Consider the following 57,671-nt stretch of genomic DNA (forward strand, 5'->3'; position numbering starts at 1 on the left):
CTAAGCTGTGCACACTGTTCAAGGTAAGCCGGGTTCCCTTCTGTTGCTCCGAAGACATCACGGGCGTGCACTGCGTAGCCGTCCATGCAGGAACGGTTTGCCGGCGGAAGGTCTTCAGGTGAAAAAATATCCTCACCAAGCACGAGTCCATATGCATCGGAAATTGATTTTATTTCAATGGATGTCGGCGCAAACGAAAGCAGCAGAGATTCAAATTCTTCGCGGCTGATTATGTCAAAAAAATCATGAAGCATTGACTTAACTACCGCTCTTAATAGTTATTTTCAGATCACCCGGTGCGTATCCTTTTAACTGGGAAAGCATTGCTGAAATTCCTGCTGAAAGGATATCGGATACAAATGGATTGAGAGCCAAGGGCAGGCCGTTGCAAGTAACATCCATTCTGCCGGATGTTGCTTTACATCCTTCAGGTCTCGCTTTGCCGGAATTGATGTCTGCGGCAAAATCTTTGCATGATTCACGTCCGCATGCTTTGCAGTTGAGTCCGGGCAGTAAAAATCCTTTTTCCATAACAAGCTGTGCTAATCTTTCAATTTCATTTGAGCTCGGGGGATTGTCTTTGGTGCAGGCTGGAATCTGGGCTAAAGCGAGTTCCGGGAAAAAATCTTTGTCGTCGTTATCTTCACGGACGGTTATAAAACGCGGCATCCAGCCGAGCATGTTTCCGCCTTCCATGATAATAACATCCGCATCAAGCAGCGGCAGAAGATCTTGAAGTGGTTTTTCTTTATTCCATGAGACAAATGATTGCGAAGGAGAGTACGCCGCAACACATGAAGCAATCTGTTTATACTGCTGCGTATCGGTTCCTTCCTCTTCGTCAAAGCCGTGATGAGAATGTTTAACTACTCCGACTTTTAATCCTTTGTCTGTAAAATATTGAGCCAGAGCCAGGCCTAAAGTAGTCTTTCCGGTTTTCTTTTTTCCAACTATAGCAACAGCTTTCATGCTAGTCTCCAGATTTGATTAACTTACGACTTCAGTGCCGATACCGTTTTTGGTGAAAAGTTCAAGAAGAACGCAGTTTTCAACTCTTCCATCAATTATGTGAGCTTTTTCAACTCCGCCATGTACTGCCTCAATGCAGCATGTCAGTTTAGGAATCATGCCGCCTGTGGCAACTCCGGATGATATTGCTTCTGCAGCTTCGCGGCAGGTCATTGATGAAATGAGATTTTTATCTGCATCAAGCAGCCCTACTACATCGGTGAGCAAGTGGAGCCTTTTAGCATTCATTGCAGAGGCAACCGCTCCGGCTACGGAGTCAGCATTGATGTTATAAGTGGAACCGTAGTCATCGACTCCGACTGGAGCAATTACCGGAATGAAACCGTCTCTTTGTAATGATTTAATCAGAGTTGTATTCACTTCAGTAACTTCACCGACTTTGCCGAGATCGATTATTTCAGGAGCTTTTGCTTCTGACTCGATAACCATCTGTTTCTGTTCAGCTTTAATAAGCATTCCGTCTTTTCCTGAAAGACCTACAGCTTTGCCGCCGTTAAGGTTGATCAAGTTGACAATCTGTTTATTTACCTGCCCGACGAGAACCATTTCAACAACATCCATGGTTGCTTCGTCTGTTACGCGGTATCCGTTCTTAAAATGGCTGTCGATGTTAAGCGCGCTGAGCATTTTTTGAATCTGTGGGCCGCCGCCATGAATAACCACGGGGTTTACGCCGATATATTTAAGGAGAATTATATTAAGCGCGAAGGCACGTTTAAGGGTTTCGTCAATCATGGCATTGCCGCCATATTTGATGACAACTGTTTCTCCGAAAAATTCTTTTATGTACGGCAGTGATTCAATCAAAAATTTAGCTTTCATTATCTCTCTATCCATAACCTGAACTCTCCCTGATATTGATCTTAAAATTTATGTTTTGTATAAGTATTTTTAAAGCGGTGCAGTTAAATTCAATAATTGAATACGCAGATTCTGTATAATTTAAAAAAGAGTTTAGGGAAAGTCCGTCTTTTGTGTCTTCAGATTATGCAAATACATTTTTAAGTGTTTCGTTATAATTCTGCTAAATATTAACGTATATGGAATTGTTTATTTTAAGGATAGTAGGTATCATTTTTTTGAAATTAATTTTGTAGTGAGCGTTGTTTAATTTAAGAAAAGAATAATACCGGATGGAGTCGCTGATGGATCAAAATAAAAGACGCAGAACCCGTATTCAAGTTGAATTTACGGTTAAGCTTAGTAAGAGCGGGCTGAGTGTTATGGTTGAAACTCAGAACTTAAGTCTGAAAGGTATTCTCTGTAATAGCGTTGAAGGGTTTGCTGTAGGAAACATATGTGAGGTTTCGATCATCCTGTCTGAAGATGTTGTTATTCACATTGAGGGGAAAGTTGTCCGGTCTGATGAGTCCGGTCTGGCTGTAGACTTTATTGTGATGAATGAGGTAAGTTTTACCCACTTGCGTAAGCTGGTTCAATACAATTCCACAGATGCGGATGCTATTGACAGTGAACTTACTTCACCTGCTTTTGATGCCTGATGGCCGGGATGCAAAATATTGCAGGTTTAAATAAAAACAGCTCGTAAAAGCGGGCTGCTTTTTTTGCCGTGCGAGATGGAATTCCACAGTCAACAAGCCTGCAATAGATGTGGAGCGGGTTAAATATATGCTCCATAAATTTAATAATTCCGGCTTTCATGTAGTCTTCTGCATAGTTATGGGTTGTCTTTAAAAAAATTCAAATTTTGACATTAATTGAGACAATAATTTGGCTCTAAATATTTTTTAAGTCAATTATATTCATTGTCATAGTGTTCTATGCTCTTTTTTAAGCTTCGAATCCATTTATGGTCATGAGTGTAATAACCAAAGTTATTGCAGCCACTGCCACGCCGGCATAAAAGACCGCCGTCAGTCCAAATCCTGAATAAACCATCCCCATAAGTAACGGAGCAATTGTTTGTCCTGCTCTGAGCACCATCCCGTTCATAGACATGAAAATTGCCCTGTGTTCCATGGGGGCTATTGCTGTCAGCATGGACATTGAGTTCGGAATATTAAGTCCCTGTCCAAGACCGAAAAAGCAGACTGGGATTATGCACCAAAGCGCAGAACTGGATTCAGGAATAAATATCATTGCCGCGGCATATGCAAATGTTGACAGAGCGATCATGCGCGGCTGTGAGATCAGGCTTGCGAGTCTTCCAAGCTGTGATGCTGCTATTGCGGTTACAAAGGACGCACTTGAAATGACAAATCCTATCATCAGCGGAGAAGCCTCAAAACGCGAGTGCAGAAGTATTGGCAGATAGGTTATGATCGGGCCGTATAAAATAATAAATGTCAGTAGGGAAATTGCGAAAAGGCCCAGTACCTGTTTGTTTTTCATCCCCTTTAGAGCTTCACGCATGTATTTTTTAAATGCCGAGCTTGCTGAAGGTTCAGGGTTATCAAGTCTGAAGGCGACAACCCATGCAAGCGGCAGAGCTGTAAGCGCAAGCATAAATGGAACATGCCAGTTGATTTGAGCCAGAACCCCTCCTATTGCAGGGAAAAGCGCTGTTCCTATGCTGAGGACTCCTGCGTTAAGACCCATAGCAGCAATTCTGTCCTGCCCAGTGAAAAGGTCACCTATGATTGTAAGGTTTATGACTCCAATGGCCGCAGCTCCAACTCCTTGGATAAGACGCAGAGTAAGCAACCATTTATAATCTGGGGCAAAATAACAGGCAGATCCTGCTATCCCGAAAAGGATCAAAGCGGGGACAAGAATTTTTTTTCTGCCGATTCTGTCAGCAAAAATTCCGGCTAGAGGCGAAAAAATGATTCCCGGAAGAGTAAAAATGGTGAAAACTAAACCAATGGACGAAGCTGGAATATTCAGATCCTTCATCATGCTCGGCAGTGAAGGCACAATGCTTGAGACTCCCATGATCGCAATAAGGGTAACTGAGAATAAAATACGAAGGTTTTTATTTTTATAGAGATGATTCATTAATATTATCCTTTAGAAAAGATGACTGAAGTGGCAAGCTACTCGTAAATTTTAGACACTGCAACCGCAGCATATGCGCATTACATAATAAGTAGATAGCTCATGAAAAATTAATATGATTTATAATTTATATAAGTTAATTAAGGGTTATTATGTTAAGATTACACAAATTATTCAGATACAGTCCATCTAAGTTCACAGTGCTTTTAGGATTTTTGATCTCACAGATTTTTTTAACTCCCATAGCAGGCAAGTCAATTTTTCTTCAGCAGATTTTATATTTTTACACATATCTAGTGTTGCTTTCGGCTGTTGCGGCAATTGTTGAAAACAAAGTTAAGCTTTCAATTTTTATCGCATTCTATATAGCGTCGTTTATCAGTTCCGTTTTATTCTTCAAAATGCATTCCATACACTGGCTGGCTATAAGCGAAGCTTCAGATATGATGATGATTGCAATCACTGTATGGGGAATATTGATTTTCATGCGCAGGCAGAAAAAAGTTACCAGTGATTTAATCTCAGGGGCAATCTGTGTTTATATGCTTTGCGGTTTGCTTTGGGCGAATGGATACAGCTTATGTATGATCTATGATCGCAGTGCTATTTCAGGAATTAGTCTTAGTGAATCAATCTTCGCGGTTCGTAATTTAATGGTATATTTCAGCTATATAACGATGATGACAATAGGTTATGGAGATATGCTTCCGGTTACATCTATGGCACGGTCGCTGGTGATGTTGCAGGGGCTTTTCGGACAGATGTACCTGGCTGTTTTTGTAGCAGGAGTAATCGGAATGTTTCTGGCTCAGCGCGATGAGGATAAGATTATTGAAAAGATAGAGGAAGATGCAAAACTTAGAAGATATTAAGTCAGATTTTTTGCTCCGCGGCAGAAATTTTTTCTGCCGCAGAGCAATATAAAATTAAAGAGCTGCGTCTAAAAGCAGGTTGTCTCTGTGGATTGCTTCGTGGAAAGGGCATTTGCCCAGAATTGAATCTATCTCGTCTGATTTACGTCCGAGAATCATGGTCATATCGGTTGAACTGTAACTGGTGATTCCAACGGCAATAGGCTTTCCGGATTTATTAACAACTCTTACCAGTTCACCGGCTTTAAAATCACCTTCAACCGCGGTAATACCGGCGGGAAGCAGGCTTTTTCCTCCGGCCATCAGAGCCTTTTGCGCGCCTTCGTCTATGATTAGATCGCCGGCAGGGTCGCAATGATACGCAAGCCAGAATTTGCGGTGGGAAACACTTTTTTGATCAGGTTCAATCCATGTTCCGCATTCTTCACCGTTAAATACACGCTCAATGATCATGCGCTGTTTACCGGATAATATCAGGGTTGGAACTCCGAGCTGTGCAGCTCTGTGAGCTGCTCTCATTTTAGAGAACATGCCGCCTGAACCTACAGCCGTTTTTCCGTCGCACATTGCGTCGAGATCAAGAGAACCTATATTCTCGACATAGGAAAGTTTTTTTGCGTCTGGGTTAGTGTCTGGGTTCTTATCAAATACCCCGTCAGCGGAAGTGAGGTTAATGAAAAGATCCGCTTCCACAACATTCAGAATCAAACTTGCCAGAGTATCATTGTCTCCGAATTCAAGTTCCTGAACAGCGACAGTATCGTTTTCATTAATGATAGGAATTACCCGCCACTCAAGAAGTTGTGAGAGAGTATTGCGGACGTTGAGAAAGCGGTCACGCTGTCTTAAGTCCTCACGGGTAAGTAAAATTTGTGATGAAATCAGGCCGAATCTACGGAATGTTTCATCATATTCGTGCATCAGGCGGCTTTGTCCGATAGAGGAGGCCGCTTGTTTCGCAGGCAGGTCTTTAAGCTTAAAACCTGCAGGAATAGATCCTCTTCCGGCCGCAACAGCCCCGGACGAAACAAGAACGATATCAACTCCGCGTGCATGCAAAGCTGATAACTGATCAGCCAGTCTGCATATAAGGCCGAGATTGATTCCTTCAGCTGTAGTGAGAACGGCACTGCCGATTTTTATTACAATTCTTTTAGCTTCGCGGAGGGTATCAAGCCTGTTGCTCATCTTGCTCATCTTTTTCCTCTTGATTCATGGCGTTGAATCTATCCCACATGTCTTTTACAAGCTTCTTAAGTCCGTCTTCGTGCAGTGCGGATATAAAATAGATTTCTTCGTTTGCTTCTGCAGCTTTAGCTTTCAGAGTCGCAAGATCTTCTTCAGAAAGTAAATCTATTTTGTTAATTACACGGAGCTGAGTTTTATTTGCAAGATCTTCATCATATATACGGAGTTCTTCATCCAGCATATTGAAACCATCAAAAGGGGATTCAAGGCTGAGGTCTTCGGAACTAAGGATATGAATGAGAAATCTGGTGCGTTCAACATGCTTTAGAAATCTGTGCCCCAGTCCCATTCCTGTGCTGGCTCCTTCAATGAGTCCGGGAATATCAGCAATGACCAGCTTGTTGCCGAAGTCATCGTCAATAACTCCCAGATTAGGAACTAAGGTGGTGAAGGGGTATGCTGCAATTTTGGGTTTCGCAGCAGAAATTTTAGAAATGAAGGTTGATTTTCCGGCATTCGGAAGTCCAAGTAAACCTACATCTGCAATAATCTTAAGTTGCAGACGAAGTCTCTTTTCTTCGCCGGGGAAGCCGTCTTCAGCCTGTCTCGGCGTCTGGTTTATTGATGACTTGAAGTGGATGTTTCCGCGTCCGCCGTCACCGCCTTTGCAGATGACAATCTCTTTTCCTTCTTTTGTCAGGTCTGCGAGCAGTTTTTCGGAACCGTCTTCTTTCATTTCATATACAAGTGTACCGATCGGCAGGTCGAGGATGGTGTCGTCAGCAGCTTTGCCGTACTTATCACTACCCATTCCCTGCATTCCGTTTTTGGCTTCATAGACTCTTTTAAGCCTGAAGTCATAAAGAGACAGGAGGTCGGCACTTCCGCGAAAGATTAAATCTCCGCCTTTTCCGCCGTCTCCGCCGCAAGGTCCACCTTTAGGGATGTACCTTTCACGTCTGAAAGCCACACATCCGTTACCGCCTTTTCCAGAGCGTACTGTGATTGTTGCTTCATCAAAAAATTTCATAAAAGCCTTCCTTGAATGACCTGAGAAGGGCCTGGCCTTTCTCAGGCAGGAATATTCTCGGATAAAATAGATAAAGCTGTGAGTATGCCTTTCGAGTGCCTTACGAAAAAACAGGCTTGCACTCTAAGGGGCTTTCACAGCAGGGGATACGGGAAATCCAGTGTGTATTCCAGACAAGAAAAGGCAGAGGACGCACTTATAGATGCGACCTCTGCCAGAAAAACTTTCGGCCTGAAATAATTAGGCTTCAGCAGGAACGATGAGAACTCTGGTTTTGCTACGATTGTTGCGAACATACTTTTCGTATTTTACAACACCGTCAACCAGTGCAAACAAAGTCCAGTCTCTACCTGTACCTACGTTCTTGCCGGGGTGGATTTTAGTTCCAACCTGACGAACCAAGATACTTCCAGCCAGAACTTCCTGACCAGCGTAACGCTTTACACCACGGTATTTAGCATTACTGTCGCGACCGTTTTTCGAGCTACCGCCCGCTTTCTTATGTGCCATTTTAAAATCTCCTTAGTTAGGACTTGTCGTCAAGTTAAGCTTGAATAGCTTCAACTTTGATTCTTGTATAATCCTGACGATGACCCTGTTTGGTCTGAGAGTCTTGTCTGCGTCTTTTCTTGAAAACGATGATTTTTTTATCACGGCCGTGTTCAAGGATTGTGCAGGCTACTTTCGCGCCTTCAACGTAAGGAGCTCCGATTTTTATATCTTCGCCCTGACCGATGAGAAGAATTTTATCAAGATCGACCTTGGTGCCTGCTTCAACGTCCAATTTCTGGATATTGAGTTCCAAGCCTTCTTCAACGCGGAACTGCTTGCCGCCAGTCTCTATTATTGCGTACATTTATAACTAACCTCCGTCATGTATAAGAGAGGGGAAAGTATCCGTAACTCGATACAAAAGTCAAGCGCGAATTAACTTTTTTTAACAGAATTAACGCTTAAATTCAGTTTTGGAGCAAGAAGAATATGATTCCCTTTATTGTTGAGGATTACCGGGCAGTATCTGCCCATGCACTCCTGATTGCTGTCCATTTGGGAGCAGACCATATGCTTGTCTGCCGTAATACGCAAGCCAAGAATTTCCTTTGACACCTTCGCCGCGGCCTGAAGAGCCAGCCACGAGTCCCGCTGACAGCATCTTGCTGCTTTGATATCTGCAATTAATTCAAGAGCAGCAAGGGTTCCCTTCTGCGCAGTCGATCGTGAATCAGGCGTCAGAGGAGTTGCTTCAAGAATAGCACTTATTGCGACACCCACCCCTATGGCGGCTCCGCATATTCCCATAAATCCGCAGAACCCTCCAGCTATTTTGGCTCCGCGTGAAATAGCCGTTTCAATTACTTTGTCACTTATTTTTCCGCCGCTGTTGCGATAAGCGGCAACAATAATCCCCGGAACCAGCGCGTGGTGTTCCGGACCATGCATAGGAATCGCCGGATGGTTCCTAATTTTTATGAGAAGATCAACCATATCCGTTTCTGTACTGCTTATAAGGATATGCGGCAGGACTTCCAGTCCGTCTTCGCTGTGGCATTTATCGCAGACAAAGTGGTTGTTTTCGCAGCAACTGTTGGCTTCATGTTCTTCTCCGCAGAATGCACAGATCTTTTTTTCATATTCTGTCCGATATGTCAGTTCCGCTCCGCAGACCATACAGCCTGTTGTATTCTTCATGCTGACAACGTGTCCTGCAGATGGCAGAACAGACACTGCTGTATCAGCAGGTTTATCAAATGAATCAGGAGTAGGGCAGCAGCAGGATGATCCTACCATCATATTAGATATGTTGCCGTCTCCATCAAGAATAAAGACTTGATCTCCAAGTTGATGCGCTTCTTCTTCAGGGACTTCAGTAATGGTTCCGGGGACAAGTAATTCACCCTGCGCAGTCTGCCCCGTTGCAAACGGACCTCTGAACATGATTCTTGTCATCTTTTCTGTGGACGGTTTGCGAGCTGAAAAGGTCAAAGAATAAAAGTCATGTCCGCCGACTACTCTGTATGGAAAACGTTTGAGCATAAGGATTGATTTGAATCCGGCTTCGTCCAGCAATCCTACAAGATTTTTAATGGTCTGTGCTCCGGCGATGCATTCACCGTGCAGTGTGTCGTCATTACGGATTTCAGGACCGGGTTCACTTTCGCAAACAACGTCCGAGATAGTCAGTCTGCCACCGGGTTTCAAAACCCTGAACATTTCAGAAAAGGTTTTACGCTTGTCACCGGATAGATTCAGCACACAGTTTGAAAGCAGCAGGCTTGCATAATTATCTTCGAGCGGGAGAGATTCTAGATATCCTTTGCGAAAGTCCATGTTGTCGTAGCCCAGATTTACCGCGACCGCTTGTTTTCCGCTGCGTGAACGGGCCAGCATGGGATCAAGCATATCTATTCCGGTTACTTTGCCTGAAGGTCCGACCATTTTAGAGGCTATGAAACATTCAATTCCGCGTCCGCTGCCAAGGTCTACAACGTATTCGCCGGATTTGATCTCTGCGTCCATAACAGGAGATCCGCACCCGTATCCACGGAACCTGAATTCTTCAGGTATGTGGTCCATCAGCTCTGGCGCGTAGCATGCTGGATTCAGGATGTCTTCTTTGGCCGTATCAGCCGCCGCAGTATAAAAATCTTTTACGATAGTAAGGCTGTCTTTACCGGCAACCGCTAACAGGCAGTTGGTATGGGTCAGAGCCACCTTACCGTGGTCTGAACATTTATCTAATCTGTCGCCCATTTTGAGCAGTAACCTTGGTGAATCATGGTCAGTGCTTTGTGCCGCTTTGTCTGTGATAAGTTTCAGAGCTGTTTTTTCATATAACTTGGCGTATGGGTCTTTTCCTGTAAATTCTCCGCTGTGCATCCAGCTGTGATCAGTATCACCGCCGCCCAGAAGCAGTTTAAAAGGCGTGGAAAGATCTTTGCATGTTGTTTGGCGAAGAGCGGTCAGAACAGGACTTTTTAGCCAGCTTTCTTCGAGGTTCGCATCAATAGGAGTACCAAGCGCATCAATACCGACAGTGGCCGGTGAAGGGTAGATTTTGTTGTCAGGCCCGATGGCAAGTGACTCCCATCCTGCGGTAGATCCATCATGAATGGTCCCGCAAGGCGCAAAGATCATGCTCTTGATTGCTTCTATATTGTCGATTGTTACTCCGGTGCGCTCACTTGCTTCCATTGCTTCAAGCAGGTGAGTGTAGATGGTCTCCGAATCAACAAATCGCTGTGCTTTTCCTCTTCCGCGCACGAAATACCACATGAAATGAACATTAGAAGCTCCGGTCTCGGCTGCAAATTCGATTACTTCTTTCATCTGCGTAACATTAGACTTTGTAACACACATGGAAAGTGTAAACGGTATTGATTCGGCTGAAAGCCAGTGTAAGGACTTTTCCAGAGCCGCAAACATGCCCTGTCCTCTGATTTCATCATGTGTATCTTTGATGCCGTCTACACTGATCTGCAGGTGGCAGCGTTCGAAATCGTAGCGGTGTTTTGAGAAGAATTTTTCTGCATTAAGGCCGTTGGAAAGGATTGCCACATGGCTTGACTCTATTTCCAGCATTCTTGTGATAATTCTATCTGCGCCCGGGTGAATCAGCGGTTCTCCGCCGGTAAGAGCAAAAAGTGTACACCCCAGTTTTTCAGCCTGTGCGGTAAGCTCAAGGACTCTTTCGGTAGCAAGTTCAGAAGTAGATGATATAGTCGGTGATGATCCGAACAGGCAGTGATTACAGCTGATATTGCACTTATTTGTCAGGTGGAACCAAAGCTCACGGAGATTGCCTGTTTGCAGCAGTTCTTTTCTGCCGTGGTAGGTGGTAGTTGCTTCATCCGGCAGCCGCATAAGAAATTTTTCTTCGGCAATAGATAAACAACTGTTTTCATCTAGAGATAATTTTCGGAGAAGTTCGTCACCTGCTTTCGTAGGAACAAACCAGTCTGGTGATTCCGGTCTGATATAAACAGGGGTGTTGCCGTGTGTGATTCTAACCCATTCGGTAAGCTTAAAAGGCAAAATGAATTCTCCGTTTGAGCGTTTCTTGAGTCTGATATAAAAATCCGAAAAGTGATGGAAGGCTGTATTAAGCGGTTAAAGCAGGGTTTTTGCCAAAACCATTACCTCAACTTTTACAGCTCCGGCCTTAATTAATGTACGGGAGCATTCGTGAATTGTCGATCCGGTCGTATAGACATCGTCAATCAGCAGAATTGTTTTACCTGCTATGATTGATTTATCTGCCGTAAAAGCATTTTTAAGATTATCGGCGCGTTTTTCTTTGGAAAGTTTGGCTTGCGGAATGGTTTTACGATTTCTTACGAGTGCACGGTCAGAAAGCTTTGCACCTAAAATTGTTGCAACACTTTCAGCTATGATGAGGCTCTGATTAAAGCCTCTTTTGCGCAGCCGTGACGGATGCAGAGGAACCGGAATAATAATGTCAGGCCGCATTGTTTCAGGAATAGATTCAGCAACACTTGCTGCGAATTGTGATAGTAATGAGCTGTACCCGAAGTTGTTATTAAACTTCCAGTCTATGATTAAATCGCGAAGCAGTCCTCTGTACGGCGCGTAAAAGTAAATATCCTGTTGCTTAGCTGTTTCATCATGTTCAGATTCATTGATGATTATATCGTAACAGTCAGGGCAAAGGAGTTTTTTATTTGAATGAGGAGTATGGCATACTGGGCATCTTTTTTCTGTAAAGAGAGACTTCAGTCGCTCAAATACGGCGATCGGCGAAAAATATGAAATAAAACCGGATATCATAAAATCAGTGAGAATCGGTTAACTTTGAAATTATTTTAGTCAGCTCTGTTTTTATGATCGGCTTAAGCAGAAAGCTGTTGTATCCACAATTCAGACATTTGGTGAGCAGCTCTGCATCGTCACCTGTGGTCATGGCAAAAACAGGTATAGTCATCCCTTCATTTCTGATTCTGGAAACTACTTCTGTTCCATTCATCTCTGGCATGTGAACGTCCATAAACGCTACGTCAAACTTTTCAGTGATGAGTTTCTGAAGGGCTTCAGTGCCGTTCTCAGCAAGAGTCGGTTCAAATCCAAGTTGTCCCAGATATGTTTTAAGTACAAGCCGGACAGGACGTGAATCATCTGCAACTAAAATTTTTAATTTTGATAAATCTTTACAACTCATGCCTGAAGGCTCCTTTTCCATGCGTCTATTCCAGCCTGAATCAAAATCCCACATTTATCAGGTTGACTCTTAAGGTCGTTCGGAAAATCAATTCCCTTGAAAGTAATAGCAGGTTCAAGGGATGTTTTAAAATATTTAAGAAAATATTTCAGTGAAAGTTCCGCCCCTTCGAACAGCTTTTCGCCCTTGGGCCTTCCTGCCACAAAGCATGCGTAAGAGTGGCGATCAGCTAAATTGTTAAATAGAGGTGCAGACTGGCTGCTCGCTTCAAAAGCCCACTGCCCGCGGTCTATGAATGTTTTGAGCCGCGAAGGAAGGTGGTAAAAATATATGGGCGAGGCAAAGAAAGTGAACGGTGCATGGATAATTTTAAGGTAAAGATCCTGCGCTTCATCTTTGGTTGCAAAAATACAAAGATTGTCCTTTGATGTGCGGCATTTCAGACATCCAATACAGTGGTGTAAATCTAAATCACCTAGAGTAACTATTTCTGCATTCCCTCCGGCTTTTCGAATACCTTTAAGAAAAAGGTTTGCAGCTAAATCGCTGTTTCCTTTTCTGTGATGACTGCATGCAAAAATAACCGGAGGTTGTTTCATATTATATTAATGTCTTTTTTAAGTTTCATTTTTGTCGTTCGCAAGATTTTCATCTGAACGTTTGCCCCGCGCATATTTGCACGTAAAAACAGATTTTATATGGTCGCCTTTATCCTGAATTTTAAGTGACCATTCAGGCAATATTTCCAGTTGGTGATACAACTGCAGTTCCGTGCCCTTATCAGTCAGAGCAATTACTTCTTGAGTCTTAGCAAAACGGAGATACCAACCTACCTCCAGTCCGACTCCTCAGCACTTGTTACGGATGTCTACTGTTCGTGAATTGTTATTATCCATTTGTATTCCATCCTGAGTATGTCCAAGGGTATATATCTAATTTACTAAAAAAACAGATAGTGAAGCTTAATTATTATTAATGTATTTTAAAATATAGGGAAAGATTTTAAAATTGCATGTCACTGAAAAAAGGATTGTGATTTTTCTCTTCTGCGACAGAAGTTGACGGGCCGTGTCCTGATAAAAGAGTGGTATTCTCCGGCAAAGTAAAAATATTTTCCTGAACTGACTTTTTAAGCATATCAAGATCTCCGCCGGGGAAGTCTGTCCTGCCTATGGAACGGCGGAAAATTAAATCACCGACAAAGGCTGTCTCAAGAGCAGGGAAATGAAAGGTCAAACTGCCGGGAGCATGCCCTGGTGTAGAAAGAACATTACATTCAAGTCCGACCATCTCAGTCTTGCCGATTTTAATATGCTCTGACTTGAAAGGAGCAACCTTTATACCGATCATGCTGCCGTCGCCTAACGGTGTATTCATAAGTGAAAGACCGGACTCATCAGCGTATATGGTTTTGCCAGTGGCTTCTGCAAGAGCTGCGTTCCCAACAATGTGATCGAAGTGCAGATGTGTGTTCAGAATACTTTCCAGTTCAAATCCTGATTTCTTTAAAAAAGCAAGTACAGCGGTAGGATCTCCGCCTGGATCAATTACAACAGCTTTATTGTCATTGGTGATTACGTAACAGTTTGTTTCAAGGGGACCGAGAGCAAATGCTTTAATATCCATTAATAGTTCTCCAACATTATTTCAGAAAGTTTTTGTATTTTAACAAGTTGTGTAAAGATACGGCTGTATAAAACAGCTCGTACTAAGTTTTTATCCAGCGGCAGTCGAAGTATTTCTTATTAAAACGGTACACCTCTAAAGACATTAATTTTGTTGACCGCATTGTCAAATTCGCTCGGATTCAGTTCGTTATCTAGGTCAGCATCGAAATCTTTAAGGTTCACTTTCAGCTGAATCGCTTCTGCTTCTTTTGCGTCAATTTTACCGTCTTTGTTGAGGTCCGCCTCGTCAAAGGTGGGGAGAGGCTTTTTGATTTCAGAGTCTTTTATAATAGCACATTTAATATGGCGACCGTCATCGTCAAGGGTTACATCAATGTTTGCACCCGGCTCGATATAGAGCTTTACGCAGGTATCTCCTGACCATAGATCAAGCCCGTTTTTATCTTCAAGTGCCAGTTTTATTTTGGCTTTGTTTCCGTCTTTGTCAAAGCAGTCTTTATTATAAAGGGCATTGCAGGTGCAGTCTGTAATTGTACTGGCCTTTACTCTGCCGAATTCAAAACCGTTGCTTTTGCCCCATACTCTAAGCACGTTGCCGGTATGATTGATTACAGTGAAAGTTTTTGTCTGCGCCATAGCAGACGGGGCAGTGTAAAGAATAAGTCCTGCGAGTAAAATAAAAATTATTGAAAGTCTGCTAAGCTTCATGCGATTTCCCCTTTTAGTGCGAACGTAATAAATGCTGTACTGGTTTTAACCATACATGCGCTCAAAAGCAATGCAGGATTATCTATACATAAAAAAGCTCTTTCTGCCGGAGTTTATTCTGAGCAGAAAGAGCCTTAAAAAAGCTTTCGGATGTTTTAAAATTAATTTGTGAATGTGGCCGACTGTATTAGACCACCTTACCAAAAGATAAAATTAAATTCTTACGGAATGTACGATTCTCCCATATTTCTTTGGGACCGCTCTCGCTGACTTCTTCATTAAGAATGTCGCGCAATTCTTTTTTCTGCGCGTCATCAAGGTTTAAAATTTTAATGTCACCAAGAAGAGTAAGAGGGTCGCTGTAATCTGTAGGAAGTTGTTCACAGGCGTTATCTTTACATAAAAATTTGATAACTCCGGCTGGACGATTGCATGATGCTTTTTTGACGATGTTTGTCATGTTGAAAATCTCCGTGTTTGCGGGTGCTCCCTTGAATGCCCTGGAGCGGTTCGCATAATAAAACCCTGAAATCTGTAAAGGATTAACGGGTTTTTTCCGTTGGCATGGGCATTTTAGCGGCATCTGTTTTTAAGGTGGGCGCGCAATTATCATAAATCTTCCCACCAATTAGCAGCCTGCAATGAGGCTGCTGAGGCACTAAAACAAAAAAAGGCATTTCCTTCTGGAAATGCCTTTAATGAAAATTATACGCTAAAGCTTCTCTCATGGTCCCTATACAGGAGGCATTGGCACCTTGCTGTACACAGCAGGTTGCCGGGTGGTCGACAGGCCAGATCCCTCGCACCCTCTTCATGAGTATGATTGTAAAAAAGCTTCAATAAATTAACTGCTTTTGAACAATATGTGTTGTTATTTGTAAATCAAAGAACGTAAAGGATAGGCTATTACTGCTTTGCCGTACCGTCAATAAGTTTTTTTGTTAAAATGTTAAAAAATATTATATCCTTTTATTCCTGACCCTTCATGCGCGAAATCTCTGCTGTGATTTCATTTTCATCAAGTTGTCTGCATGTTGTGAAAGTTTCTTTGTTTACTACGCCCTTATGAATCAGGAAGTGCCTGTCCGCAAGTTCTGCAAGCTGCGGCCAGTGGGTGATAAGTATCATTTGCTGACGTTTTGCAAGTTCCTGCATTTTTTCACCGACTCTGTTCAGTGTGGTTCCGCCTATTCCTGAGTCAATTTCATCGAAGATAAGCGTCGGTTTATCTGTCTCGCTTTGCAAGCCTGTAATGGCCAGCATAAAGCGCGAAAGTTCACCGCCGGATGCAATCTTTTCAAGTGGCTGAGGAGCTTGTCCGGGGTTTGGAATCCACATAAGCCGCCCTCTCATTTCATATAGGTCAGGATAAAGCTCATGGGGCTGAAACTCGAATTCCACGCGGACATGTTCGGAAAATCCTAATCCTTTGAGTTCAGCTTCAATACGGGAAGTCAGTTTTGTTGCGGCAATTTTTCTGGCCTCGAAAAGACTCTCCAAAGTTACTCTAAGCTTATCGACAAGTTCTTTTTCTTTCCGTGAAATCTGGGCGAGTTCAATTGTGCAGGAATCAAGAAAGTTGAGATTGTCCTCAATTTCTTTTTGCATATCCATAATCTGATCTAAAGTGCGGCCCAGTTTTCGTTTAAGCTTCGAAAGGTCGTAAAGCCGCTCCTCTATGTCATCAATAGTTTCTTCCATTTCAAAATCGAGCGGCTGTGAGCGGAGGCGCATTGCCAGTTCGTCAATGAAATGTTTGAACTCAACCACGGTTTCCCTGTCTTTTTCATAGTCCGGGAAAATGTCGCAAACCCTTTCCATTTCGGACGATAAGGATGAAAGCCCGCCTGAAAGATCTTGTTCGCCCCGCATAATATCCATAGCATTCTGGATACATTTGCCGGCATCTTCGTGCTGGCGGAGCAGATTCTTTTTTTCCAGAAGCTCATCTTCTTCACCGGGGTATGGTGCAACTTCTTCAATTTCTTTAAGCTGGAATTCGAGGAAGTCTTTTTTTTCAAGCAGCGTTGCGGATCGTTTTTTCAGCTCGTTTTTTTTGGTCAGCAGCTCGCGCAATGAGCTTAAAATATTGTCTTTTGTTTTGGGAAGTGCGGAGTCCTTAAGAAAAGTATCAAGAATTGTGCATTGATATGAGGGTTGCAAAAGTCTTTGCTGTGCATGCTGACTGGTATGCAGAATCATTGTCGCGCCCATTTCACGGATGATTGTCTGTGAGCTGAGTTTGTCATTTACATATACTTTGCTACGTCCTGTTTCCGCGGAAAGGACTCTGCGGACAATTGATTCCTGACCGTCGGGGTGGATAAACATAGCTTCAACAAGAGCCTGTTTTTTACCCGGTCTAACCATATCGGCATTCATGCGCTGCCCTGTTAAAAAATCAATGGCGCGTAAAATGAAAGATTTACCTGCTCCTGTTTCGCCTGTGAGGGCGTTCATTCCTGGTGCGAATTCGATTTCAGCATCTTCAATCAGAGCAAGGTCACGTATTCTAAGCAGTTCCAACATTTATTATTCCGTTTACTGTTTCAGTCTGGGGTCAAGAATGTCACGCAATGCTTCACCAAGTAGATTATAACCCAGAACGGTTAGAAGTATGGCCATTCCGGGGAAGATCGAGAGCCACGGAGCAATTTCAAGCACCTCTTTCCCGTCCATGAGCAGATTGCCCCACGACGGATCAGGAGGTTGCACTCCGAGGCCGAGAAAACTTAAAGATGATTCTACCAGTATCGCACCTGCCACTCCAAGTGTTGCCGAAACGAGCACAGGTGTAATGGCGTTCGGCAAAATATGGGTTGCCATAATCCGAATCGGTCCGGCTCCTGCCAGCTTTGAGGCTTGTACAAAGTCACGTTTTCGAAGTGACAGCGTTTCAGCCCTTACCAGTCTGGCAACGCCCATCCATGAAGTGAATCCTATCACGATCATAATGTTCATAAGACCCGGTTCAAGGAAGGCTATAACTGCCAGAATCAGAAAGAACGACGGAAAGCAGAGCATTACATCAACGCCGCGCATAATTATTTCATCAACCAGACCCCCGAAATACCCTGCTGTCAGTCCGAGCACAAGACCTATCGCAGTGGAAATCCCAACTGCCACAAATCCTACCCAGAGTGAGACCCTTCCTCCATACAGAATACGGGCGAAAACGTCGCGGCCCAGTGCATCTGTCCCGAATAGGTGCGTACCGCTCGGAGCTTGCAGCAGATTATCAATATTCAGGGCAAAAGGGTCATAGTGTGTTAACAGAGGGGCACATATAGCCGCGATTGAAATGGTTCCCACAAGGGTAAGCCCAAGAATGAGCATGCCGTATTTTTGAAAGCGGGTAGGTGGAGTTAAAGGCTTTTTATTTAGCATTAGTCCTTCCCTCCAGCACGGATGCGAGGATCGGCAAACCCGTATGCCACATCTGCCAGCAGGTTTCCGGCAAGGGTGAGTAATGCTCCAAGTACAAGGCTGCCCATAATCAGTGAGTAATCGCGGGACATAACCCCGTTATAAAAAAGTTGCCCCAGTCCGGGCAGGGCGAAAATAGATTCAATGATAACACTGCCGCCGATAAGCCCGGGGATGGAAAGTCCCAGCAGAGTGATTACAGGCAGTAATCCGTTGCGAAAGGCATGCTTGAACAGCACCGTCCGCATGGGAAGACCTTTGGCCTTAGCGGTGGTGATGTAATCCTGCCGGAGCACTTCCAGCATTGAAGAGCGCATGAAACGGGACATCCCAGCCAGACTTCCGAATGTATAAATAAATATGGGAAGTGTCAGGTGGCGTGCTAAATCGAAAAATTTACCCATCGGTGAGAGCAGAGCATAATCAAGAGAAGTCAGGCCGGATATGGGCAGAATGGGGTAGTAAATGCCAAGCAGCAGCATCAGCAAAAGAGCGAGCCAGAAGCCCGGTATTGCAAAGCCTATGAAGACAAATACCGTCATTCCGCGGTCAAACCAGCCGCCTTGTTTCCATGCCGAGTACAGCCCTATGGGGATAGCTATTAAAAGAGTCAGAAACAGTGAAGCCACATTCATACCGAAGGTAAGAGGCAACCGTTCTTTTATACGTTCCCACACAGGACGATGGTCTCCGGACATCGATAATCCGAAATCGAAGCGGACCATACGGGAGACCCATTGCCCATATTGAATATACAGAGGCTTATCCAGACCATAAAGCTTTTCAAGCTTCTGGCGGGTCTCTATTGTTGCCTTAGGGTTCAGGGTGGTCTGCATATCGGTAGGTGAGCCGGGGGCAAGATGAATTACCCAGAAGCTGATAACAGTGATGCCGATGAAGACAACGCCGACCCAAGCTATTTTTGAAGCTATTTTAAAGGCAATATCCAGCATGATACCTCGTGAAAAAGTAGAGAGTTAGACTCTTAGAAAAACTTTATTAAGATAGTCTAAGTCCGCTGGCTAATCAACAGCTGAATGAATGAGTGGTCAAGTTGGCAATCAGATAAATATTCAGCGAAACAGGTCAGCTCGCGGTGGATCAGCAGAAAACGGGTAAATACCGCAATAAGTTCAGAATAAAATTGAAATTAAATAGAGGAGAGTATTGACAGTATGGGTAGGAATCTGTAAATACTCTTCCACAACGAGTGGGGCTGTAGCTCAGTTGGGAGAGCGCTTGAATGGCATTCAAGAGGCCAAGAGTTCAATTCTCTTCAGCTCCACCATTAAAATTTCCAATAAAAAGGGATAGTTAGACTAACATCTAGCTGTCCCTTTTTTCATGCGTGGTCAACCGAGTGGTGAACCTTGGGTTGACATCAGTGTTTGAGAGAACTGTTTAAGCAATTGTAATAACAGTGTTTGAGGGTGTTTGAGCTGTCAACATTTTACACGGTGTTAACTAAGTAAGTTTACAGCTAGAATTGATGAGTTGAAACTAACCGATTAAGTGTAAAAGCTTAGTCGGTTTTTTTGATGCGGATGATCGAGTGGATAACATTATGAAATTTTGGACAACTGATAATGACAATCAAATTCTTGACATTTGCGATTAAGTATGTTATAATTGTTATTATTGTGTGGAAGTGCGTTTGTTTCTTAAAATTTTTACTGGAGTAAGTTTATGGAAGTAGAAAAAAGTTTGTGCCCGGTGGCAGGAAAGTATGTTTTAATTACGAAAAAATATTGGATTCATAAAAGTAGTGGAACAAAACATGTCACTGCGGTGTATTGTGAAGACAGTTTTTTTTGTTCAGAATATGCTAATCAACCGTCGAAGTGTATAGTTAGAAATAATTATTAAGGTTAATATTTTTCTATTATGTAAATGAGTATGTTAAATTTTGATATTCAACGTATAATGTCATAGCCTGACAAGGTGGATAATGTATGGAATCAGATTGTGCAGCAAACTCAGCTAAATATGTGATTATTTTTGGTGGGCTTGTAGGTTTCGCTCTCCTTGTTTTTTTATATTTTCAAGGGTTCGTTTTTCAAATAGCTCCATTAGATTTAAACGTTTCTTCTCAGATAGGTACTCTTTTTGTGGGTACGGTTGGTGTTCTGTGGTCACTAGGAGGGGTACTTTTATTATACTCTACTTTACAATCTCAAAGAAAGTCTGTTGATGTTCAATCTGTTTCAATGCAGGTTGAAAATTATGTTAAGGCAATAACCTCTATTCGTTCAAATCCGACATATGCGGAAGATGTGAAATTTTATGAGCACTTAATAGGAGTTCATAGGGATGATCGTAAGGCGTCTTCCTATGAAGGGGTTGATCGCTTGGCAGATGCCAGTTGTTTTACAGAAATAGTGTATCTTTTTAAAGCAGCACATATAAGAAATGATGCTAGTAAAATTCAAATGGATGTTATGAACTTTGTTTTTATGTCGCTAACGATCGCAGAAAAAGTAGTGTTGACGTATGTCTTGTTGGAAAGAGAAGTCTTAAATTCTGTTTTGCAAGGTATGGATTTAGATGTGATATGTGCAGATCGATTCTTTTTAAAAAAGGATGGGGTTAAATTGTTGCGGGTGAAGCAAGAAAGGTTAAAGAAGCTTAAGGAATAAATATCACATAAAAAGGCCAGCCCAATAACAGGACTGGCCTTCTTTAATTTAAAGCTAATCGATCAATCAGAATACGTTACAATTCCGGCAACAAACTCACTGCACGTTTCTTCTCACTCTTCTGGGAGTGACAGTATACATCTGCTGTCATCTTCGTTGATGAATGCCCTAAGAGCGCACTTACGCTACTCAGATCCGCATTGTTCGACAAAAGATAAGTTGCATATAAAGGGTCGACACCAAAGAAAGGGGCGCAAGCCTGATTGATCAAATTCCCAACCGTTATCAAGCAATCCGAAAATATATTTTTTACAACTACGACCGTTCTGGGTGCTGATTCTGAGCAGATCATTCAACTCATGGCAAAAATGATGTATAATTTTTATGCTTGGTTGAGCTTCAAATTTGGTTTACTTTGTGGCTTTGTTTTTGCGGCACTTTGTGGTCCAACGAAATGGGGTTGGAGCTGAACTAACTGGTAAGGCAAAAGTCTAATAGGGAGAGTAGGCGATGGTACATAAGGGAACATGTCTATGCGGCAAAGTGGCTTTTGAGGTTGAAGGCGATTTTGAGAATTTCTATCTGTGTCATTGTGAGCGCTGTAGGAAGGATTCTGGCTCTGCACATGCTGCCAATTTATTTTCTTCGACGGCTGATTTGAGGTGGTTATCAGGAGAAAAATATGTCCGTGTATTTGATTTGGAAGGACATATCAAAAGTTTTTGTATCAATTGCGGCTCCGCTCTCCCGAATATTCAGATGGATGAAACTTTGCTAGTCGTTCCAGCGGGAAGCCTCGATAGTGATGTCCCGGTCAGGCCCGATGGCCACATCTTTCACGCAAACAGGGCTAATTGGGATGCAGGATTAGAGAACATCACTATTTTTGACAGTCTTCCTGAAGAGAGTCATGATTGAATGAGAGAATAAGGCATGTCTATCGTTTCCATAAATGTATCAATTATTTCAGCCGACATAAAGTCCACCTCTTGAATTTCATTCACGAAGCCAAGAGTTCAATTCTCTTCAGCCCAACCATCAAATTTTACAAGAAAAATATATAGTTAGACTAATATCTAGCTGTCCCTTTTTTCATGCGTGGTCAACCGAGTGGTGAACCTTGGGTTGACAGCAGTGTTTAAGATAACTGTTTAAGTAATTGTAATAACGGTGTTTGATGGTGTTTGAGCTGTCAACATTTTACACGGTGTTAGCTGAGCAACTTTACAGCTAGAATTGATGAGTTGAAACTAATCGATTAGGTGGGGTTTAAAATATTTGACTTCCCATGTTATGGTAAGCTGTATATTATAAACATATTTTCTTAAGGATATCAGAAGTGCCAATAGACCAAAATGATATCCCAATTATTCGGCCGGATCAGGATGTGTTTGGGGTAGCCCCTTTTGCAGAAGGAATAGCTTGCAGATCTATTAAGATTTGATCCATAAATAGATCTCCTTTCTTTGGTAGGAAATTTGATCAATTGATAGGGCATATCGAGTTGTTTCGGTATGCCTTTCTTTTTACCAGGGTTCTTCACTGCCCCTTTCTTTGAGGTCTACACCCCAAAAAAAGTGCGCCTGCTATTTGAGTAGTAATTCATGATATATGTAGTTAACATCTGCTCTCGCCAATTTGGTCCTAGTTAACTAATTTTACGATAAAATTTGATGTTACAATATTAATTTTGAAAAGAGAGATAGGTTTCTGTGAAGTCATTTACCGATATTTATAATGCAGGAAAAAACACAGAATCAAAGGAAGTGTCTCGTCGCGATTTTATGAAATTTAGTGCAACAACGGCTGCCGTGCTAGGTCTAGCTCCAGCTTGTCTGCTTACTTCATGCTATCAAACCGATGAAGGACCTGACCCCTTTAATAATGGTACTGACGAAAGAAATTTGATCGTTGTTATTAGTGATCTTCACATGGGGGCAGATTTAACCTATGCGGAAATCAACACAAATTTAGTTCCCCTTAAGCATTTTCTAGAACGGATCGAAACATCCTCTAACGTCAAGGAGCTTGTTGTTAATGGCGACTTGCTTGATGAATGGTTTGTTCCTGCAACGGTAGATACTTATGAGGGGTATAATCAGTTTGATTTTGTTGAACGTATAGCGGCAGCTAATAAAGATGTAATTGCGGTATTTAATAGGATTATTTTTGCCGGAAAAATAACAGTAACTTACGTGCCCGGAAATCATGACTTAACTATTACCGCTGCAAATGTTGAAAACATTCTACCCGGTATAGTTCAGGCTCGTGATGCTGGGCTGTTGGGTCTAGGAACATATTCGCCAACTGGTTGTCCTCAAGTTGCGATTGAACACGGTCATCGCTATAATTTCTTTTGTGCTCCTGATTCTATTTCGAATCAAGTTGCCGCGCCAGGAACTATAATGCCTCCAGGATATTTCTTTACAAGAATTGCGGCATTGCACGTAGTTCAGAAATGCACGAATGGAGCTGATGTTGTACCAACTGTCACAGATCCGCTAACTACTGTAAGCCAAAATTTATTATATAAATATTGGCAGCAGTGGAAATGGGCGTTAGGCGTATTTTCTATAAAAAACCTTTTTAGCGATAGTATTATCGTGACAAACGTTAATGGTTTCACCGCGACATATTCTGTTAATGATCTGCTTCCTTCTCAACCTGGTGGGGTAGGGCCAATTTCGGTGAATCTTTATAATGGAATTCAGGATAACTGGGCTGCAAGGTGTGTTCTAAATAATGTTCCTGTGCCGCTTGATGCTGGTAACGCAATTGATAAAAGTGCTTCGGCGGCTGAAACAGATCGTATGTCAAGCGTTCAGTATTTTATGAATGCCGGTTCTGATAAAAGAATTGTTGTTTTTGGGCATAGCCATGTTCCTACATTATTTTCATCTAAAAACTATAAAGACGAAAAGACAATTTATGTGAATTCAGGGACATGGATTGATCATAATCCAAACAGAACAACTACAAACTTTGTTGTAATAACTCCTCAGAGTTCTGAAGAGTCTTCACAAACTAGTGTCGTTCTATATAATTTTGAAAATGAATATGTAACTGAAATGGCTAGAGAGTCAGTGCGTGTTTAGTTCAGAACATTAAAGCTAATTATTCAGTTAAATGTTTATGTTCGAATATGAATAATTAAAGTCTAGCCCTATAACTGGCGGGACTTTAATTGTTAAACCTTTCCATCTGATCAATATGACAAAAATGCCGAAAACAAACTCACCGCAAGCCCCTAATAACTCTCTAACTATATACTTCAACACGATTTCTGCCATTTTGTTTGGCTGTGTATAAAGCTTTGTCCGCAGCAGCGATTAGTCCCGCGGCAGAGGTTATGGTTTGTATATATTGGTGCTGATAAGCAAGTCTATTTTTTTAGCTGTACCCATGCCTCAATCATTTTTCTTTTGATGCGTGGGCTGATGTTTTTAATAACTTCACTGTTTTTGAGTTTTTTTTCTGTTGGGTAAATGATCTCGTTTTCCAGCATAGTCTTGGGAATAAGTTTACGGTCTTCAGCATTTGGAGTTGCAAATTCAAGTTCAAATGCGGCTTTTGCACTGTTTTGTGCTTCAGAAAGATAATTTATAAAGTCGTACGCCAGCTCAGGATATTTTGTATGAGAGGAAACAACCATGTAGTCTACCCATATTTCACCGCCCTCTTTGGGGAGGACGTAGCGTATGTCCGGGTTTCTTTTTTGGAGTAATAGGGCGTCTCCGTTCCACGCTTGTCCCATCCATGTCTCACCTGAGACAATCCCGGAATCTGCATTGGTTTTGAAGTATCCATAAGTTTGCACATATGGTTCTTGTTTTTTTTAAATGTCGATTGCAGCATCCATAGCTTCAGGGTTTTCAGAGTTAATTGAGTATCCAAGACCTTTCAGAGCCAGTCCGATACCCAGACGATGGATATCTAAAACCATAATTTTACCGCGCCATGCTTCTTTCGGCTGGTAAAACTGCATCCAGCTGGAAATATCTTCACCTATTAAATCTGAACGGTAAACAATGCCTACTGTTCCCCATAAATATGGAACAGCATATTGTTTAGTGTCGGGCCATGCTTCAACCCATCTTTTATCCATGTGTACAAGGCTTGGAACTTTATTTGTTCCGATCGGGCGAATCCAGTTTTGGCGTGAGTAGGGGGTAACATCATTGCCGTTTATCATGATTATATCGTAGCCTTTGCCCCCTTTACGCATAACGTTTTCATCACGTTCATCAGATGACTGAAAATATTCCTGACGAATTGTGCAATTGCGGGTCTTTTCAAAATTTTCAACAATCCCTTCGCCTACGTATGCAGTCCAATTATAAAATACCAGTTCCGGTTTTTCGTCTGCTGACGCAGGTACAAATCCGATAAATGTATAGGCGGCAGTAAATATGATAAGCAGTGTAAAAAAAAAGTTGAGTCGTTTTTTCTGGCTGAACATAAATATTTATCCTTATGAATTAAAGCATTCTCAGCTATAAAAAAAACTTTTTATTAAATTAAAAACAACAGGCTTCTCCCAGAGTAAGGCAGATGAAGGCGATAAGCTTGGTGCACCAGCAAAGGACGCGTCAAGGATGTCGGTATTTGCAGAGTGAATTGAAAAGAGTCTTGAGAAAGATAAAATCTCTGATTAAAGCTTGATCTCTTTTTGGTTTAAACTTAAAACAATTTTGTTGCCAACAATTATGTTGCCACTTGTTTTGTTGTCAGCGTAGCGACTATTAAAAGTAAACCTCATGAAGGAAATGTTATGGAAGATGAACTTGTAGGAGAAATCGGAAACTACGTTACCGGCGATAGGTTCTGGGGGCGAGAAGACGAGCTTGAGCTTTTACAAAATTATCTTGTAGAAGGTGCAAATGTATCTATTCTTGCCCAGCGGCGCATAGGTAAGACGAGCCTTATGCATGAGACTGCAAAAAGACTTCCCGATGAGTTCATTCCACTTCATATAGATTTGCAAGCATGTAATACTGCCGCAGATTTGGTTAAGAAGGTGGCAGTTGCTACTAAGCCTTACGACAAATTATGGCGTAAAATACTTTCGCCTTTTAAAAACATGCTTGCTTCCACCAAGGACAATTTAGATTCCATAAGTGTAGATTCTTTCAAAATAAAATTTAAGGAAGGGGTCTCTGAAGACAACTGGCAGGATAAAGGAACCCAAGTTCTAGAAATTTTAGCCGATCATGAGAAAAGAGTGGTGCTTTTTATTGATGAGCTGCCTATTATGATTTCTCGTATGCTGGATGAATCTCCTGATCGTGGTAAAAATGAGGTGCATATCTTTTTATCTTGGCTTCGAGAGAAATCACAAAAGTATAAAGGTAAAATATCGATGGTGTTTGCCGGTTCCATAGGTCTTGAGCCCGTGCTGAACAGAGCGAAAATCAGTGCAGACATGAATCATTTGACCACTTTTAGATTGGAACCATGGCGCGATTCCGTAGCGTTGAGCTGTTTGCATGCTCTTGCAGCCCATCGTCAACTTAATTTGCCTGATGAATCTGCACGAAGGATGATTGAGTTACTAGGGTGCAATATCCCCTATCACGTGCAGCTCTTTTTTGCCAATGTCAGAGAACATATTCTGCTTACGAAACCCTCAGCACTTAAACCCGGCGTCATAAATGAAATTTTCCAAGAAAAAATGATTTCTTCGCGAGGGCATGCCGAATTGGTTCATATGGAAGAGCGTCTTGATAAAGAGCTTGATAAGGCGGAGTTGCAGCTGGCTAAAAGTATTTTGACACAAGCTGCTGTAATAGGATTTGTAGAATCAGGCGGGATGTGTAAACTGTTCGATCGTCACGCGTTTTCTAAAGAGGATCGAGTTAATATTTTGCCTAGACTGTGCGAGATTCTTGTTAGCGACGGATATTTAAAGAAGAATGAAGCCGGTAAATATGTATTTGTATCAAATCTGCTGCATAAGTGGTGGGAGAATAAGTATAAAGATTTTTTTGAGACGGTATAGGGGAATATTATGAGCGGTAAAATTGTTAAATACAATCCATCTTTTTTGAATGACCAAGAGCTGATAGATTCATTTGTTGTACGGCATGGTTTTCTTGAACTTCTTTTGGAAGTTATCCGCGAGAACACGCACCAAAATAACCAACATGTAATTGCAATCGGTCCTCGCGGCAGTGGAAAAACAACTTTACTTCGTCGTGTGATTGCGGAAATCCGCCAGCAAAAAGAGCTAAGCGACCTCTGGTATCCTTTACCTTTTGGTGAAGAAAGCTATGAAATCGCCTCTGCCGGAGAATTCTGGCTGGAGGCTCTTCACCATCTCGGTGGGCTTACCGGTGATCCCAGCTGGGGTAAGGCTTATGACGAATTGCTTGGAGAACATGACGAAAAAAGGCTGCAAGAACGTTGCCTGTCTAGGCTACTTGACTTTGCGGATAAATGCGGCAAGCGGTTATTGCTTGTAGTTGAGAATCTCAACCTTATGCTTGGTGAACAGCTTGAAGATATAGACGCATGGGCATTACGAGAGACTCTGATGCACGAGCCGCGAATAATGTTACTAGGATCAGCCACCGCCAGTTTTGCGGCTATTACGGATCAGAATCAGGCTATGTTCGAGCTTTTTCGCGTATTTCATATGTCGCGACTTACAGTCGAAGAATGCCAAAAGGTCTGGAGCCAAGTGGCAGGGCAAGACATAACAGAAAAGCAGGCTAGAGCTGTACAAATTCTTACAGGTGGAAATCCCCGTCTATTAACAATTCTATCTTTATTCGGGTCGACTCGCTCATTTCGCTCATTAATGGATGATTTATCCTTGCTGGTAGATGAACACACTGATTATTTTAAGTCCAATTTTGAAAGCCTTCCCCCAAAAGAACGCAAAGTCTTCGCGTGCTTGGCATCGCTTTGGGAAGACAGCCTCTCCAGTGAAATTGCCAGAGCCGCCCGCATGACAACAAGTCAGGTCAGTGCACAGCTGAAACGTTTGGAAAGTCGCGGATGTGTACGGGTTGTGAGTAATGAAAAAGGCAAAAAAAGATATCAACTGGCTGAACGGTTATACAATATTTATTATTTAATGAGACGAAGCCAAAACGATGGCAGAGTTAAAGCTGTAGTATACTTTATGCGTCAATTTTACGGGCAGGAGCGTTTGCACGAAGCCATGAGTATTATCGCCAGCGAAGCCTGCCAAATGAAAGATGGAGAACGACAGGATCATTACCGTGCCTTTCAAATTTTTTGTAATTATCCAGAAGCAAAAGATAAATTACAGCTTTTCCGAGAGGCCATATCTCCAGCCTTCCGAGAACTTCCGGATCTTCCAGATAGTGTAAAGAAATTGCTCAAGCCGGATGTTAAAAATGAAGAACTTTTTAAAATAGCTAAGGATATCAACAAGAGTCTCAATGCTGCTAACTGGAATGATGCCGAAGAAAAATTACGCCGGTATGTTGAATTAGATTCTAATGAGGCTAAAGGGTGGGGGGTTTTAGGAGAGAGACTCGTCCAAATAGGCCAGTCAGATGAAGGGATTAAATGCTTACGCAAGGCTATTGAATTAGCTCCTAATTTAGTAGCAGCTTGGTTTGCTCTTGGGGGCACCCTTATCTTTGACTTAAATAGACAAAGTGAAGGATATGAGTGTCTCAAAAAAGCTGCAGCCATTGAGCAAAATATATTTTGTAATAATCCATACCTCCTCAATAAAATACGAAGCACTGATGTTTCAATGGAAACTCTTGAAAATATTTTAAATTCTACGAATAGGCCGGGCGATTTATTAAATAATATTGCTTGCGCCGTGATGGATAAAATGAACAAAAGCGACTATGAGGATATGGCTACAATTGTCGCTTGGGCGAGAGAGAGTGTAGAAAAAACAGATGGGGAAAAATATACGCATGGCACTCTTGCTAGAGCTTTAGCCCTACAGGGTAATATCCTTGAAGCACTCCCACATGTTCAAACTGTTCTTGCTGACATTGAACTGGTTAACAACAATATTCAAGAGATGACGGACATACTCACTCTTGCCGCTGCCTTCGGTCACGGGCAAGAAGCTTTAGACCTGTTAGTCGCGTCACCCAGTTTAAATGCACTGGAACCTGTCGCCGTGGGGCTTAAGCAGTACTTAGGGCTTGACGTACAAGCTCCTCAAGAAGTTAAAGAAATTGGTGAAGATATCGTTAAAAATATTGAAATGTGGAAAGAGAAACGAGTCCTGCGTATAAGGTAGACCTGTCACCGATAGAAGATACAAACAAAAGGATTATAATGATGAATAATAAATTTATGCAGGCCGCTTTAGAACAAGCAAGAGTCGGAATGAACGAAGGCGGTATTCCCATCGGTTCCGTCTTGGTCCATAACGGGAAAATAATCGGCGAAGGGAGAAACAGACGAATCCAAGAAGGTAGTGTCATCAAACATGGAGAAATGGATGCTCTGGAAAACGCGGGAAGGCAACCCGCCAGCATTTACCGGGAATCAATACTCTACACCACATTATCCCCATGCCCCATGTGTACCGGTGCTATTTTGTTATACGGGATAAAAAAAGTCATTATCGGTGAGAATGTGAACTACCTCGGAGCTGAAAAAACTTTACTGGAAAATGGTGTTGAAATTAATGTTTTACAAAATGAAGATTGCATTAATTTAATGAGAACTTTTATTGAAAATAATCCAACTCTCTGGAATGAAGACATCGGAGAATAAATAGTTGCTGAACTCTTGATTGTGCCGATGTACTAAAGCTTTGTATCAGTTTCTTCTTCCAAGTTTTTAATAATCGCTTTGGCTCGCTCTATCGCGCCCGGATAGTCCGGCAGGATGTTTTCCATGCCGATAAGACGCTTGGTTCCCATGGAACTGAGTATCTTGTGGGTGCCGGTTGTAAGCTCTGCCAGAATGACCACAATGCCGCGCTGGTTTGCTTTCAGGATCACACATTCCAGAGCTTCGATTGCGGTGGCGTCGATATGATACACATGTCCCAGCCGAATGATCAGTACTGAAGGGACTCCGCGGGTGAACTGCATAGTGTCGATAAATTTCTGTGCCGTGCCGAAAAAGAACGGGCCGTCAACCTCGTACACCGATATTTTGTCATGCCATCCCAGCATTCGACCATTGATTGATTCGTCTTCAAGAGACAGTTCACAGACACCGCTTACCTCGCTCATACGTTTCATGAACAGCAATGCTGACAGCACAACTCCAACTTGAACGGCAACTGTAAGGTCCACCAAAACAGTCAGGCTGAAGGTGAGGAGCAGGACCGCGGAATCGATCTTTGGAGCGTGCAGCAAACGTTTGAAACGATGCAGTTCGCTCATGTCCCAAGAAACGACAATCAGCACGGCGGCTAAGCTTGCAAGCGGAATATGATACAACAATCCGGAGCAGATCATAAGAAAGGCGGCCAGCGTGGCCACATGAATCAAACCGGAAACAGGAGAGTAAGCACCTGCGCGGATATTGGTGGCGGTGCGGGCTATTGCGCCCGTAGCCGGAATACCTCCAAAAAAAGCGGAAGCGATGTTTGCCAGTCCCTGCGCCATCAGCTCAACGGTTGAATTGTGGCGGCTTCCGGTCATACCATCGGCCACAACTGCGCTCAGGAGTGATTCAATACCGGCCAGCAGGGCGATGGTGAGTGCATCAGGAAGTTCCGACCGCACTAAGGCCATGCTGAAAACGGGCATGTGCGCATGCGGCAGCACTGCAGGAATGTTCCCGAAGCGGGAACCGATTGTTTCAACCGGTAAGCCCATGATCCAGACTGCGGCTGTGGCAAAGAATATGCCGACAATGTGCGCCGGAACCCGGGGGACGAAACGACGTATAAGAAGCATAACTACCAACGTCCCGACACTTAGAGCCAACGCCTCGCTGTTAAAAGTCGGTAACGCATTATAGCAGGCCACTATCCGGTCGTAAAAAGCTGCAGGAACATGCTGCAAGTCGAGTCCGAAAAAATCCTTGATCTGGGTGGTAACAATTAATAAGGCGATACCTGTCGTGAATCCGGCGGTGACTGGGTAGGGAATAAACTTCAGGAATTGCCCGAAATTGAATAGGCCCATGAGAAAAAGTAATATCCCCGCCAGAATCATGGCCATCACAAGCCCGTCGTAGCCGTGGCGGGCAAGGATTGTGCCCACAATAACAACGAATGCTCCGGTCGGGCCTCCAATTTGAAAACGCGAGCCTCCGAGCCCTGAAATGATAAACCCGGCAACAAGGGCGGTGAACAGTCCTTGCTGGGGCGATGCTCCTGCTGCAATGGCGAAAGCCATGGCCAGCGGCAGGGCGACAATTCCAACCGTAACGCCGGACCCGATATCGCTGGCGAACAGTTTAAAAGAATAACCGCGCTTCAGGACGCGGATAATAGCTGGTTGATAATTCTGACTCAAAGTTTTAAGGTAAGACATGGAAATTCCAGAGGTTATTATCACAAATGGTGCACAGACGGGTACAGCCTGATTAAACGGTCAGGTCATATCTGGAGGCTCACAGGAAAATGGTTAATGTATTTATAAATATGAACGCCTTCATCTGATCTTTGTCAAGCTCCTGTCGATACATTTTTGCCTTTAAAAATAACAAAAAAATATTGGATGCAGGGCAAAACTACATAATTATAGTGTATTAAATCTTGAAGCGTAGAATTGACCGCTTCTAATAGATGGTCAGAAATTGTCTAAGCTGCTTTTCAGCACGCAGTGCGTCCTTTTGGGTAAGGTAGATAGGCTGTAACAGTTGTCCAGTTGTCAGGATGGCTTTTAAATTGAACAGTTCCATTGTGAAGTTCGATAATCCTTTTCACTATAGCAAGTCCAAGACCGGATCCGCCGTGGCGCTAGTGACAGTTGCTTCAATTTCAAGGGATGAAAGATCCAGCAGACTCTTCACCAGCCGTTCCATGCGTAGTACCTGAGTGGTAATGTGTTCCTGACTTTTTGCCTGTTTGTTTATTTCTCGGACGGGCTTCAGGATGAAGCCTGCTACGAAATAACTTATTCCCGCCAGAACGAGGACGGAGAAAGCGAGCCCTACGACACTCCGACTACTGTGTCTTCAAGTTCTTCTTTCAGGTTCTCTATGGTTCGGCCGATGCAAACCATATATTTATTCCTGTTTATAGAAAGTTGGACAGTTCGTACTCGGACTTAGATGGTACGAGGATGGTGCCTGCTTTATCCGCTTTGAGACAACAATAGACGGTCAACATGAAGAAAGAATGAAGAAGATCCCTTTCATCTTTAGCAACTTAACTACTTGACTTTTAGGTGATTTTTGTTTCTATATTCCATTGTGTTATAAAGTAAATATTTAAAATAAATATCATTTATGGCTGACAATAAAAGTAAGATAAGTACCAGTCCTTATTTCCACCTCATTACTGCGGTTCTCAGCCTGCAGCATATTATCATTGTTTTTGTCGGGATTATGATTGTGCCGGCCATGGTGGCTCAGCTCTACAGATTAAGTCCTGAAGAAACTCACTATCTTATCTTTATGACGACCCTCGGGGCTGGAATATCTACACTGCTCCAGCCATATAAATTCAAACAGTTCGGACTGGGAATGCCCATGTATATGGGGACATCAGGTGCGTTCATGGCCTGCGCCTCTGCGTCCTTAAATTTGGGAGGACTATCTCTCTTTTCAACATTGTCACTTATGTCCGCTCCGTTTCAGATTCTGTTTAGTTACGGCATAAGATTTATGCGGCACATCCTTACTCCCACTGTAGGCGGGGTAATAATCATGCTCGCTATAGCAGGACTTTTGAAAGATTCTGTAAATATCTGGATAGAGGCAGGCTCCGCAGGGCAGGCTGGTCTTTTGAATGTTATGATAGGGATGATAACCATTTTAATAATGATTCTTGTAGAATGGTTTGGAAAAGAGAAGCTAAGACCTTGGGGTCTTTTTATGGGGCTTACTGCTGGAATTATTGTCGAAGCTTTAATAGGCGGTGTCGATTTTTCCTCGGTTCAGAACGCGCCGTGGATTGGTCTTCCCCCTATGCATTGGCCTGAGTTCTGTTTTGATATTACCAACCTCGGGCACTGGACAGCGTATTTTACATTTATAGTTTCGGTTCAGGTCGCCAGCATTAAATATGTGGGTGATGCCATGGCCTTGCAAAGAGTGGTCAACCCCGGGCAGAAAAGAACTGATTTTGATGCAATTCAAGGCGGCCTTTATTCAAGCAGCGTGGGAATGGCTGTAACTTCCATCCTCGGCGGTATGCCTTCCACGTCACATTCAGCGAATATTCCGCTGATGGAGATGACCGGCATCGCAAGCAGAAAGGTTGCTGTAGTTGCTGCGCTGATGCTTATGGCCGTAATTTTTTCTCCCAAAACAGCCTACCTTTTTGATTCAATACCCGGTGAAGTTATCGGGGCGGTGGGCGTTGTGCTTGTGGCGCATCTTTTTGCCACAGGAGTGCGCATACTTGCCACAGAGCTTGACTACCGTAATGCTGTAATTGCCGGATTATCATTATGTTTCGGGATTATAGCTGAAAATAATTCGTTTTATCCCGACGCATTTCCTTTGTTTCTACAGCCGCTGACAACTAATGGTTTTGCCGTGGGAGGGCTGATTGCGGTTGGATTAACTATACTTACGCGCTTTAGCGTTAAGCATTCCATCCTTTTTTTTGTTAAGCCTGTAGCGGAAGAAATTGTGACCATACGCAATAAAGTTTCCTCCTTTTCCGCTCAATCAGGGATGAGTCTCAAAAGTTCCAATTATCTTGAGATAGCTTGTGAGGAAATTTTTGTTCACGCTCTTTCAGAACTTGAACAGGCGCAGAACCAAGGGATGGTCAGATATAAAATGCATATGTTGGATAACAAAATAAAAGTAGAAATTTCTTTCGGTGCACGGCTGAATAGTGATGTCGGGCATGTGTCGGAATCTGCTTGCAGCGTTTATAAAATGAGTGAAGAGGAACTTAAAAGCCTCGGGCTTATTCTTCTTACCAAAATAGTAAACGATATCACTCATCAGGACATGGGCCATTATACATACATCTGTTTCAATGTTCCGCTGAAATAGATTGAAATTTTCATGTGCATTATGTTGGTGATAAAATCTAAAAGATGATGAAGGCCGGCCAGACACTACTAGCTGACCGATGTCGAAGATAAGCATATGGGCCTAGCGACCCCACAACACTCGGAACACAGTACCATGTTTACTTGTGATTAAAGACAACATCAAGCAGCAGCAACGGCTGTAAGAAATAATTATAAAGCCCCATTCCCAAGCTGCTCACCAAGGAGAAATTTCGGTAAATCTTTATATCGGAATTTAGGATAACTGGGCGGCAAGATGAAGTTGTCGACTCAATTGAAATGAATATTAAAACAGGAAAATTTAAGCTTATTATACCCCTCGGTGCTTAGCTTGATCTAAAAGGAATAATTAGCTTTATGAAGATCTTTGAAAAATCTGAATGCTTTAGGTTAATTTTTTTAAATATTTTGTTGATTTTCTTTTTGTCAGGATGTTGGGAAGGTTCTTCTACTAGTGACAGTCCACTGAGCACTGCCGATATCAACCTGATTTTTGTGGTAAGTTCAGATTTAGTTTACAACGCTCCCGGTGATATTCATGCAGATACTGCAAACCTTACCAGTCAGGGATTGCAGCGCGCGCTCCGCATGGGCTCGTACCTGAAAAACAACGTGCTGGGAAAAGAAAACGTAACCAGCATTTACGCGCTCTCGCCGATGACTCATTTGCAAACTGCAAATAACTACCCGGACATGGCCGCCATAGGGTCAATACAACAGTTTGCCCTTCTTAATAGACATACTGTCGCCATCCCTGCTGCTGCCGGATATTCTTCCTATACTGCTAACAGTTATCCCGTTAATGCCGCATATGGAGACGGTTCTGTACCTGGCGGTGTTGCTGTTCCCGCTAAATATTGTCCTGACTGCATCGGGCTTGATTTCAACGACATGAACGATAATAACGTTAGTATTGCAACCAAAATTATTTATAATAATAACCCCGGATTTTATGTTTTTTCTGCTCCATGGGAGATTGTCAGTACACTGATGGATAAGATTAATCGGTATCATTCATTTGATCTAAATTTACCGATAACTTATATCAGTCCAAACCTTGTGTATGTAATATCCATCTCACCAAGTGGAAATGCGCGTCTGATAACTTACGATAGTAAATTTGACCCTCCTTCCGCATATCCGGAACTTCCAGAGTCGGTTGTAAAAGCTCCATGTTCATACTCACAGCAAGCTCATTCTATAATTTCACTGAATGCCGGGGATCCTGGTATTACTATTCCTGCTGGTATCAATAAAAGTGAGACTGTTTATCTTGTCCGGCATGCAGAAGCACATCCAGATTCGAAGCATATTTTTGAAAACGGCAACTTTGTCGGGGCAGGGCAATGGCGTGCGCTTGATCTCTCCGATGCTTTATCCGGTAAAATAAGTCCCGATATGGTTTACTCATGCGACCCTGCACAGTGGTATTCAACAAAGAGTATCAATCCATCAAATTATATTAATGTATCGTACATTAGGCCATCATTAACAGTGTGGCCTTATGTTGTGGCCCACAATTTGCCTTATTATTTGGTTTCCAGTTTCTCACTTTTAGCTTCGAATCAGGGAACGTTAGCCAGCAATTTTTTGTTTACAGGAGGTAAATTATCCAATCATAATATATTGTTCGCGTGGGAATCTTCAAGGATTAAGCCGATAATAAATGCGCTTCTAAGCAGCTACGGCGCAAGCGGTGCCACCCTTCTCGATGAGAGTTGGCCAAGTTCAGATTACAATACCATCTGGACTGTGACGATTGATGCAAGCGGTAATCTCACAGTGGAAAATGCGCAGTGTGAAGGTATTGATTCCGATAAGCTGCCGGAACAGGCTCCTCAATTTTAACTTTTAAAATTTAATGACAGTAATGATGTCTGTGTGTTTCCACTGTCCCGATAAGACTGACGAGCATCGTCAATAAAAGGTCGGCGGTGAAACTATGTCATTCTTTTCCTCATGGACCTTCGCCTGCTCCACATGTATAAGATAGATTCATCTAACGCTTGGAGAACTCATATGACGGAATTTCGCATCGAGAGTGACAGCATGGGCGAGGTCAAAGTTCCAAATGATAAGCTCTGGGGGGCACAGACTCAGCGCAGTCTTGAATATTTCAGTATAAGCAGCGAGCTCATTCCTTGTGAAATGATTAATGCCTACGCCATTCTTAAAAAAAGTTCGGCTCTGGTTAATTTCGAGGCAGGGCAGCTTTCCGGTGAGATCAAAAATCTGATCGTCACAGTTTGCGATGAGATTCTGGCTGGAGGTCACGCCGACATGTTTCCCTTACATGTTTGGATGACAGGCAGCGGCACTCAGTTCAACATGAATGTCAATGAAGTTATTTCCAACCGCTGCTCACAGCTTGCCGGAGAACCACTTGGTTCGAAGAAACCTGCCCATCCCAACGATCATGTGAATATGTCCCAGTCGTCCAACGATTCTTTCCCTGCGGCTATGTGTATCGCCGCGGCTATAGGCTCGGCGCACAGTTTACTGCCGGCCTTGGAAAATCTTCGTCAGGGACTGGATTCCAAAGCCGAGGACTGGAAAGAGATCGTCAAAATCGGCCGCACCCACCTTCAGGACGCCACTCCTTTAACTCTCGGACAAGAATTTTCCGGTTACGCGGCTATGCTGGAAGATGACGCTACGCGCATTTATCCAGCCTTGGAAGGTGTTTACAGACTGGCTCTAGGCGGCACGGCCGTGGGAACAGGCATCAATGCCGCTCCGGGGTTCGATACAGAGGCCGCAGCCAAGATCGCGGAACTTACGGGGTTGCCTTTTGTCACAGCTCCAAACAAATTTGCCGTTCAGGGCAGTCATGATGACCTTGTCCATCTTTCCGGAGCTCTTCGTACTCTGGCGGTATCGCTCTACAAGATCGCCAACGATATAAGGCTTCTCTCCTGCGGTCCGCGCGCCGGATTTTACGAGCTGATCATCCCCTCCAACGAACCCGGCTCATCCATCATGCCAGGCAAAGTCAACCCGACTCAGTGCGAGGCAATGGCAATGGCAGCCGTGCAGGTCATGGCTAATGACGTGGCTGTAGGCATGGGAGGGGCGGGCGGTTATCTGGAAATGAATGTCTATAAACCGCTCATGATTCACAACATTATGCAATCGATAAGAATCATGTCTGATTGCATGAATAATTTCCGCAAATATCTTGTGGACGGCATGGTCCCCAACAAAAAGAAAATCGCCGATTATGTGGAATGCTCGCTTATGCTGGTAACTGCTCTCAGTCCGGTCATAGGGTATGACAAAGCTTCAAACATAGCCCATCACGCCATGGAGAAAGACCTTTCGCTAAGGCAGGCAGCTCTTGAACTGGGGTATGTCAGCGAGGCCGAATTCGACCGCATCGTCGATCCTGTGAAAATGACGCATTCATGAGTTGTCAAGGCTTGTAGATGGCTCTTATGCTACTCGGCTTCCTTATTTTACGCGAAGCTTTTTAATAATTTCATTCGCTACCGCTTCAGATGATGCAGGGTTCTGTCCAGTCACAAGGTTACCGTCAATTTCAACATAGCTGGCCCAATCCTCTCCTTTATTATACAAGCCCTGATTTGCCTTGAGCATATCTTCCAGCAAAAACGGAACAATATTTGTAAGTTGTACAGCTGCTTCTTCACTATTGCTAAAGCCTGTTACTCTTTTACCTTTCACCAGCGGAGATCCGTCTTCCTGCTTTGTATGCCGTAGAACTCCTGGAGCATGGCAGACAAGTCCTAACGGTTTATCTTGTCTGGAAAAAGTCTCTATAAGCGAGATTGAAGTTATATCTTCGGCAAGATCCCAGAGGGGGCCGTGACCACCCGCATAAAAAACGGCATCGAAATCCGAAGGTTTGATGGAACCGAGCAAGTGAGTGTTTGCGAGTTGCGTTTGTGCTTCAATGTCTTTACGAAATCGTTTTGTGGATGCTGTCTGAGAATCAGGTTCGTCGCTTTTAGGGTCCAAAGGAGGTTTTCCACCTTTAGGAGAAGCGATGGTGACTTCCATGTTATTGTCTTTGAAGATGTAATACGGGGCAGCAAATTCTTCCAGCCAGAAACCTGTTTTAAGTCCAGTGTCTCCAAGTTTGTCGTGGGATGTAAGGACCATCAAAATTTTCATATTAAGCTCCTTTTTTGAGCATTATTTAGTGGTTTTTCGCTATATACTTTTTTTGTACTATATCTACAAAAAAAACTATACATGGTTTCCGCTTAGATTTATATACTACGCGTGACTTTTGGTGAATGTTTTGAAACATAAATAATCCATAAATTACAACATTGATTTGAATATTTTGAGTGCATCGGACATGAATCTGGGAAGATTTGTTAATGCAGACCGAAAAAGGATGTAACAGTTTTATGACAACGAATGATAACACTGATATGGTGAATTTTGAATTTTCTGTGGGCATGGAAATACCATATGAGATTAGATTTTTAGGTCTTGCCTTGGAGTGTATGACTGAATTCTTCGTAGGAGCAGGCTGTGTTTCGAAGGAGTCAAAAGAGTTGCGTCTGGCTCTCGAAGAAACTTTGGCGTTTTTAATTCGTTCGTATCCGGGGTCAGAGTCTTGGGAGCGAATACGTATGGAGTTTCAGCTCCAGACTGACAGCATAGCCGAAATATCCATAACTAATGCTGGACCACCAGTGCATCTGGACCGGATACCTAAGCATAATCCTGAAAATCCAGAGGACTCGGACGGCCTGTGGTACTTTTTGGCCAGCAAGGTCGTTGATGAACTCTCGTTTAAGAATCAAGGCAAAAACGGGTGGCTGGTAATCATCCGTAAATCTTTGTCCGAGGTGTTATTTGAAAATAGGACTCCTGCCAATGATTCCGGAGATATTTCCGCGCCGAAACGATCATTTACGACTAGATTGGCCGTTCCGGATGATGCCGCCGCGCTTGTAGACCTGACCTATGACACGTATCGGTATTCCTATCCGTCTGACGATTTTTACCACGTTTCCAAGCTGCGTCAGGCATTGGAAAATCGTGAAATTATATCCATTGTGGTTGAGTCGGAAGGTGCTCTGGTTGGAAACTCTTCTTTGGCCTTCTTCCCGGAAACGCCTCGTTGCGGGTATTCCGGCTCTTTAATGGTCAAGCGGTCTTTTCGGCAATCGCGGGCAATTCTCTATCTATTGAAAGAAGTTAAAAAATATATTTCCAATAGTTCCGAAGAGATAGATCTTTACTATGCGACGACAGTCACAACTCACACAGGCTCTCAGAAAGCGGGGGTTAAAACTGGATTTTCACCACTAGCTCTGCTTTTTTCAATATGCACGGAGGTTGATCTCCGCGGCATGAAAGTCTCAAGCAACGATCGAATAACTTTTCTCCTTTGTGTCTGTTTCACCTCAAGTCCGAAAATGCCGGTGGTGTACTTGCCGGAACGGCATCATGCTGTCATGTCAGGCTTGCTCGCTCAGGCCGGATACAATTCCATCTTGTCGTGTGAAGAGGTTGCACCTGTTGATGCGCATTCTGGGTTAGCCGTAACGGAAGATGACGGGGAAAGCTGTGCTTATATTGAGTTAAGCAGGCTGGGGCTTGATTTTGTGGAACGGATACAAAAAAGGATATTCGGATTGAAAGCTAAGGGTATGCAGGCTGTTATTGTTCTCATTCCTGCTTGGCGCCCAATACCGCCCGCTCTCGATCAAGAGATGGCTCGTCTCAATGCTTTTTTTGGAGGCATAAAGCCTGTGTCCGCCGAAGAATGTTATCTTGTTTATTGTACACTCTCCAGAACAGTTGATTTTGATAAAATACGCATCGTGGATCCGCTGGCCGAGAATCTTAAGGAACATTGCCGTATTCTTTATCAAGAGGTCTTGGTCGAAGATCCTGAGTAATTGTTTAACAGAATCGTTTGCAACAGATACGCTGCTTGAAACATGATTAAAGAAGACATTGGAGCCCGCCCATAGCCCAAGGACAGTGTCCGCATGGAACCTGCGCACCCAGACAGTCTGTTTCAAAATCATAGGATTTTCCGGTGATATCATCACAAGGAACAATCGGGCAGTTTGAGCAGTAGGGGTAGGCGTAATCAAGCACTTCACTGCGGAATTCAGAATACTTGGCTGATCTCCATATTTCTGCAAAATCATCCTCAGCAAGATTGCCGAACACCCATGGCTTGACCAGTTTTGCACTTCCGTCCATTCTGCAGGAATAACCGTGCCATAGGAATTGGCAGGGGCTTACATCTCCTTTCGATGTAACAAACGCCGCGCCGTCTTCCATAAAATGGCAACTCAGATCGTCTCTTGCCATCATATCCGGCATGCGCAGTTCGATACCCAGTTCGTCCGCCTGTAATTTTGCCTGTGCGCAAATTTTATTTAAATTAATTGCTGTGGAATTATACTTGTTTTTGCTCCATTCGAGCAAACTGCTTAGATTAATCCATATGTTATTTTTCTGGGCTTCCAGTTTCATTTTTTTAACCATGTCGACAAGCTGTTTGTCCGCGGCAGATTTTAAAAATTTCATGGAAATATTGTTGTAGTTATAGATATCAAGGCCCATCTCAAGAATTCTGTTTTGCCATTTCTCAAAAAGCGTAGTGGCACTTAGCGTATTGTTATTAAAAAGAGATTGCTCTTGCATTGTTTCTCCATGGGCTAGAACATGTGAGCAAACCATGAAATTTGCGCCCTGCTGCGCTGCCCAGCGGACGACATTCGGCAACTGATCAACAGAATCCTTCATAAGAACAAATTCGACGCCGAGATTTAGTTCGCGCTTATATTTTATACCGGAATTTTTAAGAAGTGCAAAACTGCTGGCAAGTCTGTCTACGCTTGATTGCCCGTGAATTTCAACAGACTTACCATTTTCGCTTTCAAGCGAATCAACTGAAATGCAAAAAGTATCCGCCCCTGCATTGACTAATGAATCAGCAAGATTTTCCGTAAGCAGCAAACCGTTTGTCTGGAACCCTATCCAACTTTTCTCGGGCATGTTTTCCCGTGCATATGCTACCATTTCAGATAACTGAGGATGGAGCAAAGGTTCACCTATTCCATTAAGAACCAGTCCTTCGCAATGTTCAAAGGCGGGTTTCAATCTCTTGAAAGTTTCAAAATCAAGGTCTGCTTCAATGATATCACTTTCCGGTGCATATTTAACACACATGGAGCAATGCATATTGCAGCGGGTGGTAACTTCGATCTGCATTTTTGAAGGAAAGGGTCTTAGTGCTTTGATATCTGTTGTCTTTGCAACTTCAAAATCAATTGTTGTCATTCTAAGCTCCGAAGAAGGGATAGTTGTTCAGATTGGGGCTATGTATATGCAATTGTAGACATGTTAGACTACTGACAAAACAGAGTCGAGGATATTATGCTTAAAGGATCTTCCATGCCTTCCCGTTAGGTCCGTGCTCCATTTTTTATTGCGCTTTATATTGTTCAGTATAATAATTACCATCATGTATTATAACTAATTAATTTAACTGTAATAAAAAGGAGATGTTATGAGTACGCCACTTAAAGCCGCTTTTATTTTTGTCGCTCCCGGCGGTGATCCTGAAAAGCACAGAAACTGGGTTGTCACAGAAGGAGTAGAGCTTCTTGCGATTGCCGTCAGCAATTATGAGCAGGCCGAAATTTTAGCTCCTGAACTTGTAGAAAAAGAAGGCATTGTCGCTATTGAGCTTTGCGGCGGGTTTGGATCAGTCGGCACTGCGCGTGTCGCGGCTGCAGTAAATGTGCCTGTAGGCGTGGTCCGTTTTGATATTCATCCCGGCTTAAATAATGTCAGCGGGGATAAAATTTTTAAATAATAAATTTCATACGCGCAAGAGTCAGTCCGCAATGTCCGGCTCTTGCGCGTGTGGAAATTTTTTCAGTTAAGCGTTTGCCAGCACATGCTGTTTAGTGACAAAGCAAGTGAACATGCCTGTAAATACAAGTTCATCTTTACAAAAAACTTCCACTTGCACGAGATGTTTGCGTTCCGCAGGAGTTGTGTCGTGAGCTTTGGCAATAAGTTCATCCGTGACACGGGTGGGTTTTAAGAACTGAGTTTCCGCCGATGCTAAAACGACATTAGGCTCATTGACTGCAAGCATTGCCGCATAATCCGCCATCCCGAATATGAATCCGCCGTGAACCAGACCGCTTGTGTCTGCTTCCATGTTTTTAGTGCATATTAAGCGAACTTCACATCGTCCTTGCTCTAGCAAGACAGGTTCGCCGCATAACGATTGATCAATCTTACCGTGTGTTTTTATTTCCAGCATTTTATATTCCTTTTTATCAGATTAGTTAACGTTCTCAGCCTGTTTAATGATCTTGGCTAAACTAAGTATCGGCTGCAATTTTTAAAGTTTACACGAAAACTGAGATTAGGGTTTTTATAATAATATATTTCAGTTTTAAAGTTTGAAAGTTGTTTTTATTCTATTGTTTCTCTACAGTTGCAGGAGTTAATTTACGCCATGAAAAACGAAATCAAAGTATTGTTGGTGGATGTTTTTGCCCGCTCCCGCTAAAATTCCTCATGCAACGCAGGATGCCGATCCTGCCTGCGTCCGTCAGGTTTTGCCAGCGAGCAGATTGCGGCTATGTCCTCAGGTGTTAGTTCAAAGTCAAAAATTGATAGATTTTCAATCTGCCGATCATAGGAAGTTGATTTTGGAAGCGGAACAGCATCCAGTTGTGTATGCCAGCGCAGGATTACCTGTGGTACAGTTTTTCCGTATTTTTCACTTATTTCTTTGATGACAGGTTCTTGCAAAACCTTGCTTGCTCTTCCCAGTGGACTCCATGACTGGGTGACAATGCCATGCTCCTTATGCCAATCTCGCAATTTTTGCTGCGGGAAATATGGGTGCAATTCCACCTGATTGGTGACTGGCGTTACTCCAGTTTCATCAATTAGTTTTTGCAGATGTTCCGGCAAAAAATTGCAGACCCCGATACTGCGGATAAGACCACGTTTTTTTGCCTCTATAAGAGCCTGCCATGCCTCGACGTATAATCCCAGCCGCGGGATAGGCCAGTGGATCAGATACAGATCGAAATAATCAAGCCGCATCCGGTAGAGCGACTCTTCTATAGTATATAAAGCTTCAGCATACCGATGATGGCGACCGGGAAGTTTTGAAATGATATACAGTTCTTCGCGGCTCACTCCGCTTTCTACAATTGATTTCCCAAGTGTTCCTTCATTTTCATATTTGAAAGCAGAATCAAGCATTCTGTATCCTGCTTTGATTGCACTTACTATGGAAGCAACTCCCGCGGAACCGTTCAGCATATATGTTCCAAACCCTAAAGCCGGCATAGTTGATTGATCATTTAAGACAATATTCGGAATGAAAGAGTTTTTCATAATATTTTTATCCCGTTCTATATGGTTTAAAATTAATCATCAAATAACGAAGCTTTAATGCCCATCATAGGGCACCTTTGCGCTCACATCAAGTCAATGGGAATTATATACACCATACAATTAAATCTCGCGGTAAATAATAAAATTATCCTGAATCTGCCGATGTTAGGGTCGTAACATAGTTGAAAATCAGGCTTGAGCAGTTTTAGTTCTTGATACCATTTCAGGGTGGAGTTATCAGGTAGCTTGTTCACTTTAAGCAATAAAACTTATTAAAAATTGTGAAATATTCTAACGGGAAAATATTTAAATATTGCATGGATGCGGAGTTTTGAATGAGTGTTGAAATGTGGTTGATGTTTTTTCTTGCATACTTAGTGACTACTTTATCACCGGGACCGAATGTTTTGCTCGTTCTGAAAAACAGCATACAGCTCGGCTGGAGATCAGCGTTTACCACAGTTTCTTGATTTAAATCATCCAGCTTATGAACAGTTTTCGATAATGTTTGTAACGATTTGCTGTATAGTAGCAGTTGTTCATCTCGGTTATTCTTTCTTAATCGCTTACTTTGGCAAGCGTTTCTCGCTTAAAGATTTTGAACATAGAGTGAATAAGGTCACCGACGGTCTTTTTGTGGCTATGGGTGGCGGAATACTTTTGAGCAACCGGGCATAAAAATATAGTTGATAACGTGTATGTTCGATTAATCGGACTGAATTAAATAGTTAAAAAAAAAGAGTTCCCGATCAGAAGATTATTCTTATGATCGGGAACTCTTTTTTTATTGCAATAGTAATAATGCTTTAATTGTCAGAATCTTGTACATAATGATTAGTTGAATCTAAAAATGATCGAACTCGTTTTCGCTCATGTCTATTCCAATATTTCCGCTTCGCGAGGTGAGCACGTCTGCCACGGTATTAGATGCATAGTGGCTATGCTGTTCGTTCATGCGGAAATAATTTACATTATCTGCTAATTGAGCAGCCTGTGCATACAGTTGTTCTGATGTAGAAGCCATTTCTTCCGCGGCAGAAGTATTGGCTTGGATCACTTTATCCAGTTCTGAAACAGCTACTGCAACTTGGTCCGCGGTATTGGAAAGCTCATTGTTTGTTGCTGCTATTTCCTGAATCATTTCTGAAGTTTGTTTAATATCCGGGAGTATATCGCTAAGCAAAGTTCCGGCACGTTCTGCCACTTGTACGCTGGAAATCGAAAACTCATGAATTTCTTGTGCTGCCGATCCGCTTCGTTCAGCCAGTTTGCGAACTTCAGAGGCTACCACCGCAAATCCTTTTCCATGCTCTCCGGCGCGGGCTGCTTCGATAGCAGCATTAAGAGCGAGTAGGTTGGTTTGCCGTGCTATCTCTTCGATGATTTTGATTTTATCAGCGATTTCTTTCATCGCTATTGCGGTCTGGTGGACAGCACTGCCGCCTTCTTCCGCTTTAACGGCTGTGCGCGCCGCAATCTGGCTTGTCTGCTGTGCGCTGTCGGAGTTATTTCTGATAGATTCGACCATTTCTTCAATGGAGGCTGTAACTTGTTCTGCAGAAGCGGCCTGTTCCACGGCACCCTGCGAAACTGATTCTGATGTGGCGGATAGCTCTTCACTTCCGGCGGAAACGCCTGAGGCTCCGTCTTGAACTCCGCCTACGATTTCACGCAGTTTGTCTTTCATAAAATTAAGCTGCCGGGCGAGATGGCCTGTCTCGTCGTTTGCAGTGATATTTATGGATGCGTCGAGATTACCATGAGCTATTTTTTCGGCAAAGGTTACACTTGCTGTAAGAGCGTTGGTTATCAGCTTTGTGATCAGATAACCAATGGTTGTTGATAAGATAATTACGCAAGCCAGCAAACCGAGAACTATGATTCTGGCATCGGAATAAGCTGTATGTGCATTATCTTCAGATATTTTTTTATTAGGATCAATGGTTGTGTCCATGATCTTCGTCAGTGTCAGGAGCAGATCAGAAGTTTCAGCTTCAACGGTGGTGTCTATTTCTTTAATTTCTCTTAAATGCTCTGTTAATTTTTCACCCTCTTTGGTGTATTCGACTAGGTCAGACTCAATTTTGTCAGCAGCTTTTTCCATTTCAGGTAATCCGGAAATGGTTTCACGCCATTTTAAAAGACCTTTTTCAGCTTTCGCCAGAGCATTGACATAATCTGTCAGTGACTTTTTTGTACCAGCTGCAATATAGTCATGTGAGGCCGATTTGAGTGCTAATACATTTGTAATAACATCCTCGTTCATAACCATGTCCACTGACGACCAGTGAATCATTTCCCCTATATCTGCTGATTGTTCTGCTTTGGCTTTATGCGGGTCGATGATGTCGGCCATAGTCGTTTTCAGAAAAGATAAAATATCGTTCACAAGGCCATCCCATTTAGTCTGGATGTCTATCACTTCTTTTTTGACTGTTGCTAACTGTGTAGACACGTCATTAATTTTTTTAATGTTTTCCTTAACTGACGCGGATCCTTTAATCAGGTCCGGTTGTCCGGTAATGGTCCGGTCCCATTTATTAAGACCTTTTTCGATGTTGTAAAAAGTTTTTGCTAGATTCTCCGCATCAGCCTTATTTCCTCTGAGGGACATAACAGTCATGGCTTTATTTAAAACTAAAGCGTTTTCCACTACAGCTTCATTCATGACCATATCAACATTACTCACAACCATGAAGTTCTGCATGGCAGAGTATACAGTGTTTATGGAATTTATTCCGACGTATCCGACGATTGCGGCGAGTAAAGTAACTATAAAAAAGCCACTTCCTATTTTCCGACCGACAGTCATTTTAATTTGCATTGTATCCCCTCCCCGAGGCTATGCGTATGGTTAAGTAACTATCTGAATGTTATGTATCTTAATTTATAATTAGTAGTTTTTGCAATAAAATTGTATGTCACATAATTGTCATGTGATTTTTATTTGACTGTTATATATAAATGCCCTTTTCAATATAACATTGAAAAGGGCATTCATGCGTGATCCTTGTGAATATTTATATATAGAAATATTCGATATTATATTGTGAATTGCATCATTTTTTCATGTCAGTAACGAGATCTTCTAATTCTTTAGTCAATCCTGCAAGTTCCTTAATGTCTTGAGATGCTTCATGCATAGCGGATGCTGTTTCCAGAGAGGTTGCGTTAACGCTTTCAATAGCACGGGAGATTTCCTCTGTAGTGCTGGCTTGTTCTTCCGAAGCTGTTGCAATGTTTTGAGCCTGAGAAAAATTTCTGTCCGAAATTTCCAAAATGATTTTAAGAACATTTCGAGCTTCGTTAGCCATCGTGGTTGAGCTTTCCACTTCTACTCTGGTTGTTTGCATGTGGCTGATATTATTCTGTGTTGCTGTCGTAATGGCAGAAACAGCCCGTGTAACTTCATCAGTTGCCGACATGGTCTTTTCGGCAAGTTTGCGGACTTCGTCAGCAACTACTGCGAAACCTCGTCCTGCTTCACCGGCCCGTGCTGCTTCAATGGCTGCGTTAAGTGCCAGCAGGTTGGTCTGGTCGGCAATATCTGAAATTACGTTCATAATTGAATGGATGTCCCCGACTTTGTCACTAAGGCCGTCAAGTTCCTTTTCAAGTATCTTGAACTGATCATCGATGGAGCCGATAACTTTCTCAACATCTGACATAGCTTTGTTTCCTGAAACAGCCTGCTCGCGGGCGTTTTCAGCATCTGATGCTGCAATTGCAGCATTTTGAGCAACTTCGGCGACAGTTGCATTCATTTCGGTCATAGCCGTGCTGGTTTCTGTCGCCAGCTGTTGTTGTACTTTTGAACCTTTAGATACTTCGTTTATCTGGCTGTTCAGGTTTTGAGCGGCGAGTGCGACTCTCGTGACAATTTTTTCCATTGTGTTGGCCGCTGCGAGCATGCCTTCTTTCTTGGCATTTTCTGCTTCATGCCGAGCCTCATCTGCTTCAAGCTTAGCTTGCTGGGCCATTTTCGCACGTTCATGAGCTTCATGCTGTTCATGCTTCATGCCTGCAAATGTTTCTCTAAGCGTATGATGCATTTTTATGATTGCCAGATAAATACCTTTGGCTGTTTTTTCATCCGGGAAAGAAATATTCTCATCACTTTTGGATATTCTGGAAGCAATATCGGCGATATCGTTAGGATCCCCACCAATCTGGTTGGCGATGATTTTTCTGTTATACATTATTATAAACAGGCTGAGACCCGCGAGGAGCAGGATGCCCATCAACATCATTATTTTGATGTTTTCTAAGGATGCGTCCATCCTCTTCTGTTCTTGAGCGCGTTTTAGTTTTAAGTCTGTAACAAATGTTGCAAGCTGAGTCTGAGCATTATCCAGAATCTTTTTACCGACACCTGAATCCAGACGTTTGATAATCTTAGACCACATCAGATTTACGTTGCCTATGGCTGACTGGCTGTTGGCTATCAGCTGGAGGAAATTGGCCGCACTGTCGACCTGTTCGCGCGGTAATACAGGAACTTCTGCCACCGCTTTTCTCATCTCTATGCGGTCGATGCCGAGTTCCTCAGCTATTTTATCAAAGTTGTCGTAATCCGGCGGGCTGGTAAGTATTTGTCCGCCAAGCCATGATCCTATCTGTACACCGTCAACAATGATAGGAACTCCGAAATCAACCAGTCCGGCATGGCAGGAATAAACGTATGGATTACCGGTTTCTTTAGCCACTTCACCGCCCTTGGCATCATTGGCTGCACACCTGAGAGCTCCTTCTTTGTTCGGTCTGATCAGGCCGAAGCAGAAACTGCTGAACTCTTCAAAACTCTGTTGTTTAAGCGGAGTTCCGTCTTTTTCAACAATAAGGTTGGCGATGCCTGTCATTTTTGAAAAAAGGTGCTGAAATTCTCTAAGCATTTTGGGAGAAAGAACTTCCTCTACTTTGACTATTGAATCTTTCGCTTTTGGATCGATGTTTTTTGCGCGTTCTTCCGGTGTCATGTCCAGACGTTTGCGGTCTGCTATGGAAGGTTCCGCTTCCTGAGCGTACCAGTCCTGCATTAATTTTTGGGATTCGGCGAGTGGTACTGAGTCCAGCCCGACTTTAGAACTTAATGCGACAGCTTGCGTGGTCAAAGTTTCGAATTTGGCCTGTAATTTTTTGTACGGTTCAAGGTATGTCTGTTTTCCTGTCAGCATGTAGTTTCGTACACCTGCTTCAATTGCATACATTGAACTTTTTATTTCACCGGTGACTTGGATGAGTTCTATTGTTGTCGCTTGTTTTTCATTTTCATTCAAATAGGAACTCATGACATTCAAAATGTAGCCACTTCCAATTAGAACTAAAAAAAGAATCGTGACGTTGCCGACAAGTAGTTGCGTTTTGAATTTCATTCTCCACTCCTAATAAACAAGATACTGTTTTAAAAAAAGAAATGAGACACCCCGATATATAAAAAAACAACCTGTGCAAATGCACGCCACCCGTGCGAGTTGTTTTAAAAAAAAGGGATTGAGCCGTATGGCTGCTAAAGAAAACGGTAATACATAAACGGACGTGGCCAGAAAGAAGAAGAAAAAAAACATAAGCCCCTGTAGTGGACTCCCTTTTTCCATAGCCACGCTTACAGCAAGTAAAATAGGAGGGCACAGCACAAGGCTGTTTAAAAAACCTGCAATAAAGATTGTTTTTTTTGTACCAAATAACATTTTTTTTCCCGGACACTTTTTTTTCGTACAGCTGTAAAAAGTCTGGGCGATGAGCAGGACTCCTAATGCTATTTGAGAAATGGAAAATACCGCATTACTTTGTGCGAAACTGTCATGACCTATGCGACCTGCAAGCCCTGCCAGCGTGCCGAGTGTTCCGTAAGCAAGAAATCTACCCGCCAAAAAAGTTCCTACTTGCCGCAGTCCTGATTGTATGCCTTTTTGCGGTGATGCAAGGATTAAAGGAGCTAAGGTCGGTCCGCATGTGACCATGCAGTATAGTCCGGCAGAGGCCCCGAGGGATAGAGCTTGAATTATCACTCACTTCCCCAAAGTTGTTTGCGGCCTTCTTTTGTCATACGCGAAGGTTTCCATCTTGTTTTGGTATCTACAATAACCGTGTTTTTTTTATTGGGAGCTGTTTCACTTACTGTTTTGCGAATATCCGCAATAAGATCTTTTATGTAAGGGCAAAACGGAGAGGTCAAAATGATAGTAATAGACAGCGTCTCGGTTTCATCAGGACACTTGATTTCTTTTATTAATCCTAAATCAACAATGTTAATATTAAGCTCCGGATCGTTAATCTTTTTTAGAGCTTGAAATATGTTTTTTTCGCATTCAGTTGCTGTAAGCTGAGAAGTGGATAAATGATGTTTTATAGTTTGATTTGTTGAATTTTGCTTAAAATCATCAGCAGTGGCAGATGTATATGAAGTAACGAGAAAAGAAATTGCTAATGTAAAAATAACAATAAATACTAATGTGTTATGACTGGTTATAATGGGCTTGTAGTTACATGAATGCATTTAAAAAGTCCGTTGTCATATATTTTTAAATTAAATTTATTTAAGAAACGATGTTATTGGTTTAATAAGATTTTATTATAAATTTATCAAACAATAATTTACTTTGCAGTAATTGAAAAAGATAAATTAATGATGACATACAGAACAGATTGCAACGATTTCAAGTTTATTTTTTGTAAGTGAAGTTGTGCTTTATAAGTTGTAACGATAGATGCGAACGAATTGTTCGTTTCAATAATGGGAGACTTACAATGGATAGTGAAAAGTTAAAAAAAGGAAATATCGATAATCTGACAACACTTTGGAAAAAAATGGGGGCGAAGGCACAAGTAACTACAGCGCAAGTAGTTTATTACTTAGCTTCAAGGTGGCCTAACCGATGTTGGTTTGACTGGGATACAGATTTTATTAGTGGCATTAACAGTGTGTTGGATGTTCTCAGACCAGATCAAATAGTGCCTGTATGGGATAAATCTGGAAATAAAATAGGTAAACGTGAGCAGGATCTGATAGATAACGGGTTTGGCATAATGCTTGAGCAGACTGCCATGGTTTTGAGCGCAAATGATTTTCCAAAACAGGATTCATCGGTAAATAATATTAAATTGGTCAGTTCCACTGAGGATATCGAAAGTTGGGTGAGTGTTGGCAGTAAAGCTTTCGGATATCAGATTGACCCGCATGTTATAAGTAAACTTGTTTCTGATGATGATATAAAACTATTCATATATTATTGTGAGAACACACCCGCCGGCACTGCATTGCTCTGCAAAACATCCGAAGTCATCGGAGTTCATCAAGTTGGCGTGGCACCTGCGTTTCAGGGGAAAAGAATTGGTTCTTCTTTAATGAAGTATCTGATTCCAGTGTGCAAGGAATGGCAGGGGGAATTTATCACCCTGCAAGCTTCAGCCGCGGGTAAAGGACTTTACGAACGTCTCGGTTTTAAACCTCAATTTATGATTAGAAGCTACCGCCGTAAGTAATATAAAATTTTAGAATGTTTCCTGTAGGAGTTTTATTTTTTAAAAGTTGCCGTTGACAATTTTAAAAATGAACTATAAATTCATTTTTATAAATGAATTATATATTCATTTTTAAACAAGGAGGAGGACATAGTTATGGTTCAAGTTTTGAAAGACAGTGTTCGTGAGCAAATCTTCATTGCAGCCGAAGAACAGTTTGCAAAAGTCGGATTCAAGAAAGCTACTATGGGTGCAATCGCTCAGGCAGCAGGCGTCGCAACGGGAACTATCTATAAATATTTCAAAACTAAAAAAGAATTATTTCAATTAATAATTACAGATGATTTTGTAGAAGAGTTTTCATCTTTGACTCGTAACAGAGTCGCAGCCTTTGCGCAGTCGGAAGGGCTTAGCTTAGGTCAATCTGCAATGACTGGAGAGGCAGGTGAACTGTTTCGATTTTGGATTCGCAATCGACGTAAAGTTATAATAATTTTGGCGCGGGCAGAAGGCTCTAAGCATGAAAAGTTTGCGCAAAAATACATTCTGAATATGACAGCACAGACGATAGAACAGGCTCGGCAGCAGTTTCCTGAGATGAATATAACTAATACATTTCGTTTTATGGTGAATAAAATTCTCACTGAGTCTGTAAGAGGAATTGTTGCAATTTTAGACAACTTTGAAGACGAAAAAGCAATTTGCGAAGCATTTGCAGCCAGTACTACCTATCAGCTTGCCGGCATAAACGCTTTTATTGCGTGGAGTCAGCATCCCGGGAGGTTCTAATGAATGGTTTTGATATGATGGCTGAGGCAAAAATGCGTCAGTGGGAGAAAGATAAGAAAGATGGATGTAAATCAGCATCCGTAAAAGATACTGTTTCAGTCAGCTCTGGAGAGTCGCTGGAAAAGCAGCTTTATGCGGATATAAAGAGACTCATAAAACAGTCGTTTCAGGCAGGCCCGGTAGAGCAGAAGCAAATGCTGAAGGAAGCTGAAAAATTGCAGATACAGTTGTCAGCAAGGCTTGAACGCAGTGGTTACAACAATATATCCAAATATTTTTCTGACGAGATTAAGAAGTTAAAAGCAGGTAATTCAGAATAGTATTTTTCAAATTAAAATTCAGAATAAAAAACAATTGCAACAATTAAATATCTGGGTGAAAACTTTTGTGCGATTGGGGCCTGATTTGTGGAACCAATTGTCATATAATATAAATTAATCCGGATTTGAAGAATGAAAATATACAAGACAATTTGCCCCTATGATTGCCCTACCTCTTGCGGTCTTTTAGCTGAAAGCGATGGTGAGCGAATATTAAAAGTTAAAGGAGATCCTGCTGACCCTGTCTCGCGCGGCCTGATCTGCCGTAAGATGCAGCGTTACGAAAAATCCATACATTCACCTGATAGAATCGTTACCCCGCTTAAGCGCACTGGCGATAAAGGATCTGGGCAATTTTCTCCCATTTCCTGGGATGAAGCGATCAGTACAATCACGGAACGCTGGAAACTGGCTTTGGAAGAGTCCGGGCCGGATTCGATTCTGCCGTTTTATTATTCCGGTGTTATGAGCCTTATCCACCGTAATTGCGGTGATGCTCTGTTTAATAAAATGGGAGCCTGTGCACTGATAAAGACGCTTTGTTCATCGGCTAAAAGTGCTGGGTATGCAGCCGTTGCCGGAAAGACGGGGTGTCTTGACCCGCGTGAGCTGGCTGACAGTGATTATTATATTGTATGGGGCAGCAACATGAAAGCCACACGGCTTCAAAGTATGCCTGATATTGTCAAAGCGCGTAAGCTTGGAAAGCGTGTCGTGCTCATTGAATCATATGCTAAGGAAATGGAATCTTATTGTGACCAGGTTGTTTTGGTAACTCCGGGGACAGACGGAGCGTTAGCTTTGGCTATGATACATGTGCTGGTAGATGAAGGACTGGCTGATTTAGATTTTCTGCAAAGAGAAGCAGAAGGATTTGAAGAATTCAAAGAGACTCTTGGAGTATACACCCCGGTTTGGGCCGAAGATATTACCGGTGTACCTGCCAAGGTTATAGTTGATCTTGCACGGGAGTACGCAGCGGCATCAGCCCCGGTTATTATTCTGGGCAGCGGTAATTCCCGCCACGGAAATGGCGGCATGACCGTACGGCTTATCACAATTTTATCATTTTTTACCGGCGCATGGTCCCGCGCAGGCGGCGGGATGTGTGGATGCAATACAGGCAGCGGGCCTTATGTTGATTCAGACCGCATTGCTCGGCCGGATTTGCGTACTAATACAGCCCGTAAAGTTAATATCAATATGCTCGGGGCAGCACTGAACGGTGAAGATGGCAAATCTCCCATACGCTGTCTGCACGTATACGGTAGCAATCCTGTTGGTTCTGTTGCCGATCAGCAGGGGATTCAAAAAGGATTACTTAATCCTGAAATTTTTACTGTGGTGCATGAACGTTTTATGACAGATACCGCTCGTTATGCAGATATTATTCTGCCTGCTACATTTTCAGTTGAGCAGTCCGACTGTCATAGTGCATACGGGTATTGCTCATTTGGAACGGCATATAAAATCATACCGGCTCCGGGAGAATGTAAAAGTAACTGGGATATCTTTTGCCTGCTTGCCAAGGCAATGGGGTATAACGAAGACCATTTCAACAGGACCGAAGAAGATCTTCTGGGTGAATTGCTTGCGCATCCTTTGTCCGGTTTGCAGAATATTTCAGACGATGAGTGGAAAATATTGAAAAACGGCGGAGTGATCTCTACACCTTTTGCTGACCACACAGACTGGAAAACTCAGTCCGGAAAAATTCAGATCATCAATAATAAGCTTGAATCACCTATGCCTGAATATCAGGAAAATTACGGGAAGAGTCATCCTCTCCGTTTAATAGCAGCACCAAGCTCCGAAACCTTGAATTCAATTTTTCTGGAACGTGATGAACTTATAGACCGCCGCGGCCCGATGACTTTGTCAATGCATACTGATGATGCAGCAGCACGCGGGATTGTAGATAAAGATTCTGTTCTTGCATTTAATGATATGGGAGAAGTCGTTTTCACCGCCATTGTGACTCCTTTGATTGCCAAAGGAACCGTTGCAGCTACAGGTATATTTAAAACGAAACAGTCTGCAAACGGGAATCTTGTAAACACTCTGCATCATGAGAGGCTCTCTGACATTGGTGAAGCTACTACTTTGAACGATAATACTGTTGATGTCCGCAAGGTTTGAATTGCTTCAGGTCTGTCAAAAGTAGAAGGGCTTATTAATTAAAGTTAAATGTGCAGACTGTCAGGATTGTTTTTTAATCCCTTGGATAGGAAGTATGATTGTAAATTTGGCTCCGTTGCCCGGTGTTGATTCCACTGTAAATGTTCCACCGTGATTCTGGGTTATGATGAAGTAGGAAACAGAAAGACCGAGTCCTGTTCCCGCTTCTGAAGTTTTGGTCGTGAAAAAGGGGTCAAAAACTCTTTTTCGAATTTCTGGGTGTATGCCTGGGCCGTTGTCTTCAACTTCAATGGCAATATCTGAACCATGTGTTCTGGTTCTGATTGTGATACAAGGACCAGTACCTGAAAAACCGTGTATGGTCATGGCTTGCGCCGCATTTTTTAAAAGATTGAACAGAACCTGTTCAATCTCCGTTCTGGAACACATAACGTCAGGAATGTTGTTGTCGAAATCTTTAACGATCTTAATATGAAGGAAATCATATTTCTTTTTAAGATCGTAATCTTTTGCTGCAAGTTTGAGTGATGCTTCAATTAGGTTTTTGATATTAACTGTTGTGAGTTGTTCCTTACCTGGTTTGCTGAATTCCAGCATATTCGAGACTATCCCCGCAGCCCTTGCTCCGGAATCTCTGATTCCTGTGATTATTCCATTGATTTTTCTGACCGTTAGGTATTTCTGCAAACTTTCCAGCGTGCATCCAGCTTCGTTTGCTGCTTTAACATTAGCCTGTATCTTAGTGGAAAATCTGCGTTCTAAATTTTGTGCCCCCTGCATAATACTTCCAAGCGGATTATTTATTTCATGAGCCATCCCGGCTGCCAATCCGCCTACAGACATCATCTTTTCAGTTTGAACCATAATTTCTTCCATGCGGACGCGTGAAGTTACATCATCCATGCGCACAACAACTCCTTTCATCTCCGATCCAAGCAAAGGGAATATTGTAATGGTGTATAAATTGGGGGATTTTATGGAGACTCGTCTTCCTTCTAATGTGTGAGATTTTTTGTTTTTCAGGGATTCATTGATGGCATTGTATATTTCTTCATGACCGGAGAAAAAGATTTCGACTTTTTTACACGCAATTTCTGTTGCTCCTTCTCCGAAAATTTCAAGAGCTTTTTTGTTATATTCGCAGGCCATCATGTTTTCATCGACCCAGATTACTGCCGAGGGCATTGAATCTATTATGTTTTGGAAAAAAGTTTTTGATATCTGAAGCTCCTGTTCACGGGCTTTAACTTTTTCAGACATTGCATCAAAAACTTCTCCAAGCTCATTTAATTCTAAAAATTCACTTTCTTGTGAACTGTCAGTAGGATACTGCCCCTTGGCGACATCAGACAGCTTGTTAATGTAGTCTGTCATCGGCGAGATTATTCTGGTTTTGAATTCATTTCGCAGGGCAATCATAAGCACTAGGAAAAAGCAGATTATAAGTATGGAGACTAATAAGCCCAGCACCATGACAGGTTCTAATATGTATGCTGCAGGGCAGGCTACAAGGATTTTCCAACCTGTCCTCGGTATATGCGAAACTGTTCCATAATAAAATTCCCCGTCAGTTTTATAAAATTGTCCTTTGCCGGAATTGTCCACGTTTTTAAAAATATTAAGCGAGCCTACATTGGATTGAGTGCGAACTTTTTCTCTATCAGGGTGGACTATAAGATTGCCGTAGGAGTCAGTTAAAATAATGATTCTATTGGTTGAGAAGAAACCGTAAATAAACTTTTGGAGCGCATCTAGACTGAGCTCAGCAACAATTTTGCCTCCGTTGTCAACGGGGAGACTTATATAAACAACAAGTTTTCCGGAATTCGGGGAAATTATAGGTGAAGTAAGGACATGTTTATCATGCTCAATATTATTAAAACGAATAGGAAAATCGACACCTTCGATACCCTTGGGAGCAACCGCAATAATGTTTTCATTACGATCGAGCAGTATAAGACGTTCAAATCTGCTGAATTTTTTGTGAATTCCTTCAAAAAAACTCCGTTTTTTCGAAATGTCTTCATTATCGCTGATTATTGCAGCGGACTGTAAAACATCCTCTGCACCGTCAATATAAAAGTTTACGTTTTGTGATAGCGACTTTGAAAGTTGCATGATTTCACGTTCCATTACCTTTATTTGATTAATCCCGATAATGTAGACAATAAGCATACTCGTGAGCAACCCAGGAACAAGAATCCATATTATAAGTTTTTTTTGGAAGATTTTTGTAAGAGAAGCTTTGCTCATTTTTTGCCTCTGGAAACACTGACAAATGTACCATTTCTAACTTCTACAATATGCTTTGTTCCTTCAACATCTCCAAATTCATCAATCCTGAATGGGCCGACTATACTTTTTTTAAAAGTTATGCTGGGGAGAACTTTGGCTAATCCTTTAGTACTGCCGTCGTTTCTTTTGACGGCTTCTGCAAAAACCATAACTGATTCGTAACCGAACGCAGCCGCAAAATTTGGAGGCCAGCCGAATCTTGCTATAAAGCTCTGTTTAAAATTTTCATAGTCATGGTTGCTAATATCTTCAGCAAAATGAACTGAAAAAATAACTCCTTCTACACTTTTTCCACCTGTCTGGATAAGTTCTTTAGTGTAACCCCACATGCTGCTGAGAATTGTCCATCCTGTCTTATCTAGTTTTGAGTGCTGAGCAAAAACGGCTAAATCTCGGGCAGCAGTTACTGCTATAATAGAATCCGGGTTTAGCTTTTTCAGCTTATCCATTATTGTTTTCCAGTCTACAGGGCCGCTATATGAACTGAAATCTACTTCCCCTACAATTTTGCCTCCATTTTTAGTAAAAAATTCGACAAAAGTATCCTTATAAGGTTCAGCAAAAGGTTTGTTTGAGCGGTCCCAGAGAACGGCTACTCTTTTTTTACCAAGTGTTTTAACAGCGTATTCAGCAAGACTCTGGGATAAATTAGTGAGAGTCGGGATTACTCTGAAAAAATTATCGTTTATACCTTGTATTAGGTTGGTAGAGGTAGTGGGCGAAATAAATATAACTTCATTTTCTTTGATTTCTTTAATGGCGGCTAAGGATTGACTACTGGTCATGTGACCGAAAATTACTGAAACTCCGGCTTTGATGAGCTCGCGGTCCGCTTTAACAGCACCTTCGCTGGTGTTTTCATCATCTCGGATAAGGAGTTCCAGTTTACGTCCGTTAATTCCTCCGTTTCTATTAATATCTTCAACGGCAAGAGTTACACCGTTTCTACCTTGAACGCCCAAATCGGAGTATTTTCCTTTTAAAGAGCCGGAAAAACCTATTCGGATAGGATCTTCCGAGCATGAACATAAGAATAGGCAAAGAAAAATCAAAATAAAGAGAACTCTTGGCAACTTCATATTGCTAAAACTGTCCATTGAATTTCTCCGGCTGTGTTGATTTGTGCTTATGGTTATAAATATATACTAAAATATATGAAAACACCAAGCACGAAGATAGTTTTTGAATAACGGATACAGTCGTAAAATTCAGGATGGAGCGATAACTTTTTTGAATATTGAATTTTAAGTAAGCTGTTGATGGTTTAGTCCTTTCAAAAAAAGATTTGTAAGTTTGTATTAAATTGAAATTTAAAATATAGATAAAGTATAAGTGAAAATCTGATATTTATTAAAGTATTGTAATCAGGAGGAACATTATGGGTAAATTGATCAAAGAAGATGAAGAAAAAGGGCGTTTGCACATAGAAACAAGTTTGCTGGGCGAATCCTTGGTAGGTAAGGGATGTATGCGGCGGACTGAGAGTGATGAGTATTTTCGTATGCAGCCGGAGGTTAATATCCTGAAAATCGGCGGGCAGT

At 42.4% G+C, this 57,671-nt stretch carries 51 protein-coding genes, 1 tRNA gene, 2 pseudogenes and 1 riboswitch (2 of these 55 cut by a window edge); of the genes and pseudogenes, 22 read left to right on the forward strand and 32 right to left on the reverse strand.

The window, feature by feature from the left end:
* The 3 genes in view from B9N78_RS05950 to argB are tightly spaced (at most 18 nt apart) and all read right to left on the reverse strand, a layout consistent with a single transcriptional unit that may run on beyond the window.
* Window positions 1-254, reverse strand: the start of a protein-coding gene (locus B9N78_RS05950) for a molybdopterin molybdotransferase MoeA (RefSeq protein WP_085099836.1). Its footprint begins 988 nt before the window's first position; the window shows 254 of its 1,242 coding nt (coding positions 1-254); its start codon is at window positions 252-254; the stop codon falls past the left edge of the window.
* Window positions 255-258: 4 nt separating this feature from the next.
* Window positions 259-969 carry a molybdopterin-guanine dinucleotide biosynthesis protein MobB gene (locus B9N78_RS05955; RefSeq protein ID WP_085099838.1) on the reverse strand — a complete coding sequence of 237 codons (711 nt, stop codon included), beginning with the start codon at window positions 967-969 and terminating at the stop codon, window positions 259-261.
* 18 nt (window positions 970-987) lie between these two features.
* Window positions 988-1,866 (reverse strand): acetylglutamate kinase, encoded by an 879-nt coding sequence (argB, locus tag B9N78_RS05960; RefSeq protein WP_085099841.1) that lies wholly within the window; start codon window positions 1,864-1,866, stop codon window positions 988-990.
* A gap of 308 nt (window positions 1,867-2,174) precedes the next feature.
* On the opposite strand from argB, the gene B9N78_RS05965 reads away from it, so the two are divergent.
* Window positions 2,175-2,531 carry a PilZ domain-containing protein gene (locus tag B9N78_RS05965; RefSeq protein ID WP_085099843.1) on the forward strand — a complete coding sequence of 119 codons (357 nt, stop codon included), beginning with the start codon at window positions 2,175-2,177 and terminating at the stop codon, window positions 2,529-2,531.
* A gap of 289 nt (window positions 2,532-2,820) precedes the next feature.
* On the opposite strand, the gene B9N78_RS05975 is transcribed toward B9N78_RS05965, so the two are convergent.
* Window positions 2,821-3,987 carry an MFS transporter gene (locus B9N78_RS05975; protein WP_085099849.1) on the reverse strand — a complete coding sequence of 389 codons (1,167 nt, stop codon included), beginning with the start codon at window positions 3,985-3,987 and terminating at the stop codon, window positions 2,821-2,823.
* 152 nt (window positions 3,988-4,139) lie between these two features.
* Between B9N78_RS05975 and B9N78_RS05980 the strand changes: the two genes are divergently transcribed.
* The gene (locus B9N78_RS05980; protein ID WP_085099851.1) at window positions 4,140-4,859 is read left to right on the forward strand and encodes a potassium channel family protein; all 720 of its coding nucleotides are present in this window, start codon (window positions 4,140-4,142) and stop codon (window positions 4,857-4,859) included.
* A 54-nt stretch (window positions 4,860-4,913) separates the two neighbouring features.
* Here the strand turns inward: B9N78_RS05980 and proB are convergent, their stop codons facing one another.
* The 14 genes from proB to B9N78_RS06050 all read right to left on the reverse strand — a co-directional run bounded on the left by proB (window position 4,914) and on the right by B9N78_RS06050 (window position 18,965).
* Window positions 4,914-6,056, reverse strand: a complete 1,143-nt coding sequence (gene proB / locus B9N78_RS05985) for a glutamate 5-kinase (protein WP_245805481.1) — start codon at window positions 6,054-6,056, stop codon at window positions 4,914-4,916.
* On the reverse strand, window positions 6,031-7,077 hold the full coding sequence (obgE, locus tag B9N78_RS05990) for a GTPase ObgE (protein WP_085099854.1): 1,047 nt from the start codon (window positions 7,075-7,077) through the stop codon (window positions 6,031-6,033). Before obgE ends, proB begins: the two co-directional genes overlap by 26 nt.
* A gap of 240 nt (window positions 7,078-7,317) precedes the next feature.
* The gene (gene rpmA / locus B9N78_RS05995; protein WP_085099856.1) at window positions 7,318-7,587 is read right to left on the reverse strand and encodes a 50S ribosomal protein L27; all 270 of its coding nucleotides are present in this window, start codon (window positions 7,585-7,587) and stop codon (window positions 7,318-7,320) included.
* A 34-nt stretch (window positions 7,588-7,621) separates the two neighbouring features.
* Window positions 7,622-7,933: a 50S ribosomal protein L21 gene (gene rplU / locus B9N78_RS06000; protein ID WP_085099859.1), complete on the reverse strand. Its 312-nt coding sequence runs from the start codon at window positions 7,931-7,933 to the stop codon at window positions 7,622-7,624.
* Between the two features lie 71 nt (window positions 7,934-8,004).
* Window positions 8,005-11,109: a DUF5714 domain-containing protein gene (locus B9N78_RS06005; RefSeq protein ID WP_085099860.1), complete on the reverse strand. Its 3,105-nt coding sequence runs from the start codon at window positions 11,107-11,109 to the stop codon at window positions 8,005-8,007.
* A gap of 75 nt (window positions 11,110-11,184) precedes the next feature.
* Window positions 11,185-11,862 carry a ComF family protein gene (locus B9N78_RS06010; RefSeq protein WP_085099863.1) on the reverse strand — a complete coding sequence of 226 codons (678 nt, stop codon included), beginning with the start codon at window positions 11,860-11,862 and terminating at the stop codon, window positions 11,185-11,187.
* 4 nt (window positions 11,863-11,866) lie between these two features.
* A complete protein-coding gene (locus B9N78_RS06015; protein WP_085099865.1) occupies window positions 11,867-12,250 on the reverse strand; it encodes a response regulator in 384 nt (127 codons plus the stop codon).
* Window positions 12,247-12,849 carry a flavodoxin family protein gene (locus B9N78_RS06020; protein ID WP_085099868.1) on the reverse strand — a complete coding sequence of 201 codons (603 nt, stop codon included), beginning with the start codon at window positions 12,847-12,849 and terminating at the stop codon, window positions 12,247-12,249. The genes B9N78_RS06015 and B9N78_RS06020 overlap by 4 nt, the downstream gene beginning before the upstream one ends.
* 403 nt (window positions 12,850-13,252) lie before the next feature.
* A complete protein-coding gene (locus B9N78_RS06025; protein WP_085099871.1) occupies window positions 13,253-13,876 on the reverse strand; it encodes an MBL fold metallo-hydrolase in 624 nt (207 codons plus the stop codon).
* A 119-nt stretch (window positions 13,877-13,995) separates the two neighbouring features.
* Entirely contained in the window at window positions 13,996-14,586 is a 591-nt protein-coding gene (locus tag B9N78_RS06030) for a hypothetical protein (protein ID WP_085099874.1), read from the reverse strand.
* Between the two features lie 187 nt (window positions 14,587-14,773).
* Window positions 14,774-15,046, reverse strand: a complete 273-nt coding sequence (locus B9N78_RS06035; RefSeq protein WP_085099877.1) for a hypothetical protein — start codon at window positions 15,044-15,046, stop codon at window positions 14,774-14,776.
* 261 nt (window positions 15,047-15,307) lie between these two features.
* A riboswitch (SAM riboswitch) is annotated at window positions 15,308-15,406 on the reverse strand.
* A 149-nt stretch (window positions 15,407-15,555) separates the two neighbouring features.
* The gene (locus B9N78_RS06040; RefSeq protein ID WP_085099880.1) at window positions 15,556-17,115 is read right to left on the reverse strand and encodes a DNA repair protein RecN; all 1,560 of its coding nucleotides are present in this window, start codon (window positions 17,113-17,115) and stop codon (window positions 15,556-15,558) included.
* A gap of 12 nt (window positions 17,116-17,127) precedes the next feature.
* Window positions 17,128-17,973: an ABC transporter permease gene (locus tag B9N78_RS06045; RefSeq protein WP_085099883.1), complete on the reverse strand. Its 846-nt coding sequence runs from the start codon at window positions 17,971-17,973 to the stop codon at window positions 17,128-17,130.
* On the reverse strand, window positions 17,973-18,965 hold the full coding sequence (locus B9N78_RS06050) for an ABC transporter permease (protein ID WP_085099885.1): 993 nt from the start codon (window positions 18,963-18,965) through the stop codon (window positions 17,973-17,975). Before B9N78_RS06050 ends, B9N78_RS06045 begins: the two co-directional genes overlap by 1 nt.
* 259 nt (window positions 18,966-19,224) lie before the next feature.
* On the opposite strand from B9N78_RS06050, the gene B9N78_RS06055 reads away from it, so the two are divergent.
* The 4 genes from B9N78_RS06055 (at window position 19,225) to B9N78_RS06075 (ending at window position 23,743) form a co-directional block, all read left to right on the forward strand.
* Window positions 19,225-19,300, forward strand: a tRNA-Ala gene (locus B9N78_RS06055).
* 664 nt (window positions 19,301-19,964) lie between these two features.
* The gene (locus B9N78_RS06060; protein ID WP_085099888.1) at window positions 19,965-20,648 is read left to right on the forward strand and encodes a hypothetical protein; all 684 of its coding nucleotides are present in this window, start codon (window positions 19,965-19,967) and stop codon (window positions 20,646-20,648) included.
* Window positions 20,649-21,158: 510 nt separating this feature from the next.
* Window positions 21,159-21,566: a GFA family protein gene (locus B9N78_RS06070; protein WP_085099894.1), complete on the forward strand. Its 408-nt coding sequence runs from the start codon at window positions 21,159-21,161 to the stop codon at window positions 21,564-21,566.
* 794 nt (window positions 21,567-22,360) lie between these two features.
* The gene (locus B9N78_RS06075; RefSeq protein WP_085099896.1) at window positions 22,361-23,743 is read left to right on the forward strand and encodes a metallophosphoesterase; all 1,383 of its coding nucleotides are present in this window, start codon (window positions 22,361-22,363) and stop codon (window positions 23,741-23,743) included.
* A 287-nt stretch (window positions 23,744-24,030) separates the two neighbouring features.
* Here B9N78_RS06075 and B9N78_RS18315 read toward each other — a convergent pair.
* Window positions 24,031-25,107: pseudogene (locus B9N78_RS18315) on the reverse strand (ABC transporter substrate-binding protein).
* A gap of 312 nt (window positions 25,108-25,419) precedes the next feature.
* On the opposite strand from B9N78_RS18315, the gene B9N78_RS06090 reads away from it, so the two are divergent.
* Genes B9N78_RS06090 through B9N78_RS06100 form a run of 3 tightly spaced genes read left to right on the forward strand, consistent with a single transcriptional unit; the run spans window position 25,420 to window position 29,369 of the window.
* Window positions 25,420-26,646 carry an ATP-binding protein gene (locus tag B9N78_RS06090; RefSeq protein ID WP_085099906.1) on the forward strand — a complete coding sequence of 409 codons (1,227 nt, stop codon included), beginning with the start codon at window positions 25,420-25,422 and terminating at the stop codon, window positions 26,644-26,646.
* A 9-nt stretch (window positions 26,647-26,655) separates the two neighbouring features.
* Entirely contained in the window at window positions 26,656-28,887 is a 2,232-nt protein-coding gene (locus B9N78_RS06095) for an ORC-CDC6 family AAA ATPase (RefSeq protein ID WP_085099909.1), read from the forward strand.
* Between the two features lie 41 nt (window positions 28,888-28,928).
* Window positions 28,929-29,369, forward strand: a complete 441-nt coding sequence (locus B9N78_RS06100) for a nucleoside deaminase (protein ID WP_245805482.1) — start codon at window positions 28,929-28,931, stop codon at window positions 29,367-29,369.
* Window positions 29,370-29,401: 32 nt separating this feature from the next.
* On the opposite strand, the gene B9N78_RS06105 is transcribed toward B9N78_RS06100, so the two are convergent.
* Window positions 29,402-31,090 (reverse strand): SulP family inorganic anion transporter, encoded by a 1,689-nt coding sequence (locus tag B9N78_RS06105; protein WP_085099912.1) that lies wholly within the window; start codon window positions 31,088-31,090, stop codon window positions 29,402-29,404.
* A 281-nt stretch (window positions 31,091-31,371) separates the two neighbouring features.
* Window positions 31,372-31,485 (reverse strand): hypothetical protein, encoded by a 114-nt coding sequence (locus tag B9N78_RS18435; RefSeq protein WP_425429855.1) that lies wholly within the window; start codon window positions 31,483-31,485, stop codon window positions 31,372-31,374.
* 119 nt (window positions 31,486-31,604) lie between these two features.
* Here B9N78_RS18435 and B9N78_RS18000 point away from each other — a divergent pair, with 119 nt between their 5' ends.
* The 4 genes from B9N78_RS18000 to fumC all read left to right on the forward strand — a co-directional run bounded on the left by B9N78_RS18000 (window position 31,605) and on the right by fumC (window position 37,162).
* Window positions 31,605-31,832: a hypothetical protein gene (locus tag B9N78_RS18000; protein WP_137982499.1), complete on the forward strand. Its 228-nt coding sequence runs from the start codon at window positions 31,605-31,607 to the stop codon at window positions 31,830-31,832.
* A gap of 177 nt (window positions 31,833-32,009) precedes the next feature.
* A complete protein-coding gene (locus B9N78_RS06115) occupies window positions 32,010-33,734 on the forward strand; it encodes a uracil-xanthine permease family protein (RefSeq protein ID WP_085099917.1) in 1,725 nt (574 codons plus the stop codon).
* A gap of 377 nt (window positions 33,735-34,111) precedes the next feature.
* Window positions 34,112-35,602: a hypothetical protein gene (locus B9N78_RS06120; protein WP_085099919.1), complete on the forward strand. Its 1,491-nt coding sequence runs from the start codon at window positions 34,112-34,114 to the stop codon at window positions 35,600-35,602.
* Window positions 35,603-35,773: 171 nt separating this feature from the next.
* On the forward strand, window positions 35,774-37,162 hold the full coding sequence (fumC, locus tag B9N78_RS06125) for a class II fumarate hydratase (protein WP_085099922.1): 1,389 nt from the start codon (window positions 35,774-35,776) through the stop codon (window positions 37,160-37,162).
* 42 nt (window positions 37,163-37,204) lie between these two features.
* Here fumC and B9N78_RS06130 read toward each other — a convergent pair whose 3' ends face one another.
* Window positions 37,205-37,888, reverse strand: a complete 684-nt coding sequence (locus B9N78_RS06130; RefSeq protein WP_085099925.1) for a type 1 glutamine amidotransferase domain-containing protein — start codon at window positions 37,886-37,888, stop codon at window positions 37,205-37,207.
* A gap of 242 nt (window positions 37,889-38,130) precedes the next feature.
* Here B9N78_RS06130 and B9N78_RS06135 point away from each other — a divergent pair, with 242 nt between their 5' ends.
* On the forward strand, window positions 38,131-39,636 hold the full coding sequence (locus B9N78_RS06135; protein ID WP_170921381.1) for an ATP-binding protein: 1,506 nt from the start codon (window positions 38,131-38,133) through the stop codon (window positions 39,634-39,636).
* Between the two features lie 46 nt (window positions 39,637-39,682).
* On the opposite strand, the gene B9N78_RS06140 is transcribed toward B9N78_RS06135, so the two are convergent.
* A complete protein-coding gene (locus tag B9N78_RS06140) occupies window positions 39,683-41,035 on the reverse strand; it encodes a radical SAM/SPASM family putative metalloenzyme maturase (protein ID WP_085099931.1) in 1,353 nt (450 codons plus the stop codon).
* 229 nt (window positions 41,036-41,264) lie between these two features.
* Between B9N78_RS06140 and B9N78_RS06145 the strand changes: the two genes are divergently transcribed.
* The gene (locus tag B9N78_RS06145; RefSeq protein ID WP_085099932.1) at window positions 41,265-41,573 is read left to right on the forward strand and encodes a DUF6506 family protein; all 309 of its coding nucleotides are present in this window, start codon (window positions 41,265-41,267) and stop codon (window positions 41,571-41,573) included.
* Window positions 41,574-41,639: 66 nt separating this feature from the next.
* On the opposite strand, the gene B9N78_RS06150 is transcribed toward B9N78_RS06145, so the two are convergent.
* On the reverse strand, window positions 41,640-42,032 hold the full coding sequence (locus tag B9N78_RS06150; protein WP_342743601.1) for a PaaI family thioesterase: 393 nt from the start codon (window positions 42,030-42,032) through the stop codon (window positions 41,640-41,642).
* A gap of 248 nt (window positions 42,033-42,280) precedes the next feature.
* Entirely contained in the window at window positions 42,281-43,126 is an 846-nt protein-coding gene (locus B9N78_RS06155) for an aldo/keto reductase (protein ID WP_085099935.1), read from the reverse strand.
* Window positions 43,127-43,461: 335 nt separating this feature from the next.
* On the opposite strand from B9N78_RS06155, the gene B9N78_RS18440 reads away from it, so the two are divergent.
* Both B9N78_RS18440 and B9N78_RS18255 read left to right on the forward strand, forming a co-directional pair.
* On the forward strand, window positions 43,462-43,596 hold the full coding sequence (locus tag B9N78_RS18440) for a hypothetical protein (RefSeq protein WP_281248169.1): 135 nt from the start codon (window positions 43,462-43,464) through the stop codon (window positions 43,594-43,596).
* A 34-nt stretch (window positions 43,597-43,630) separates the two neighbouring features.
* Entirely contained in the window at window positions 43,631-43,804 is a 174-nt protein-coding gene (locus B9N78_RS18255; protein WP_212637014.1) for a hypothetical protein, read from the forward strand.
* A gap of 166 nt (window positions 43,805-43,970) precedes the next feature.
* Here the strand turns inward: B9N78_RS18255 and B9N78_RS06165 are convergent, their stop codons facing one another.
* The 5 genes and pseudogenes from B9N78_RS06165 to B9N78_RS06180 form a co-directional block, all read right to left on the reverse strand.
* Entirely contained in the window at window positions 43,971-45,950 is a 1,980-nt protein-coding gene (locus B9N78_RS06165) for a methyl-accepting chemotaxis protein (RefSeq protein ID WP_085099938.1), read from the reverse strand.
* Between the two features lie 235 nt (window positions 45,951-46,185).
* Window positions 46,186-47,532 (reverse strand): methyl-accepting chemotaxis protein, encoded by a 1,347-nt coding sequence (locus tag B9N78_RS18540; protein ID WP_425429856.1) that lies wholly within the window; start codon window positions 47,530-47,532, stop codon window positions 46,186-46,188.
* A gap of 27 nt (window positions 47,533-47,559) precedes the next feature.
* Window positions 47,560-48,498: pseudogene (locus tag B9N78_RS18545) on the reverse strand (PocR ligand-binding domain-containing protein); the annotation flags it as partial.
* Between the two features lie 9 nt (window positions 48,499-48,507).
* Entirely contained in the window at window positions 48,508-49,134 is a 627-nt protein-coding gene (locus B9N78_RS06175) for a sulfite exporter TauE/SafE family protein (protein WP_085099945.1), read from the reverse strand.
* On the reverse strand, window positions 49,131-49,622 hold the full coding sequence (locus B9N78_RS06180; protein WP_085099948.1) for a metal-sulfur cluster assembly factor: 492 nt from the start codon (window positions 49,620-49,622) through the stop codon (window positions 49,131-49,133). The genes B9N78_RS06175 and B9N78_RS06180 overlap by 4 nt, the downstream gene beginning before the upstream one ends.
* A gap of 251 nt (window positions 49,623-49,873) precedes the next feature.
* Here B9N78_RS06180 and B9N78_RS06185 point away from each other — a divergent pair, with 251 nt between their 5' ends.
* From B9N78_RS06185 to B9N78_RS06200, 4 genes are all read left to right on the forward strand, one after another.
* Window positions 49,874-50,608, forward strand: a complete 735-nt coding sequence (locus B9N78_RS06185) for a GNAT family N-acetyltransferase (RefSeq protein ID WP_085099951.1) — start codon at window positions 49,874-49,876, stop codon at window positions 50,606-50,608.
* A 135-nt stretch (window positions 50,609-50,743) separates the two neighbouring features.
* The gene (locus B9N78_RS06190) at window positions 50,744-51,376 is read left to right on the forward strand and encodes a TetR/AcrR family transcriptional regulator (RefSeq protein ID WP_085099953.1); all 633 of its coding nucleotides are present in this window, start codon (window positions 50,744-50,746) and stop codon (window positions 51,374-51,376) included.
* Window positions 51,376-51,696, forward strand: a complete 321-nt coding sequence (locus tag B9N78_RS06195) for a hypothetical protein (RefSeq protein ID WP_085099956.1) — start codon at window positions 51,376-51,378, stop codon at window positions 51,694-51,696. Before B9N78_RS06190 ends, B9N78_RS06195 begins: the two co-directional genes overlap by 1 nt.
* 132 nt (window positions 51,697-51,828) lie before the next feature.
* Window positions 51,829-53,835, forward strand: a complete 2,007-nt coding sequence (locus B9N78_RS06200; RefSeq protein ID WP_085099958.1) for a molybdopterin-containing oxidoreductase family protein — start codon at window positions 51,829-51,831, stop codon at window positions 53,833-53,835.
* 60 nt (window positions 53,836-53,895) lie between these two features.
* Here the strand turns inward: B9N78_RS06200 and B9N78_RS06205 are convergent, their stop codons facing one another.
* Both B9N78_RS06205 and B9N78_RS06210 read right to left on the reverse strand, forming a co-directional pair.
* Complete coding sequence (locus B9N78_RS06205) at window positions 53,896-56,088, reverse strand: sensor histidine kinase (RefSeq protein WP_085099961.1); 2,193 nt, start codon at window positions 56,086-56,088, stop codon at window positions 53,896-53,898.
* Complete coding sequence (locus B9N78_RS06210; protein WP_085099964.1) at window positions 56,085-57,227, reverse strand: ABC transporter substrate-binding protein; 1,143 nt, start codon at window positions 57,225-57,227, stop codon at window positions 56,085-56,087. The genes B9N78_RS06205 and B9N78_RS06210 overlap by 4 nt, the downstream gene beginning before the upstream one ends.
* A gap of 281 nt (window positions 57,228-57,508) precedes the next feature.
* On the opposite strand from B9N78_RS06210, the gene B9N78_RS06215 reads away from it, so the two are divergent.
* Window positions 57,509-57,671, forward strand: partial view of an amino acid kinase family protein gene (locus B9N78_RS06215; protein ID WP_085099967.1) — the 5' portion only. The gene runs 686 nt beyond the window's last position; the window shows 163 of its 849 coding nt (coding positions 1-163); it begins with the start codon at window positions 57,509-57,511; its stop codon lies beyond the right edge, outside the window.

It is taken from the genome of Desulfovibrio gilichinskyi (assembly GCF_900177375.1).
In the GTDB taxonomy this organism is placed as follows: domain Bacteria; phylum Desulfobacterota; class Desulfovibrionia; order Desulfovibrionales; family Desulfovibrionaceae; genus Maridesulfovibrio; species Maridesulfovibrio gilichinskyi.

What these genes read in the sequence shown, in the direction of transcription:
- B9N78_RS06165 (WP_085099938.1), bottom strand. Translation starts at nt 45,950, where the DNA reads ATGCAAATTAAAATGACTGTCGGTCGGAAAATAGGAAGTGGCTTTTTT.
- rpmA (WP_085099856.1), bottom strand. Translation starts at nt 7,587, where the DNA reads ATGGCACATAAGAAAGCGGGCGGTAGCTCGAAAAACGGTCGCGACAGT.
- B9N78_RS06195 (WP_085099956.1), top strand. Translation starts at nt 51,376, where the DNA reads ATGAATGGTTTTGATATGATGGCTGAGGCAAAAATGCGTCAGTGGGAG.
- B9N78_RS18440 (WP_281248169.1), top strand. Translation starts at nt 43,462, where the DNA reads ATGAGTGTTGAAATGTGGTTGATGTTTTTTCTTGCATACTTAGTGACT.
- B9N78_RS06020 (WP_085099868.1), bottom strand. Translation starts at nt 12,849, where the DNA reads ATGAAACAACCTCCGGTTATTTTTGCATGCAGTCATCACAGAAAAGGA.
- B9N78_RS06025 (WP_085099871.1), bottom strand. Translation starts at nt 13,876, where the DNA reads ATGGATATTAAAGCATTTGCTCTCGGTCCCCTTGAAACAAACTGTTAC.
- B9N78_RS18255 (WP_212637014.1), top strand. Translation starts at nt 43,631, where the DNA reads ATGTTTGTAACGATTTGCTGTATAGTAGCAGTTGTTCATCTCGGTTAT.
- B9N78_RS06200 (WP_085099958.1), top strand. Translation starts at nt 51,829, where the DNA reads ATGAAAATATACAAGACAATTTGCCCCTATGATTGCCCTACCTCTTGC.
- B9N78_RS06135 (WP_170921381.1), top strand. Translation starts at nt 38,131, where the DNA reads ATGACAACGAATGATAACACTGATATGGTGAATTTTGAATTTTCTGTG.
- B9N78_RS06185 (WP_085099951.1), top strand. Translation starts at nt 49,874, where the DNA reads ATGGATAGTGAAAAGTTAAAAAAAGGAAATATCGATAATCTGACAACA.
- B9N78_RS06040 (WP_085099880.1), bottom strand. Translation starts at nt 17,115, where the DNA reads ATGTTGGAACTGCTTAGAATACGTGACCTTGCTCTGATTGAAGATGCT.
- B9N78_RS06010 (WP_085099863.1), bottom strand. Translation starts at nt 11,862, where the DNA reads ATGATATCCGGTTTTATTTCATATTTTTCGCCGATCGCCGTATTTGAG.
- B9N78_RS06150 (WP_342743601.1), bottom strand. Translation starts at nt 42,032, where the DNA reads ATGCTGGAAATAAAAACACACGGTAAGATTGATCAATCGTTATGCGGC.
- argB (WP_085099841.1), bottom strand. Translation starts at nt 1,866, where the DNA reads ATGGATAGAGAGATAATGAAAGCTAAATTTTTGATTGAATCACTGCCG.
- B9N78_RS06045 (WP_085099883.1), bottom strand. Translation starts at nt 17,973, where the DNA reads ATGCTAAATAAAAAGCCTTTAACTCCACCTACCCGCTTTCAAAAATAC.
- obgE (WP_085099854.1), bottom strand. Translation starts at nt 7,077, where the DNA reads ATGAAATTTTTTGATGAAGCAACAATCACAGTACGCTCTGGAAAAGGC.
- B9N78_RS06070 (WP_085099894.1), top strand. Translation starts at nt 21,159, where the DNA reads ATGGTACATAAGGGAACATGTCTATGCGGCAAAGTGGCTTTTGAGGTT.
- rplU (WP_085099859.1), bottom strand. Translation starts at nt 7,933, where the DNA reads ATGTACGCAATAATAGAGACTGGCGGCAAGCAGTTCCGCGTTGAAGAA.
- B9N78_RS06140 (WP_085099931.1), bottom strand. Translation starts at nt 41,035, where the DNA reads ATGACAACAATTGATTTTGAAGTTGCAAAGACAACAGATATCAAAGCA.
- B9N78_RS06060 (WP_085099888.1), top strand. Translation starts at nt 19,965, where the DNA reads ATGGAATCAGATTGTGCAGCAAACTCAGCTAAATATGTGATTATTTTT.
- B9N78_RS06115 (WP_085099917.1), top strand. Translation starts at nt 32,010, where the DNA reads ATGGCTGACAATAAAAGTAAGATAAGTACCAGTCCTTATTTCCACCTC.
- B9N78_RS06130 (WP_085099925.1), bottom strand. Translation starts at nt 37,888, where the DNA reads ATGAAAATTTTGATGGTCCTTACATCCCACGACAAACTTGGAGACACT.
- B9N78_RS05955 (WP_085099838.1), bottom strand. Translation starts at nt 969, where the DNA reads ATGAAAGCTGTTGCTATAGTTGGAAAAAAGAAAACCGGAAAGACTACT.
- B9N78_RS06105 (WP_085099912.1), bottom strand. Translation starts at nt 31,090, where the DNA reads ATGTCTTACCTTAAAACTTTGAGTCAGAATTATCAACCAGCTATTATC.
- B9N78_RS05965 (WP_085099843.1), top strand. Translation starts at nt 2,175, where the DNA reads ATGGATCAAAATAAAAGACGCAGAACCCGTATTCAAGTTGAATTTACG.
- B9N78_RS06120 (WP_085099919.1), top strand. Translation starts at nt 34,112, where the DNA reads ATGAAGATCTTTGAAAAATCTGAATGCTTTAGGTTAATTTTTTTAAAT.
- B9N78_RS18540 (WP_425429856.1), bottom strand. Translation starts at nt 47,532, where the DNA reads ATGTGGTCTAAGATTATCAAACGTCTGGATTCAGGTGTCGGTAAAAAG.
- B9N78_RS06100 (WP_245805482.1), top strand. Translation starts at nt 28,929, where the DNA reads ATGAATAATAAATTTATGCAGGCCGCTTTAGAACAAGCAAGAGTCGGA.
- B9N78_RS06180 (WP_085099948.1), bottom strand. Translation starts at nt 49,622, where the DNA reads ATGCATTCATGTAACTACAAGCCCATTATAACCAGTCATAACACATTA.
- B9N78_RS06205 (WP_085099961.1), bottom strand. Translation starts at nt 56,088, where the DNA reads ATGAGCAAAGCTTCTCTTACAAAAATCTTCCAAAAAAAACTTATAATA.
- B9N78_RS06035 (WP_085099877.1), bottom strand. Translation starts at nt 15,046, where the DNA reads ATGACAAACATCGTCAAAAAAGCATCATGCAATCGTCCAGCCGGAGTT.
- B9N78_RS06090 (WP_085099906.1), top strand. Translation starts at nt 25,420, where the DNA reads ATGGAAGATGAACTTGTAGGAGAAATCGGAAACTACGTTACCGGCGAT.
- B9N78_RS05980 (WP_085099851.1), top strand. Translation starts at nt 4,140, where the DNA reads ATGTTAAGATTACACAAATTATTCAGATACAGTCCATCTAAGTTCACA.
- B9N78_RS06145 (WP_085099932.1), top strand. Translation starts at nt 41,265, where the DNA reads ATGAGTACGCCACTTAAAGCCGCTTTTATTTTTGTCGCTCCCGGCGGT.
- B9N78_RS06155 (WP_085099935.1), bottom strand. Translation starts at nt 43,126, where the DNA reads ATGAAAAACTCTTTCATTCCGAATATTGTCTTAAATGATCAATCAACT.
- B9N78_RS06095 (WP_085099909.1), top strand. Translation starts at nt 26,656, where the DNA reads ATGAGCGGTAAAATTGTTAAATACAATCCATCTTTTTTGAATGACCAA.
- B9N78_RS06030 (WP_085099874.1), bottom strand. Translation starts at nt 14,586, where the DNA reads ATGAAGCTTAGCAGACTTTCAATAATTTTTATTTTACTCGCAGGACTT.
- B9N78_RS06210 (WP_085099964.1), bottom strand. Translation starts at nt 57,227, where the DNA reads ATGGACAGTTTTAGCAATATGAAGTTGCCAAGAGTTCTCTTTATTTTG.
- B9N78_RS06015 (WP_085099865.1), bottom strand. Translation starts at nt 12,250, where the DNA reads ATGAGTTGTAAAGATTTATCAAAATTAAAAATTTTAGTTGCAGATGAT.
- B9N78_RS06190 (WP_085099953.1), top strand. Translation starts at nt 50,744, where the DNA reads ATGGTTCAAGTTTTGAAAGACAGTGTTCGTGAGCAAATCTTCATTGCA.
- B9N78_RS05975 (WP_085099849.1), bottom strand. Translation starts at nt 3,987, where the DNA reads ATGAATCATCTCTATAAAAATAAAAACCTTCGTATTTTATTCTCAGTT.
- fumC (WP_085099922.1), top strand. Translation starts at nt 35,774, where the DNA reads ATGACGGAATTTCGCATCGAGAGTGACAGCATGGGCGAGGTCAAAGTT.
- B9N78_RS06050 (WP_085099885.1), bottom strand. Translation starts at nt 18,965, where the DNA reads ATGCTGGATATTGCCTTTAAAATAGCTTCAAAAATAGCTTGGGTCGGC.
- proB (WP_245805481.1), bottom strand. Translation starts at nt 6,056, where the DNA reads ATGAGCAAGATGAGCAACAGGCTTGATACCCTCCGCGAAGCTAAAAGA.